General features: G+C 73.5%; 35 protein-coding genes and 2 pseudogenes. 15 read left to right on the top strand and 22 right to left on the bottom strand.

Features of this window, described 5'->3' with window-relative positions; translation table 11 throughout:
• Window positions 1-147: 147 nt before the first annotated feature.
• From ACFY32_RS17345 to ACFY32_RS17335, 3 genes are read right to left on the bottom strand one after another with little or no spacing between them, the layout of a single operon-like run.
• Window positions 148-687, bottom strand: a complete 540-nt coding sequence (locus ACFY32_RS17345) for a type 1 glutamine amidotransferase domain-containing protein (protein WP_390674610.1) — start codon at window positions 685-687, stop codon at window positions 148-150.
• A 41-nt stretch (window positions 688-728) separates the two neighbouring features.
• Window positions 729-1160, bottom strand: a complete 432-nt coding sequence (locus ACFY32_RS17340; protein ID WP_390674609.1) for a CBS domain-containing protein — start codon at window positions 1158-1160, stop codon at window positions 729-731.
• A 14-nt stretch (window positions 1161-1174) separates the two neighbouring features.
• On the bottom strand, window positions 1175-1561 hold the full coding sequence (locus ACFY32_RS17335; RefSeq protein ID WP_390674608.1) for a DUF2795 domain-containing protein: 387 nt from the start codon (window positions 1559-1561) through the stop codon (window positions 1175-1177).
• Between the two features lie 150 nt (window positions 1562-1711).
• Here ACFY32_RS17335 and ACFY32_RS17330 point away from each other — a divergent pair, with 150 nt between their 5' ends.
• The 4 genes from ACFY32_RS17330 (at window position 1712) to ACFY32_RS17315 (ending at window position 5678) form a co-directional block, all read left to right on the top strand.
• The gene (locus ACFY32_RS17330; protein ID WP_390674607.1) at window positions 1712-1915 is read left to right on the top strand and encodes a hypothetical protein; all 204 of its coding nucleotides are present in this window, start codon (window positions 1712-1714) and stop codon (window positions 1913-1915) included.
• Between the two features lie 557 nt (window positions 1916-2472).
• Window positions 2473-3243, top strand: a complete 771-nt coding sequence (locus ACFY32_RS17325) for a hypothetical protein (RefSeq protein WP_390674606.1) — start codon at window positions 2473-2475, stop codon at window positions 3241-3243.
• Between the two features lie 135 nt (window positions 3244-3378).
• Window positions 3379-4623, top strand: a complete 1245-nt coding sequence (locus ACFY32_RS17320) for an aminotransferase class I/II-fold pyridoxal phosphate-dependent enzyme (RefSeq protein ID WP_390674605.1) — start codon at window positions 3379-3381, stop codon at window positions 4621-4623.
• Complete coding sequence (locus ACFY32_RS17315) at window positions 4620-5678, top strand: MBL fold metallo-hydrolase (RefSeq protein WP_390674604.1); 1059 nt, start codon at window positions 4620-4622, stop codon at window positions 5676-5678. The genes ACFY32_RS17320 and ACFY32_RS17315 overlap by 4 nt, the downstream gene beginning before the upstream one ends.
• Window positions 5679-5691: 13 nt before the next feature.
• Here ACFY32_RS17315 and ACFY32_RS17310 read toward each other — a convergent pair whose 3' ends face one another.
• Together ACFY32_RS17310 and ACFY32_RS17305 are read right to left on the bottom strand one after the other, a co-directional pair.
• On the bottom strand, window positions 5692-6312 hold the full coding sequence (locus tag ACFY32_RS17310) for a DedA family protein (RefSeq protein ID WP_390674603.1): 621 nt from the start codon (window positions 6310-6312) through the stop codon (window positions 5692-5694).
• Entirely contained in the window at window positions 6309-7082 is a 774-nt protein-coding gene (locus ACFY32_RS17305) for an MBL fold metallo-hydrolase (RefSeq protein WP_359197060.1), read from the bottom strand. The genes ACFY32_RS17310 and ACFY32_RS17305 overlap by 4 nt, the downstream gene beginning before the upstream one ends.
• Before the next feature lie 85 nt (window positions 7083-7167).
• Between ACFY32_RS17305 and ACFY32_RS17300 the strand changes: the two genes are divergently transcribed.
• From ACFY32_RS17300 to ACFY32_RS17285, 4 genes are all read left to right on the top strand, one after another.
• Complete coding sequence (locus tag ACFY32_RS17300) at window positions 7168-7569, top strand: hypothetical protein (protein ID WP_359197057.1); 402 nt, start codon at window positions 7168-7170, stop codon at window positions 7567-7569.
• Window positions 7570-7670: 101 nt separating this feature from the next.
• Entirely contained in the window at window positions 7671-9794 is a 2124-nt protein-coding gene (locus ACFY32_RS17295) for a phage holin family protein (RefSeq protein WP_359197055.1), read from the top strand.
• Between the two features lie 84 nt (window positions 9795-9878).
• The gene (locus tag ACFY32_RS17290) at window positions 9879-11291 is read left to right on the top strand and encodes an amino acid permease (protein ID WP_359197052.1); all 1413 of its coding nucleotides are present in this window, start codon (window positions 9879-9881) and stop codon (window positions 11289-11291) included.
• Between the two features lie 44 nt (window positions 11292-11335).
• Window positions 11336-11761, top strand: coding sequence for an OsmC family protein (locus tag ACFY32_RS17285; protein ID WP_359197049.1), 426 nt, complete (start codon window positions 11336-11338; stop codon window positions 11759-11761).
• A gap of 22 nt (window positions 11762-11783) precedes the next feature.
• On the opposite strand, the gene narI is transcribed toward ACFY32_RS17285, so the two are convergent.
• From narI to ACFY32_RS17255, 6 genes are all read right to left on the bottom strand, one after another.
• Window positions 11784-12506 (bottom strand): respiratory nitrate reductase subunit gamma, encoded by a 723-nt coding sequence (gene narI / locus ACFY32_RS17280; protein WP_390674602.1) that lies wholly within the window; start codon window positions 12504-12506, stop codon window positions 11784-11786.
• Complete coding sequence (gene narJ / locus ACFY32_RS17275; RefSeq protein ID WP_390674601.1) at window positions 12503-12997, bottom strand: nitrate reductase molybdenum cofactor assembly chaperone; 495 nt, start codon at window positions 12995-12997, stop codon at window positions 12503-12505. Before narJ ends, narI begins: the two co-directional genes overlap by 4 nt.
• Window positions 12997-14568, bottom strand: coding sequence for a nitrate reductase subunit beta (narH, locus tag ACFY32_RS17270; protein WP_390674600.1), 1572 nt, complete (start codon window positions 14566-14568; stop codon window positions 12997-12999). Before narH ends, narJ begins: the two co-directional genes overlap by 1 nt.
• Window positions 14568-18263: a nitrate reductase subunit alpha gene (locus tag ACFY32_RS17265; RefSeq protein ID WP_390674599.1), complete on the bottom strand. Its 3696-nt coding sequence runs from the start codon at window positions 18261-18263 to the stop codon at window positions 14568-14570. The genes narH and ACFY32_RS17265 overlap by 1 nt, the downstream gene beginning before the upstream one ends.
• A gap of 79 nt (window positions 18264-18342) precedes the next feature.
• Window positions 18343-19140 carry an SAM-dependent methyltransferase gene (locus tag ACFY32_RS17260; protein WP_390674598.1) on the bottom strand — a complete coding sequence of 266 codons (798 nt, stop codon included), beginning with the start codon at window positions 19138-19140 and terminating at the stop codon, window positions 18343-18345.
• Window positions 19141-19188: 48 nt separating this feature from the next.
• Window positions 19189-20052: a helix-turn-helix transcriptional regulator gene (locus ACFY32_RS17255; RefSeq protein WP_359197032.1), complete on the bottom strand. Its 864-nt coding sequence runs from the start codon at window positions 20050-20052 to the stop codon at window positions 19189-19191.
• Between the two features lie 165 nt (window positions 20053-20217).
• Here ACFY32_RS17255 and ACFY32_RS17250 point away from each other — a divergent pair, with 165 nt between their 5' ends.
• Window positions 20218-20643, top strand: a complete 426-nt coding sequence (locus tag ACFY32_RS17250) for a hypothetical protein (protein ID WP_359197029.1) — start codon at window positions 20218-20220, stop codon at window positions 20641-20643.
• On the opposite strand, the gene ACFY32_RS17245 is transcribed toward ACFY32_RS17250, so the two are convergent.
• Entirely contained in the window at window positions 20625-21446 is an 822-nt protein-coding gene (locus ACFY32_RS17245; protein WP_359197026.1) for a helix-turn-helix transcriptional regulator, read from the bottom strand. The two genes, ACFY32_RS17250 and ACFY32_RS17245, sit on opposite strands and share 19 nt — an antisense overlap.
• Before the next feature lie 122 nt (window positions 21447-21568).
• Here ACFY32_RS17245 and ACFY32_RS17240 point away from each other — a divergent pair, with 122 nt between their 5' ends.
• From ACFY32_RS17240 to ACFY32_RS17230, 3 genes are all read left to right on the top strand, one after another.
• A complete protein-coding gene (locus ACFY32_RS17240; protein WP_359197024.1) occupies window positions 21569-21874 on the top strand; it encodes a 4a-hydroxytetrahydrobiopterin dehydratase in 306 nt (101 codons plus the stop codon).
• Window positions 21875-21879: 5 nt separating this feature from the next.
• Window positions 21880-22620, top strand: a complete 741-nt coding sequence (locus ACFY32_RS17235) for a methyltransferase domain-containing protein (RefSeq protein ID WP_359197330.1) — start codon at window positions 21880-21882, stop codon at window positions 22618-22620.
• Window positions 22621-22707: 87 nt separating this feature from the next.
• On the top strand, window positions 22708-24576 hold the full coding sequence (locus ACFY32_RS17230; RefSeq protein WP_359197021.1) for a rhamnogalacturonan lyase: 1869 nt from the start codon (window positions 22708-22710) through the stop codon (window positions 24574-24576).
• A 43-nt stretch (window positions 24577-24619) separates the two neighbouring features.
• On the opposite strand, the gene ACFY32_RS17225 is transcribed toward ACFY32_RS17230, so the two are convergent.
• Complete coding sequence (locus ACFY32_RS17225) at window positions 24620-27271, bottom strand: cellulose binding domain-containing protein (protein WP_390674597.1); 2652 nt, start codon at window positions 27269-27271, stop codon at window positions 24620-24622.
• 106 nt (window positions 27272-27377) lie between these two features.
• Window positions 27378-30293 carry a glycoside hydrolase family 48 protein gene (locus ACFY32_RS17220; protein WP_359197016.1) on the bottom strand — a complete coding sequence of 972 codons (2916 nt, stop codon included), beginning with the start codon at window positions 30291-30293 and terminating at the stop codon, window positions 27378-27380.
• Window positions 30294-30548: 255 nt separating this feature from the next.
• Here ACFY32_RS17220 and ACFY32_RS17215 point away from each other — a divergent pair, with 255 nt between their 5' ends.
• The gene (locus ACFY32_RS17215) at window positions 30549-32279 is read left to right on the top strand and encodes a glycoside hydrolase family 6 protein (RefSeq protein ID WP_359197012.1); all 1731 of its coding nucleotides are present in this window, start codon (window positions 30549-30551) and stop codon (window positions 32277-32279) included.
• A gap of 150 nt (window positions 32280-32429) precedes the next feature.
• Here ACFY32_RS17215 and ACFY32_RS17210 read toward each other — a convergent pair whose 3' ends face one another.
• The 3 genes from ACFY32_RS17210 to ACFY32_RS17200 all read right to left on the bottom strand — a co-directional run bounded on the left by ACFY32_RS17210 (window position 32430) and on the right by ACFY32_RS17200 (window position 36904).
• The gene (locus ACFY32_RS17210; RefSeq protein ID WP_390674596.1) at window positions 32430-33266 is read right to left on the bottom strand and encodes an aldo/keto reductase; all 837 of its coding nucleotides are present in this window, start codon (window positions 33264-33266) and stop codon (window positions 32430-32432) included.
• A gap of 84 nt (window positions 33267-33350) precedes the next feature.
• Entirely contained in the window at window positions 33351-35177 is a 1827-nt protein-coding gene (locus ACFY32_RS17205; protein WP_390674595.1) for an AMP-dependent synthetase/ligase, read from the bottom strand.
• Window positions 35178-35386: 209 nt separating this feature from the next.
• Window positions 35387-36904 (bottom strand): MFS transporter, encoded by a 1518-nt coding sequence (locus tag ACFY32_RS17200; protein WP_390674594.1) that lies wholly within the window; start codon window positions 36902-36904, stop codon window positions 35387-35389.
• A gap of 113 nt (window positions 36905-37017) precedes the next feature.
• On the opposite strand from ACFY32_RS17200, the gene ACFY32_RS17195 reads away from it, so the two are divergent.
• Window positions 37018-37998, top strand: a complete 981-nt coding sequence (locus ACFY32_RS17195; RefSeq protein WP_359197000.1) for an AsnC family transcriptional regulator — start codon at window positions 37018-37020, stop codon at window positions 37996-37998.
• Here ACFY32_RS17195 and ACFY32_RS17190 read toward each other — a convergent pair.
• Window positions 37973-38857, bottom strand: coding sequence for a LysR substrate-binding domain-containing protein (locus ACFY32_RS17190; protein WP_359196997.1), 885 nt, complete (start codon window positions 38855-38857; stop codon window positions 37973-37975). The two genes, ACFY32_RS17195 and ACFY32_RS17190, sit on opposite strands and share 26 nt — an antisense overlap.
• Window positions 38858-38989: 132 nt before the next feature.
• Between ACFY32_RS17190 and ACFY32_RS17185 the strand changes: the two genes are divergently transcribed.
• Window positions 38990-40036: a bile acid:sodium symporter family protein gene (locus ACFY32_RS17185; protein WP_390674593.1), complete on the top strand. Its 1047-nt coding sequence runs from the start codon at window positions 38990-38992 to the stop codon at window positions 40034-40036.
• 141 nt (window positions 40037-40177) lie between these two features.
• Here ACFY32_RS17185 and fdhD read toward each other — a convergent pair whose 3' ends face one another.
• The 4 genes and pseudogenes from fdhD to ACFY32_RS17165 form a co-directional block, all read right to left on the bottom strand.
• A complete protein-coding gene (gene fdhD, locus ACFY32_RS17180) occupies window positions 40178-41026 on the bottom strand; it encodes a formate dehydrogenase accessory sulfurtransferase FdhD (protein ID WP_359196992.1) in 849 nt (282 codons plus the stop codon).
• A 7-nt stretch (window positions 41027-41033) separates the two neighbouring features.
• The gene (locus ACFY32_RS17175; protein WP_390674655.1) at window positions 41034-41165 is read right to left on the bottom strand and encodes a hypothetical protein; all 132 of its coding nucleotides are present in this window, start codon (window positions 41163-41165) and stop codon (window positions 41034-41036) included.
• Window positions 41166-41297: 132 nt separating this feature from the next.
• Window positions 41298-41456 (bottom strand): annotated as a pseudogene (locus ACFY32_RS17170) (hypothetical protein); the annotation flags it as partial.
• Between the two features lie 142 nt (window positions 41457-41598).
• Window positions 41599-42192 (bottom strand): annotated as a pseudogene (locus ACFY32_RS17165) (2-dehydropantoate 2-reductase); the annotation flags it as partial.
• Between the last annotated feature and the right edge of the window lie 214 nt (window positions 42193-42406).

Here is a 42406-nt window from a genome sequence, read left to right as displayed (position 1 = left end):
CCGCCGCGGCCCCCCCGGGGGGGGGGGGGGGGCGCCGGGGGGGGGGGCCCCCCCCCCCCCCGCGGGGCGGGGGGGGGCGCGGGGGGGGGGGGGGCCCCCCCCGGGCCCCCCGGGGGGGGCCCCCCACTCACGTACCGGCGCGCGGCCTCAGCCCGTCTTGGCGAACTCCGCGAGGTAGGTCTCGCAGAACGCCTTCAGGTCGTCCGGCTTGCGGCTGGTGATCAGCCGGTTGGAGCCGTGGTCGCAGACCTTGACCTGCTCGTCGACCCAGGTCGCGCCCGCGTTGCGCAGATCGGTCGCGAGGCTGGGCCAGGAGGTCAGCACCCGGCCCCGTACGACGTCGGCCTCGACCAGCGTCCACGGGGCGTGGCAGATCGCGGCGACCGGGCGGCCCTGGTCGAAGAAGTCCTTGACGAACGCCACGGCCTTCTCGTCGGTGCGCAGGAAGTCGGGGTTGGCGACGCCGCCCGGCAGCACCAGGCCGCCGAAGGAGTCGGCCGACGTCTCGCCCACCACCTCGTCCACGGGGAAGGTGTCCGCCTTGTCGAGGTGGTTGAACGCCTGGACCTCGCCCGGCTGCGTCGACACCAGCACCGGTTCGTGACCGGCGTCCCGCGCCGCCCGCCACGGCTCGGTCAGCTCGACCTGCTCCACGCCCTCGGGCGCGGTCAGAAATGCGATGCGCATGATCTCTGTACGTCCTTTCGACATCTCAAGTGGGTCGGCCGTCACCCGGCGTCGCGGGCGTCCGGCTCGGCGCGGCTGATGTCGGCGAGCGCGGAGTCCGCCTCCCGGGCCGCGGCCAGGTCGCCGAGGCTGACCATGCCGACGGGCAGCCCGTTCTCCACCACCGGCAGCCGGCGTACCGCGTGCTCGCGCATCAGCGCCACCGCGTCCGCCACCGGGTCGTCGGGGCCGACCACCAGCGGATCGGGGGTGCACACCGACCGGACGCCCACCGCCAGCGGGTCGACGCCCTCGGCGACGGCCCGCACGGTGATGTCCCGGTCGGTGAGCACCCCGACCACGCGCTGCCCGTCGGCCACCACGACGTCGCCGATGTTCTGCCCGGCCATCAGCCGCGCCGCCTCCATGAGCGAGGCGTCCGGCCGGACGGCGACCACACCGGGGGTCATCACGTCCTTCACACGGGTGGTCATGATCCGGCCCTCCACTAACTGCCCGGAGCCGTGCCGGTGACCGCCTCGGCCAGCTCCTGGACCGTGCCGTAGCGCGCCTCGTGGGGCAGCGCCTGGACCCGTTCGACCAAGGCGTCGGGCGCGTGGCCGTGCCGCAGGGCGCGGGCCACCTCGCGCGGCGTCGCGGGGAACGTGCCGCGCGTCAGGTTCCGGGCCAGCTCCAGCCGGAGCGTCTCCAGTGACGACGGCCCCCGGCCCGGTGTGACCGGACCGTTCATGACCTCCGGGTCGTCCTCGGCGGTCGGCTCCGGGTCGTTCCACTCCTCGGTGCGCGTGGGGTGCCCGGACTTGAGCATTCCCTGCAGTTCGTGCTTCATCTCGTCGTCACGGTGGACGCTCAGCCGGTCGCTGCCTCGCTGCATGTCTCCCTCCACATCCTTCGGGGGTCCGCACCGCGTACCCGGCGAGCGCGCGGCGACACGGGAAACCGCGCGGGTTTGCCCGGTGCGGAGCGGGAACCCGCCCCGCACCCCCCACGCCTCACCCTCTCCTCCGGAAGGACGGACAGGACCATGGCGGTGCTGCTCGCTCTGCTCATCCCGGTCCTCATGCTCGGCGTGGTGCTGGCCCTCGGCTGTTACGAGGATCTGCTGCTGCCGGGCGCGGACGCCGAACCGACGCCCGACACCCCCGCCCCCGCCCTCGACCCGGCGGTCCCGGCCGCCGGGCCGGTCCCGGCTCCCGCCCCGGCCGGGACTGCCGCGGTTTCCCTCTGACGCCCTGCTCCGGGCCGCCCCTGCCGCCTCACACCGGCCGGTGCGGCCGGAGCAGGCGGGAAACCCGTCGGGTCACCCGCGCGGGGGCGCCGGTCCCGCGAACGGCCCAGGGCGGCGCGCGGGACGGGGCCGGGCGGGCTGTGATGGCCGCAGGGGGCGCGAGTGCCGTGCCCCCCGAGCCGTCGCTCGAAGGAGCCCGCCCCATGCGCCGCACCGCCCGCGCCCTGTCCGTCGCCGCCCTGGCCGGCGCCGCCCTGACCACCGGCCCCGCACCCGGCCACGCGGCCCCGGCCGTCCGCGGGACGGCGGCCCCGGCCGGGCCGGTACGTGCGGTGGGTGCGGCGGGCCCGGCTGGGCCGGTACGTGCGGTGGGCGCGGCTGGGCCGGTACGTGCGGTGGGCGCGGCTGGGCCGGTACGTGTGGCGGGCGCGGGCGGGCCGGTACGTGCGGTGGGTGCGGCTGAACCGGTACGTGCGGCGGGCCCGGCTGAACCGGTACGTGCGGCGGGCCCGGCTGGACCGGTACGTGCGGCGGGTGCGGCCGGACCTGTACGTGCGGTGGACCCGGTCGGGCCGGCCGAGGCGGAGGAACCGCTTGACTCGGAGCTGCCGGAGATCCCCGACGCGGACGAACCGCTCGACGAGGAGATCCCGGACGCCGGGGAGCCGCCCGGCCCGGCCGAGGTCCCCGGGGAACCGGCCGGGGCGGAGGCGGGGCGGCGGCCCGGCGGCCGGGAGCCCGCCGCCGAGGTCAGCCCCGGGACCGTCGAACCGGGCGGCACCGTCACCGTGTCCGTCTCCTGCCCCGGCGTCCACGGCACCGCGCCGGCCGTCCTGGACGCCACCTCGCAGGCGTTCGACGAGGGCACGGTCGCGCTCCGCAAGGTCCCCGGCGACGACGACAAGGGCGCCGGACCCGCCTACCGGGGCACCGCCCGTATCGCCCCCGCCGCGAACTTCGAGGGCGGCCCGGACTCCGCCGGCCCCGACACCGACTGGACCGTCGACGGCACCTGCCCGGGGCCGCGCGGCGCCGGGGGACCCGCGTGGAGCGCCACGTTCACCGTGCTCAGGCCGGGCGGCAAGCCCTGCCCCGAGCCGGTCCGGCCGGGCGGCCACTGCGGCACCACCAAGCCGCCCTGCCCGGTGACCGTGCGCCCCGGCGAGCCCTGCGACGCCCCGCCGCCCCCGCACGGCGTGCACGCCGGCCAGGGCGGCGCCTTCACCGACTCCGTCCCCGCCCTGGTCGCCGGCGGCGTCCTGATCGCGGGCGCGCTCGCCGCCGCCGCCCACCGGCTGCGCTTCCGGGACCGCGCGGCCGGCCGCTGACCGCGCGTTCCTCCGTGATCCGCGCGACCCGTTCCCGCAGCCATGGTCCGGGGGCGGGGTGGGTACTCAGAGGACGGGCGGGCGGGACGGGCCCGGCGAGGCGTACGACACCGGGCGGACCGGGCGGAGGTACGGATGGGGCGCACGGTCACCGAAGGGCACGGCCCCGTCCGGTACGGGCCGCCGCTCCCCGACGACGGCCTGCCGCTGCCCCCGGAACTCACCGAAGTGCTCGCCGGCGCCGCCGGCCGCGCCGCCGCCGACCCGGCCGGCGGCGCCCCCGCCCTGCTGGACGCCGCCCGCGGCTACTGGGACCGCCGCGGCCTGCCCACCGAATCCGGCCGGGTCGCCGCCGCCCCCGGCGCCCCGCCGCTGCTGCTGGCGCTGACCGCCGCGCTCGGCGGCGACGTCCTGGTGCCCAGACCCTGCGCCGCCTGGTGGGCGCCGTACGCCCGGCTGATCGGCAGACCCGTCTTCCACGTGCCCACCCCCGCCGAGTCCGGCGGCGTCCCCGACCCGTACGCCCTGCTGGAGACCGTCCGCCGGGTCCGCGCCGAGGGCGGCGACCCCAGGCTGCTGGTGCTCTCCGTCGCCGACGACCCCACCGGCACCGTCGCCCCGCCCGAACTGCTGCACGAGACCGTCGAGGCCGCCGCCGGCGAGGGCCTGCACCTGGCCGCCGACGAGACCTGGCGCGACACCCTGCACGGCCCCCACGCCACGATGCTGCTCAGCCCGGCCGAGATGCTGCCCGAGCACGTCACCGTCGTCACCGACCTGGCCGGCGCGCTGCTCCCGCCGGGCTGGCCCGCCGCCGTCGCCCGCTTCCCCGCCGGCGCCGCCGGGGACGCCCTCCACGCACGCGTGCTCGACGTGCTCACCGCGCTCGGCGCCCGCGTCGCCTCCCCGGTCACCGCCGCCGCCGCGTACGCCCTGGCCGAACCCGCGCCGGTCACCGCCCGCCGCGCCGCCGCCGTACGCCTGCACGCACGGGTGGCCGCCGCCGTGCACGCCGCCGTCACCGGCGCGGGCGCGCTGTCCCGGCCGCCCCGGGCCGGCCGCCACCTGTACGCCGACCTCTCCCCGCTGCGCGGCGCGCTCGCCGGGCGGGGCGTCGGCGATGCCCAGGAACTGGAGGACTTCCTCACCGGCCGGCTCGGCCTGCCCGCCCCCGGCGGGCACCGCTTCGGCGACGACCTCGCGACCCCGCGCGTACGGCTGTCCACCGGGCCCCTGCTGGGCGCCTCGGACGAGCAGCGCGCGGCCTGTCTCACCGCACCCGATCCACTGGAACTGCCACACCTGCAACGCGCGTTGAACGATCTGAAGACAGTCTTCGACGATCTGCGCGACGCCCAGCGATGGGAGCCTCACCGATGACGCAGCAGTCCGAGCCGACCACCACCACGCCCGTCGGGGACACCGGCGCCCCGGCGGGCACGTCACCGCTGACGCCCTCCCCGCCGCCCGCCGCGCCCCGCCCGCTGGGCGAGCGCCGGGTGTGGCCGCGCACCTTCCACGACCGGCTGACCACCCCGCTGCCCGGCCTGAGGGCCGCCGCCCGGTTCGCCCGCGAGGGCGCCGTCAGACCCGGCCCCGAGGGTCTCGCCGGCATCCCCCACCTGCCGTACGAACCGGGCCCGCTGCCCCGCGTGGACGCCCGCACCGTCGCCGTCACCTGGGCGGGGCACGCCAGTTGGGTGGTGCGGGTCGGCGGGCTGACCGTCCTCACCGACCCGGTCTGGTCCCGGCGCATCCTGGGCACCCCGGCCCGGATCACGCCCGTCGGCGTCGCCTGGGACGCGCTGCCGCCCGTCGACGCGGTCGTCATCAGCCACAACCACTACGACCACCTGGACGCCCCCACCCTGCGCCGACTGCCGCGCGACACCCCGGTGTTCGTCCCGGCCGGGCTCGGCCGCTGGTTCCGCCGCCGCAAGTTCACCCGGGTCACCGAGCTGGACTGGTGGGAGGCGGCCGAACTGCGCGGCGTCCGCTTCGACTTCGTACCGGCCCACCACTGGTCCAAGCGCACCCTCACCGACACCTGCCGCACCCTGTGGGGCGGCTGGGTCCTCACCGACCCCGACGGCCGGCGGGTGTACTTCGCCGGGGACACCGGCTACGGCCACTGGTTCGAGCGCATCGGCCGCCGCTACCCCGGCATCGACCTCGCGCTGCTGCCCATCGGCGCCTACGACCCGCGCTGGTGGCTGAGCGACGTGCACTGCGATCCGGAGGAGGCGGTCCAGGCCGCCCAGGACCTCGGGGCCCGCCGGATGGCCCCCATGCACTGGGCCACCTTCGTCCTCTCCGCCGAGCCCGTCCTGGAACCCCTCACCCGGGTCCGGGCCGCCTGGCAGCGGGCGGGCCTGCCCCGCGAGCACCTGTGGGACCTGCCGGTGGGCGCCTCCCGCGTCCTGGACCGCGGATAGCGGCGGGGGAGGGCTACGCCTTCGCCGGGCGCCGCATCCGCTTCCACAGGCCCGGCGCCACGCCGACCACCACCGTCAGCACCACCGCCGCCGCCACGCCCTCCCACGGCTCCTTGAACAGCGAGCCGCCGAGTATCCCGATGAGCTGGTACGTCACCGCCCACGCCAGACAGGCGGGAAGGTTGCCGCGGACGAAGCGCCGCACCGGCCACTTCGCCATCAGACAGGCCAGCATCACCGGGATACGGCCGGCCGGCACCAGCCGGGACAGCACCAGCACCGCCACCCCGTGCCCGGCGAGCTTCTCCTGCGCCTGCGCCAGCCTGTCCTCGGGCGCCCGCGAGCGGATCGCCTCCAGCCAGCGCGACCCGTTCTTCGACTTCATCCCGCGCCGGCCCAGCCAGTACAGCGCCAGGTCCCCGAGGAACGCCGCCAGCGAGGCCGTCAGGAACACCATCCCCAGCGAGATCGCCGTCCGGTGGAACGCCACCACCGCCGCCGAACTCACCAGCGCCCCCGTCGGCACCACCGGCACCAGCGCCCCGATCAGCACCAGCAGGAACAGCGACGGATAGCCGAGCGCCTGCTGCGTCGTGTCCGGCGGAATCACCGTGACGGCGGCGAGCCAGGTCACCGGGCAGCCTCCAGCCGCACGCTCTCCCCGTGCCCGAGCCGGTGCACCGCCACCCCCGGTGCGCGCAGCGCCGCCAGGCGCGCGAACTCGTCGCCCGGCGTGTGGAACTCGTGGGGGCGCACGGCGTCCATCCCGATCGGCCAGTACGTGCCGTAGTGCACCGGCACCGCGCTGCCCGGCGACAGTCGCGCCAGCGCCTCGGCCGCCCGCCCCGGGTCCAGGTGCCCCTCACCGAGGTACGGCCCCCAGCCGCCGACCGGCAGCAGCGCCGCGTCGACCGGACCGACCTCCTCGGCCATGCCGTCGAAGAGGGCGGTGTCCCCGGCGAAGTACGTCCGGCCCTCGCCCTCGATGACATAGCCCAGCGCGGGGGAGCGGCGCGGTCCCAGCGGCAGCCGCCGCCCGTCGTGTTCGGCGGGCACCACCCTTATCCGCAGATCCCCGGCGGCCGTCTCGTCGCCCGGCAGGACCTCGGTCAGCGAGAGGTGGGAGAGCCGGCGCAGACCCGGCACGGTCCGGGGCGCGCCCCGGGGCACGAGCAGGCGCGTGCCCGGCGCGAGCCGCGCGAGCGACGGCACATGCAGATGGTCGGCGTGCAGATGGGACACCAGCGCGATGTCGGCACGCCAGGCGCTCGACGGCGGAAGTGCGCCCCTCCTGCGGCGCAGATGCGCCAGACGCCGGGCGAACAGGGGATCGGTGAGAACGCGTATGCCCGAGTCCTCGACCGTGCAGGTGGCATGACCCCACCAGGTGACCTCCACCGGCACCTCTTTGCCTCCTTCGCGCGACTCCCCGCAGCCTACGTCCAGGAGTAGGGTCGGCGGCGAAAACCGGAGGTGAGAGGGGGACGCCATGGGACCGGTGAGGGTGACGGCGATCGCGAGTCTGACGCCGCTGGAGGAACTGGACGCCGATCCCTTCCTGGTGGACTCCCGCAGCCAGCACGCCATGTGCGCCCGCTGGGCCGCCGAGCAGGGCTACGTCGTCACCCGGGAACTGCTGGTGAGCGGATTGCGCCCGGACCACGACGCCCTGTGGGACGGGGTCCGCCCGGGACGCGACCTGTTCGTCGCGCCCAGCCTCCGGGTCCTTCGCAGCGCCCTCGCCTCCGTGGACGGCTTCACCGCCGAGTGCGCCCGGCGCGGGGTCCGGGTGGAGACCGTCGGCCACGCGGAACCCCGCTACGACGCCTGGATGAAGGCGTGCGTGCACCGCCGCCTGTCCATGCCGACGGCCGGCTACGACGGCCGCTGACCCCCGCCTCCGAGGGGGGACGAACAGCAGGTCCCGGGCGTTGTGGCAGGGTGGTGGGGGTCCGCGCCGAGGGCGGGCCCGGGACGTGAGGTGTGCGAAGCGTGGGTGGAGGGCGTTGGCGGCGGGTCGCCCGCCAGATCGGCCGGAGCGTCGCGGTGTGGGCGGTCTCCACGGTCACCATGCTGGTGCTCGCCGGCCTGCTGCCGGACTTCCAGCTCCAGTCCCCCGACGGCGACAGCGCCACCCGGATCGCGGTCACCGCCGCGTTCGGCGCCGGCGCCTTCGGCCTGCTGTCGGCGCTGGTGTGGCCGCTGCTGGTCCGGCTGCTGCTGCTGGTCCCGGCCCTGGTCCTCGGGCTGCTGGTGTTCTTCCTCAACGGCGCGCTGCTGCTGGTCGCGCTCCGCGTCAACCCCTCCGCGCACGGCGCCGCCGCCCCGGAGACCGCGGTGGTCGTCGCCGCCGTGATGTCCGCCGTCGCCTCCGCCACCGGCGCCGCCCTCGCGGTCCGCGACGACGACGCCTACCGCCGCCGGCTCTCCCGCCTGGCCGACCGCCGCCGCGGCTCCGGGCCGCCCTGCCCGCCCGGCCCCGGCACCGTCTTCGTGCAGTTGGACGGCGTCGGCCACGACGTGCTGCGGGCCGCCGCCGACAAGGGCCTGATGCCCACCGTGGCCCGCTGGACGGGGGCCGGCCCGGAGCCCGCCAGCCACCGCCTGACCCCCTGGCGCACCGACTGGTCCAGCCAGACCGGCGCCAGCCAGCTCGGCATCCTGCACGGCAGCACCTTCGACGTCCCGGCGTTCCGCTGGTACGAGAAGGACAGCCGGGAGGTGATGGTCTGCAACCGCCCCTCCAGCGCCGCCGAGCTCCAGCGCCGCGCCGTCGAGCGCACCGGCGACGGCGGGCTGCTCACCTTCGACGGCGCCAGCCGCGGCAACCTGTTCAGCGGCGGCGCCGACGAACAGGCCCTGGTGCTCTCCATCGCCGTGCGCCGCCGCAGCCGCGAGACCCGCTCCCGCGCCGGGTACTTCGCCTACTTCTGCGACCCGGCCAACGCGGTGCGCACCGCCCTGTCCTTCGTCGCCGAGGTCGGCCGCGAGATCGGCCAGTCCACCCGGGCCCGCTTCCGCAAGGTCCGCCCCCGGGTCTCGCGCGGCGGCCTCTACCCGTTCGTCCGCGCCTTCGCCACCGTCGTCGAGCGGGACGTCGTGGTCGCCGCCGTGATGGGCGACATGCTGGCCGGCCGCACCGCCGTCTACGCCGACCTGGTCGCCTACGACGAGGTGGCGCACCACTCCGGGCCGCTCGGCCGGGACGCCGAGCAGGTCCTGCGACGCCTGGACCGGTCGCTGGCGCTGATCGAGAAGGCCGCCGAGCACGCCCCCCGCCCGTACCGGATCGTGGTCCTCTCCGACCACGGCCAGAGCCCCGGCGAGACCTTCCAGGCCCGCTACGGCCTGACCCTGGCCGACCTGGTCCGGGCGGGCTGCGGGCTGCCCGTGCCGCGCCGGGCGCGCCGCACCCGCAGCGGCGCCGAGGCCCGCAACACCGTCCGCGCGGCGATGGGCCGGCCCGTGGAGGAGGGCGCCGGGCAGCACCGCCCCGCGACCCGCGGCGCCGAGCCGCTGGTCCTGGCCTCCGGCAACCTGGGCCTGGTCTCCTTCCCGGACGTCCCGCACCGGATGAGCCGGGAGGAGATCGACGCCCGCCACCCCGCGCTGCTCACCACCCTCGCCAACCACCCCGGCATCGGCTTCCTGCTGGTGCGCAGCGAGCGGCACGGCGGCCTGGTGCTCGGCGCGCGAGGCGCGGAGACACCCCTGGACCGCCTCGACGAGGACCCCGGCCCGCTGGCCCCCTTCGGACCCGGTGCCGCCGACGCGGTGCGCCGCACCCACTCCTTCCCGCACACCGCCGACATCATGGTCAACTCCTTCCACGACCCGGCCGACGGCGAGGTCCTCGCCTTCGAGGAGCAGATCGGCTCGCACGGCGGGCTCGGCGGCGCCCAGTCCAAGGCGTTCCTGCTGTCACCGACGGACTTCTCCCCGCCGGTCTCCGAAGGGACGGAACTGGTCGGCGCCGAGCGGGTGCACCAGGTGCTGCGGCGCTGGCTGCGGGAGTCCGACGGCCCCCAGGTGCCGCTGGACGATCCACGGCTCACGGTCCGCGAACCCGCACCTTTTGCGGTGCCCGACGGGGTCGTACAGGACAAAAGCGCCTGATTTGGCGGGGTGTACGGCCATGTCCGACCATGGTCGGCGGCCCGGCGATCCCGGGCAGCAGTTCGAAGAGAGGCGCACCACCCCATGCACGTCCCCGGGACCGTCCCCCCGTCGGCTCCGGCCCCCGCCGGCGACCCCGGCCGGCACGCCCGCCGGTTCGGGCTGCCCGTGGCCACCGCCCTGGTCATGGGCAACATCATCGGCGGCGGCATCTTCCTGCTCCCGGCCTCCGTCGCCCCGTTCGGCACCGTCAGCCTGCTCGCCTTCGGCGTGCTCACCGTCGGCGCGATCGCCCTCGCCCTGGTCTTCGGCCGGCTCGCCGCCCGCGACCCGCGCACCGGCGGCCCCTACGTCTACGCCCGCGAGGCGTTCGGCGACTTCGCCGGGTTCCTCGCCGCCTGGGCGTACTGGATCACCACCTGGGTCTCCAACGCGGCCCTCGCCGTCGCCGCCGTCGGCTACCTCGACGTCCTGGTCCCGGTGAACGACCACCGCTGGACCGCCTGCCTGGCCGCCCTCGCCCTGCAGTGGCTGCCCGCGCTCTCCAACTTCGCCGGCACCCGGTACGTGGGCGCCGTCCAGATGGTCTCCACCGTGCTGAAGTTCGCGCCGCTGCTGCTGGTCGCCGTCGGCGGCCTGTTCTTCTTCGACGCAGGCAACCTCGGCCCGTTCGACGCCTCCGGCGGCGGCACCGTCGGCGCGGTCTCCGCCTCCGCCGCGATCCTGCTCTTCTCCTACCTCGGCGTGGAGTCCGCCGCCGTCAGCGCCGGCGAGGTCAAGGACCCCCGGCGCACCGTCGGCCGCGCCACCGTCATCGGCACCGCGGGCGCCGCCCTGGTCTATCTGCTGGGCACCCTCTCCGTCTTCGGCACCGTCCCCCACGACCGGCTGGTCCACTCCACCGCCCCCTTCTCGGACGCCGTGAACGCCATGTTCGGCGGCTCCTGGGGCGGCTGGGCGGTGGCGCTGGCCGCGCTGGTGTCCATGACCGGCTGCCTCAACGGCTGGACGCTGCTGAGCGCCCAGACCCCCTACGCCGCCGCCCGCGACGGGCTGTTCCCGGCCGCGTTCGCCCGCAGGCGGCGCGGGGTGCCCACGGTCGGCGTCGGCGTCACCGTGGTGCTGGCCTCGCTGCTCACCGTCTACAACTACACGTCCGGCTCGGCGAAGGTCTTCGAGATCCTGGTGCTGGTCACCACGTTCACCGCGACCGTGCCCTATCTGCTGGCCACCGCCGCCCAGTTGTTCCACCTGCTGTCCGGCCGCGCCGAACTGGTCGACCGGGGACGGCTGGTGCGGGACGCCGTGGTCGCGGCGGTGGCGGCGGCCTTCTCGCTGTGGCTGGTCGCCGGGGCCGGTTACGCGGCCGTCTACCAGGGCGTGCTGTTCCTCTTCGCGGGCGTGCTGGTGTACGCGGTGATGGCGGGCCGCCGCAACCGCCGGAGCCGTTCAGCCACCGGTGAACCCCCGTTCCCCGTGGAGCGGGCCGGAGTGTGATCGGATAGGGAGCCGAGGAATCCGTAACTGCGAAAGGAACCGCCGTGGCAACCACGCGCTCCGCACACACCGTCTGGGAAGGCAACCTGCTCCAGGGCAACGGTGTCGTCACCTTCGACTCGTCCGGCATCGGCGAGCAGCAGGTGTCGTGGCCGTCGCGCGCCGAGCAGGCGAACGGCCGGACCAGCCCCGAGGAGCTGATCGCCGCCGCCCACTCAAGCTGCTTCTCCATGGCGCTGTCGAACGGTCTGGCCAACGCGGGCACCCCGCCCACCAAGCTGGTCACCTCGGCCGACGTCACCTTCCAGCCGGGTGAGGGCATCACCGGCATCCACCTCACCGTGGAGGGCACCGTCGACGGCCTCGACGACGACGCGTTCGTCGCCGCCGCCGAGGACGCCAAGAAGAACTGCCCGGTGAGCCAGGCCCTGACCGGCACCACCATCACGCTCTCGGCCAAGCTCGCCTGAGCACCGGCCGGGCAGGGGGCGGTCACAGACCCGCCCGCTCCCAGCCCGGCCGGTCCGGACGCGGCCCCAGTCGCCGGGGGTCGCGCGAGCGGTAGACGACGTACGGCCGGACCAGGTACTGCACCGGCGCGCTGAACATGTGCACCAGCCGCGTGTACGGCACCAGCGCGATCAGCACCATGCCGACGACCGCGTGCACCTGGTACAGCACCGGCACGCCCGTCATCAGGGCCGTGTCCGGGCCGAGCCGGAACAGGCTGCGCGACCAGGGCGCGATGGTGGTCCGGTAGTCGTAGCCGGTGCCGGTGGAGTGGGCGAGCTTGGCCACCATGCCGAGGACGATCGCGGCCAGCAGGAAGACGTACATCACCTTGTCGTTGGCGGTCGTCGCCTTGAACACGGGGGCGTTGGTGCGGCGCCGGTAGACCAGGGCGGCGATCCCGGCGACCGTCAGCGCCCCGGCCGCCGTGCCGCCGATCAGCGAGAACAGGTGGTAGGCCCGCTCGTTCACACCGACCGCGGACGTCCACGACTCGGGCACGAACAGGCCGATCAGATGGCCGACGAGGACGAACAGGATGCCGTAGTGGAACACCGGCGAGGCGATGTTCAGCAGTTTCGACTCGTACACCTGGGAGGACCGGGAGGTCCAGCCGAACCGGTCGTAGCGGTGCCGCCAGACCAGCCCGGCGACCAGCGACAGGAAGGCGAGGTAGGGCAGGACGCCCCAGAGGAAGGCGGTCATCGGCGGGCTCCGGCGGTCGCGGGCGGCAGGGTGGCGCACACCGCGTCCAGCACGCGGGCGTAGGGCGTGCCGTACGCGGTGAGCCGGGAGCGGAGCTGCTCCAGGGCGTCGCGGTACTCGACGAGCAGGCCCGTCTCCCCGGAGCGGGAGGTGAACTCCAGCACGGCCGGGAGGAAGTCGGGGAGTTCCTCGCCGGTGCACTCCAGGCCGTGGGCGCGGTACAGCTCCTTGAAGCGGACCAGGGACATGCCGCGCCGCCGGGTGTCGCCGTCGCTCCACCAGCTCAGGTACAGGCTGTGCCGGTTCTTGAAGTCGAAGACCTCCACGTAGTGCGCCTGGAGGTCCCCCGGTGGCGTGCGGGCCGCGTGGTCGGTGAACTCCCGCAGCGGCGGCGCCGCCTCGCGCAGCAGCGGCAGCCGGGCCCGGAAGCCGTCGTCCGGGTAGGTCAGACAGAGCGCCGCCGCCTGGTACAGCACCTCGAAGCCGGGCATCAGACCTCCTCCTGGTCGTCGGCGGTCTGCCGCCGGCGCAGCTTGTGGAAGTTCTCCACCGGCACCAGCGGCAGCCGCTTGCGTCCCGAGTCCTGTCCGAACGGTCCGTCGCCGTCCACCGCGCAGGTGTCCGGCAGCGCGGACGCCTCCAGCCGGTGCGCGTCCCCGACGGCGGCCGTCGGGATGACGTACCGCTCCTCGTACTTGGCGATGGCCAGCAGCCGGTACATGTCCTCGACCGCCTCCGGCGTCATGCCGACGGCGGCCGGGACCTCCGGGTCGGGGTCCTCGCCGAGGGTGACGGCCCGCATGTGGGCGCGCATCGCGGCGAGCTTCTCCAGCGAGGCCCGCACCGGAGCGGTGTCCCCGGCCGCGAACAGCTCCGCCAGGTACTCCAGCGGGATGCGCAGGGTGTCGATGGCGCCGAACAGGTTGCCCGCGTCCTCCCCGTCGTGCCCGGTCCCGGTCAGCGCGTCCACCACCGGCGACAGCGGCGGGATGTACCAGACCATCGGCATGGTCCGGTACTCCGGATGCAGCGGCAGCGCCACCCGGTACCGGCTGACCAGGGCGTGCACGGGCGAGCGCCGCGCCGCCTCCAGCCAGTCGTACGGGATGCCCGCCGCCTCGGCGGCCCGCCGCACCGCGGGGTCCTCCGGGTCGAGGAACACGTCCAGTTGCGCCCGGTACAGGTCCCGTTCGTCCGGGACCGCGGCGGCGGCCGCCACCTTGTCGGCGTCGTAGAGCAGCACGCCCAGATAGCGCAGCCGGCCCACGCAGGTCTCCGAGCAGACGGTGGGCTGGCCGGCCTCGATCCGCGGGTAGCAGAAGGTGCACTTCTCGGCCTTGCCGGTGCGGTGGTTGAAGTACACCTTCTTGTACGGGCAGCCGGTCACGCACATCCGCCAGCCCCGGCAGCGGTCCTGGTCGACCAGGACGACGCCGTCCTCGGACCGCTTGTACATCGCCCCGGACGGGCAGGAGGCCACGCACGAGGGGTTGAGGCAGTGCTCGCAGATGCGCGGCAGATAGAACATGAAGCTCTCCTCGAAGGCGAACTTCACCTTGTCGGAGACCTGCCGGCGGGTGCGTTCCACCATGGGGTCGAGGTCGCCGTAGGCGGGGGCGCCGCCGAGGTTGTCGTCCCAGTTCGACGACCAGGTGATCTTCATGGGCTTGCCGTCGAGCTGGGAGACGGGCCGGGCCACCGGGTAGTCGCCGCCGAGCGGGGCGTCGGTCAGGTTCTTGTAGTCGTACGTCCAGGGCTCGTAGTAGTCCTTGATCTCCGGCAGCTTCGGGTTGGAGAAGATCCCGGCGAGCTTCTTCAGCCGGCCGCCCGCCTTGAGCCGCAGGGCGCCGCGCCTGTTCAGCTCCCAGCCGCCGCGCCACTTGTCCTGGTCCTCGTAGCGGCGGGGGTAGCCCTGGCCGGGGCGGGTCTCGACGTTGTTGAACCAGACGTACTCCATGCCCCGGCGGTTGGTCCACGCCTGTTTGCAGGTGACCGAACAGGTGTGGCAGCCGATGCACTTGTCGAGGTTCATCACCATGGCGATCTGGGCCATCGGACGCATCAGTACGTCACCTCCTGGCTCCGGCGGCGGATCACCGTGACCTCGTCGCGCTGATTGCCGGTCGGGCCGAGGTAGTTGAACGCCCAGGACAACTGGGCGTAGCCGCCGACCAGATGGGTGGGTTTGAGGAGCAGACGGGTCAGGGAGTTGTGCACGCCGCCGCGCATCCCGGTGGTCTCCGCCAGCGGCACGTTGACGGTGCGTTCCTGCGCGTGGTGCATGTAGACGGTGCCGGCCGGCATCCGGTGCGAGACGATCGCGCGGGCCACCACGACCCCGTTGCGGTTGACCGCCTCGATCCAGTCGCCGTCGGCCACCCCGATCGCGTCGGCGTCCTGCGGGGCCATCCAGATCACCTGGCCGCCCCGGGAGAGGGAGAGCATGAACAGGTTGTCCTGGTACTCGGAGTGGATCGACCACTTGTTGTGCGGGGTGAGGTAGCGGACGGTCACCTCGCGGGTGCCGTCCGGGCCGAGCCGGGGCTCGCCGAACAGCCGGTTCATGTCCAGCGGCGGCCGGTAGACGGGGAGCGCCTCGCCCAGCTCGTGCATCCAGTCGTGGTCGAGGAAGAAGTGCTGCCGGCCGGTGAGGGTGTGCCAGGGCTTGAGGTGCTCGGTGTTCAGGGTGAACGGCGCGTAGCGGCGCCCGCCGGTCTCGCTGCCCGACCACTCCGGCGAGGTGATCACCGGCACCGGCGCAGCCTGGGTGTCGGCGTAGCCGATCCGCTTGCCCTCGTGCTCGGCGGCCAGGTGGGCCATCGGCTGCCCCGTCTTCTTCTCCAGGGTGCGGAAGCCCTGGACGGCGAGGCGGCCGTTGGTGGTGCCGGACAGCGTGAGGATGGTGTTCGCCGCCTTCACCGCCGTGTCCAGCGCGGGGCGCCCGTCGGCGGGGCCGCCGCGTACCGTGCCGTTCAGGTGCCGCAGCTTCTCCGCCTCCTCGTCCGGGCGCAGGGCGATGCCCTTGGCGGGCAGGCCCTTGGCCTCCACGAGCGGACCCAGCGCGGCGAACTTCGCGCCGATCGCCGTGTAGTCCCGTTCCACGACGGCCAGCGCGGGCATGGTCCGCCCCGGCTCCGGCTCGCACTCGCCGCGCCGCCAGTCCCGGACCACGCCGCCCGGCTGCGCGGTCTCGGCGGGGGTGTCGTGCTGGAGCGCGGAGGCGACCAGGTCCTTGCGGACGCCCAGATGGGTGACGGCGAGTTCGCTGAGCTTGTCGGCGAGCGCCTTGAAGGTGTCGAAGTCGGTGCGGGCCTGCCAGGGCGGGTCCACGGCCGGCGAGAAGGCGTGCACGAAGGGGTGCATGTCCGTGCTGGACAGGTCGTGCTTCTCGTACCAGGTCGCGGCCGGCAGCACCACGTCGGACAGCAGGGTGGAGGAGGTGTGCCGGAAGTCCAGCGACAGCAGCAGGTCGACCTTCCCCTCCGGCGCCTCGTCCCGCCAGACGACGTCCCGGGGCCGCTCCCCGGGCGCCGCCTGTTCGGCCCGCAGCGAGGAGTGGGTGCCGAGCAGGTGCTTGGTGAAGTACTCGGCGCCCTTGGCCGAGGAGCCCAGCAGGTTGGACCGCCACAGCGTCACGATCCGCGGCCAGTTCTCGGGCGCGTCGGGGTCCTCGCAGGCGAACCTCAGCGTCCCCGCGCGCAGTTCGGCCACCGCCCTGGCCACCGGGTCGCCGAACGCCTCGCCCAGCTCCAGGGGGTTGCGGTCGAAGGTCGGGTACGACGGCATCCACCCCGAGCGGGCCGACAGGGCGAGGCAGTCGGCGGCGGTCATCCCCGCCAGGGCGCCCCCGGCCAGCGGTGAGGCGAGGACGTCGGCGCCGAACCGGTCGTAGCGCCACTGGTCGGTGTTGAGGAACCAGTACGCGGTGCCGATCATCTGCCGGGGCGGGCGCGACCAGTCCAGGGCGCCGGCGAGGGAGGCCCAGCCGGTCAGCGGGCGGCACTTCTCCTGGCCCACGTAGTGCGCCCAGCCGCCGCCGTTGCGGCCCTGGCAGCCGGTGAGCTGGAGCAGCGCGAGGAAGGTGCGGTAGATCGTCTCGGAGTGGAACCAGTGGTTGGTGCCCGCGCCCATCAGGATCATGCAGCGGCCCCCGGACCGCTCGGCGGTCCGCGCGAACTCCCGGGCGACGCGCACGCAGGCCGCCGCCGGGACCGAGGTGTGGGTCTCCTGCCAGGCGGGGGTGCCGGGCGCGGCGGCGTCCTCGTAGGAGGCCGGCCAGTCGCCCGGCAGCGCGGGGCGGCCGACGCCGTACTGGGCCAGCAGCAGGTCGAACACCGTCGTCACCAGCGGGCCGTCCGGTCCGCCCAGACGGGTCGCGGGCACCCCGCGCCGGACCACGTCCCCGCGGCCCTGCCCGTGCGGGCCGCCGTCGGTGTCGAAGCGGGGCAGCAGCACCTCGACGCCCGTCGCGGCCCCGTGACCGCCCAGGCTGAGCCGGGGGCGCACGTCCCCGAGATCGAGGTTCCAGCGGCCCTGGTCCGCCTCGTTCCAGCGGAAGCCGAGCGAGCCGTTGGGGACCACGGCCCGGCCCGTCTCCTCGTCCAGCACCACCGTCTTCCACAGCGCGTCCTCGCCGCCCTGCCCGAGGTCGGCGGCGCGCAGGAACTTCGCGGGCACGTACGCCCCGTCCCGCTCGGTGAGCGTCACCAGGAACGGCAGATCGGTGAAGCGCCGTACGTAGTCCGTGAAGAAGGGCGTCTCCCGGTCGACGAAGAACTCCTTCAGCACCACGTGCCCCATGGCCAGCGCCAGCGCCCCGTCCGTGCCCGGGTGCGGATGCAGCCACTGGTCGGCGAACTTGGCGTTGTCGGCGTAGTCCGGCGCCACGACCACGACCTTCTGCCCCCGGTAACGGGCCTCCGCCATCCAGTGCGCGTCCGGCGTCCGGGTCACCGGCAGATTCGTCCCCCACATGATCAGATACTGGGCGTCCCACCAGTCGCCCGACTCCGGTACGTCCGTCTGGTCGCCGAACACCTGCGGCGAGGCCACCGGCAGATCGGCGTACCAGTCGTAGAACGACAGCATCGGGGCGCCGATCAGGGAGTGGAAGCGGGCGCCCGCCGCGTGCGACACCATCGACATGGCCGGGATCGGCGAGAACCCGGCGATCCGGTCCGGGCCGTGCGTACGGATGGTGTGCACATGGGCGGCGGCGATCAGCTCCACCATCTCGTCCCAGTCCGCCCGGACCAGCCCGCCCTTGCCGCGCGCCCGCTGGTAGCGGCGCCGCCGCTCCGGGTCGCCCTGGAGGTCCGCCCAGGCCAGCACCGGGTCGCCGAGCCGGGCCTTCGCCTCCCGGTACATCTCCAGCAGCACCCCGCGCACGTACGGGTGTCGCACCCGGGTGGGGGAGTACGTGTACCAGGAGAACGCGGCCCCGCGCGGGCAGCCGCGCGGCTCGTACTCGGGACGGTCCGGGCCGACCGACGGATAGTCCGTCGCCTGCGCCTCCCAGGTGATGATGCCGTCCTTGACGTACACCTGCCAGCGGCACGAACCGGTGCAGTTCACGCCGTGCGTGGAGTTGACCACCTTGTCGTGGCTCCACCGCTCCCGGTAGAAGGCGTCCGATTCCCGCCCGCCGACCAGCCCGATGCTGTGCAGGTCGGGCGCGGCCGTGCCCGGCCGCAGGAAGCGGCCCGCGCGCAGCAGCGCCGCTCCCGGCTCGGCGGGCGGTGTCCGTGTGTCCGTCACATGCGCTCCCTTGCTGGCCCCGGCTCCTCGAACCTAGGGGCGGGCGCGGGAGCGCACCCGTTCACGGCGCCCGTACGGGTCAGGGCTTGCGCGCCACCCCGGCGTACACCGGCACGATGCCCTCCGCCTGCGCGGCCACGTCCTCCGCCTCCGGACGCCACCCGGTCACCGGGATCACCCCGGGGCCCAGCAGCTCCAGCCCGTCGAAGAACCGCGCGAACTCGGCCAGCGCACGCGGGAAGAACGGGGTGCCGCCCCGGGCGAACAGCGCGGCGGCCTTCGCCACCGCCTCCGGGTTCAGGTCCGGGGTGACCTGCGACAGGATCAGGTGACTGCCGGGGGCGAGCGCGTCGACGTACCGCTTCACCAGCCCGTACGCGTCGTCGTCCAGGTAGTGCGTGAGCGCCACCAGGGACAGCGCGACCGGCCGGCCGAGGTCCAGCGACCCGCCCGCCAGACGCAGGATCGTCTCCGGGTCGCGGGCGTCGGCGTGCACGTAGTCGGTGCGGCCCTCGGCGGAGCCGTGCAGCAGCGCCTCGGCGTGCCGCAGCACGATCGGGTCGTTGTCCGCGTACACCACCCGGGACCCGGCGGCCACGCCCTGCGCGACCTGGTGCAGGTTCGGCTCGGTGGGGATGCCGGTGCCGATGTCGAGGAACTGCCGGACGCCCGCCTCGGCCACCGTGCGGACCGCCCGGTGCATGAACCGGCGGTTGGCCCGCGCCCCGCGCACCGCCGTCTCGTCGGCGGCGAGGATCTGGCGGGCCAGCTCCTCGTCCACCGGGTAGTTGTCCTTGCCGCCCAGCCACCAGTCGTAGACACGGGCGGGGTGCGGCCGGCTGGTGTCGACGGGCGGCACGGCGTCGGTTCGGGTCATGCTCGGTGCTCTCCTCGGGTCGGCGTGCGGTGGCGCGGACGGACCGGGTCAGTAGCTCTCGCGGCACTCCCGCAGGATCTGCGCGGTGCGCCGCGTGGAGGCGGCCAGCGCCGTCATGTGGTCCAGGACCTCCAGGTGCGCGGAGACCTCGGTGCGCGAGTCCAGGTAGAGGGCGCCGGTCAGGTACTCGGTGACGACCAGGTCCGGCAGCTCCGGTTCGGCGAAGCGGAACAGGGTGAACGGCGCGTACGTCCCCGGGTGCGGGCCGTCCGCGAATTCGGCGATCTGCAAAGTCACCCGGTCCCGGGCGGCGAACTCCAGCAGCTTGTCGAGCTGTTCGCGCATCACCGAGCCGTCGATGCTCACCGGGCGGCGCAGCACCGTCTCGTCCATGACCACCCACAGGTGGGGCGGGTCGGGCCGCTCCAGCAGCCCCTGCCGTTCCTTGCGCAGCGCCACGTGCCGCTCGACCGCCTCCGCGCCGACGGTGCCGACGGTCCCGGCGGCCAGCACGGCCCGCGCGTACTCCTCCGTCTGGAGCAGGCCCGGCACGAAGTGCGGCTCGTAGGAGCGGATGATCCGGGCGGCGCCCTCCAGGCTCACGTACAGGCTGAACCAGTCCGGCAGCACGTCGTGGTAGCGCTGCCACCAGCCCGGCCGGTTCGCCTCCTCCGCGAGCGAGACGAACGCCGCCACCTCGCCCTCCGGCACCCCGTACGCGGTCAGCAGGAGCTGGAGGTAGGGGATCTTCAGGGCGACCTCGGCGGTCTCCATCCGCCGGACGGTCGCCGGGGCCACCCGCAGGACCCTCGCCGCCTGCTCCCGGGTGAGGCCGGCGGTCTCCCGTAACTCCCGCAGCCGTCTGCCCAGCACCACCTGGCCGACGGTGGGCGCGGCCCGCCGCTCGCTCAACGCCCCGCCTCCCCGACCCGTTCAGGCATGGCGGAAGTCTGTCATGTTCCGCCCCACGATCACAGCGCGGACCGGCGGCATTACCCGGCGGGTAATCGACCGCCGACCGCCCGGCCGGGAGAGTGGAGCACGTACCGGACCCGACGCCCCGGAGGGTGACTTCCCATGACCACGACCCACATCGCCGCGCTCGCCCGCACCGCCGAGCCCGAGGCGATGCTCCGCCGGTTCCTCGCCCTGGACGCCGCCGTGACCGGCGCCAACGCGCTCGCCTACCTCGCCCTGTCCGGCCCGCTGGGCCGCTTCCTCGGCGCCGGCTCCCGCACGCTGCTGGCCCTCGGCGCCTTCCTCGCCCTCTACGCCGGGGCCGTCGCCCTGCTCGCCGCCCGCCGCAGGCCGCCGGCGCCCGGGGTGCGGGCGGTGGTGGAGGCCAACCTCGCCTGGGCCGCGGTGAGCGTCGCCGCCCTCGCCCTGTGGCTGGAGCCCACCACGGCCGGCGCCGTCTGGACGGTCCTCCAGGCCCTCGTCGTGGCCGGCTTCGCCCTGCTCCAGCACCTGGCCCTGAGACAGCGTCAGGGCATGAGCGTCTGAAGGTACTTCACCGTCGCCGGGTCGGCCGGGAGCAGCGTCTCGATGGCCAGCTCGGCGACGGTCACGTCCATCGGCGTGTTGAACGTGGAGATGGACGAGATGAACGACAGGGTGTGCCCCTCGTGCTCGATCCGCATCGGCAGCGCGAAGTACGGCACCGGCTCGTCCGGCTCCGCGCCGGGCGCGTCCGCCGGGACCGGGTACCCGGCCACCTCCTCGTACAGCGCCCGCAGCCGCTCCGAGCGGTGCAGGGCGATCTGCCGTTCCATCTGGGCCAGCAGATGCCCGCGCCACTCGCGCAGATTGCGGATGCGCGGGGCGAGGCCCTCGGGGTGCAGGGTCAGCCGGATCGCGTTGACCGGCGGCTCCAGCAGGTGCTCCGCCAGGCCCTCCATCAGCATCAGCACACCCCGGTTGGCGGCCAGCACCTGGTACGTGGCGTCTACCACCAGCGCCGGGTAGGGCTCGTAGCCCCGGATCAGCCGCTCCATGCCCGCGCGCAGGGCGTCCAGCGCCGGGTCGTCCAGCGGGGTCTCCGGGTAGCGCGGGGCGTAACCGGCCGCCAGCAGCAGCGCGTTGCGCTCCCGGACGGGCACCTCCAGGTGTCCGGCGAGCCGCAGCACCATCTCCTCGCTCGGCCGGGAGCGGCCCGTCTCGATGAAGCTGATGTGCCGGGCGGAGGAGTCGGCGCGCAGCGCCAGCTCCAACTGGCTGACCCGGCGCCGCTCCCGCCAGGCCCGCAGCAGCGGGCCCACACCCCGGTCGGTGACGGCGACGGCGGCGGGGGAGGGGGAAACGGTCATACCGGGAACGGTAGTCGACGAACCGCCGGAACCGGCAGGTGCCGGTGTGCTGACCAGCCCCCCGGCGGCCGGGCTGTGGCAGGCTGAGGGGACCCGGAACCCGTGAGGTGAGGAGCGCGCCCATGACCGTCCGACCGCTGCCGCGCGAAGAGATCGAGGAGCGGCTCGCCGCGCTGCCGGGCTGGTCGCTCGACGGCGACCGGATCACCCGTTCCTACCGGCTCGCCTCGCACTCCGCGGCCACCGCGATGGTCGTGCACATCGCCCAGGTCCAGGACGAACTCGACCACCACTCCGACCTGACCCTCGGCTACGACACCGTGTCGCTGAGCGTGCACACCCACAGCGCGGGCGGCGCCGTCACCGGCAAGGACCTGGAGCTGGCCCGCCGGGTGGAGGAACTGGCCGCCGGTCACGGGGCGCAGTGAGCGCCGTGCTGGACTACGACCAGGAAGCCGAGCGGTACGACGCCCTGCGGGGCGGCGAGCCCCGCGCCGAGGCCGCCGCCGCGGCGGTCCTCGGCCTGCTCCCGGCACACGTCCGCGCCCTGCTCGACGTGGGCTGCGGCACCGGCATCGTCACCCGGCGACTGGCCGCCGCCCGCTCGGGGCTGCGGGTGACCGGCGTGGACCTCGCCCCCGCCATGCTGCGCCGCGCCGCCGGCAAGCTGCCCGGCCGGGTGGTGCGGGCCGACAGCCGCCGGCTGCCGTTCGCCGACGGGGTGTTCGACGCGGTCAGCAGCGTCTGGCTGCTGCACCTGGTCGGCAGCCCCGACGCCGCGCGGACCGTGGTCGGCGAGTGCGCCCGGATGCTGCGCCCCGGCGGGGTGTACGTCACCACCGTCGACAAGGGCGCCGCGCACAACGTCGGCAGCGACATCGACGCCGTGCTCGCCGCCCGGCCGCCGAGCCTGCCCCCGGACACCGGCCGGGCCGTCGAGGCGTACGCCCGCGAGCACGGCCTGCTCCCGGCGGGCCGGGCCCGCTTCACCGGCCACGGGCAGGGCCGCAGTCCCCGGCGGACCATCGCGGACCTGCGGCGCGGCTGGTTCATGACGCTGCCGCCCGGCACCCCGCTGGCCGACCTCTTCGCCGCCCGGCTCGCGGCCCTCCCCGACCAGGACCGGCCCCGCCCGGACCCGGTGTTCGCCCTGCGGGCGTTCCGCAAACCCTGAGGAAACCCGGGCGGGCGGGGCGGCAACCTCCGGGCCCCCGGCGGCGACGGGTAGTCGGAATCCTTCCGTCCTCCCAGGAGGCCCCCCATGAGACACCCGCACCGGCACCGTGGACGCCGGGTCTCGATCCCGGCCCTCGCTGTCGCCGCCGCCCTGGCCGGCACCGCGCTGACCCTCACCCCCGACACCGCCGAGGCGGCCACCGCCCGGCAGGTGGAGAAGCTCGACCGGGGCGTGGTCAGCGTGTACACCGGCACCGGCAACCTGATCAGTTGGCGCTGGCTGGCCACCGACCCCGACAACGTCTCCTTCAACGTCTACCGGGCCGGCACCAAGGTCAACTCCACGCCGGTCACCGGCTCCACCAACTACTTCCACTCCGGCGCCCCGAACTCCGCCGACTACACCGTCCGCGCCGTCGTGGGCGGCGTCGAACAGGCCGACTCGGTGCACGCGATCCAGTTCCGCGCCGGCTACAAGGACGTCCCCCTCTCCCCGCCCGCCGGCGGCACCACCCCCGACGGCGTCGCCTACACCTACGAGGCCAACGACGCCTCCGTCGCGGACCTCGACGGCGACGGCGCCCTCGACTTCGTCCTGAAGTGGCAGCCCACCAACGCCAAGGACAACTCCCAGTCCGGGTACACCGGCAACACCGTCGTCGACGGCATCAGACTCGACGGCACCCGGCTGTGGCGGATCGACCTCGGCCGCAACATCCGCTCGGGCGCCCACTACACCCAGTTCCAGGCGTACGACTACGACGGCGACGGCAAGGCCGAGGTCGCCATGAAGACCGCCGACGGCACGGTCGACGGCACCGGCGCGGTCATCGGCAACGCCTCCGCCGACCACCGCAACTCCAGCGGCTACGTCCTGTCCGGGCCCGAGTACCTGACCATGTTCAACGGGCAGACCGGCAAGGCCATGGGCACCGTCGACTACGTGCCGGCCCGGGGCACCGTCTCCTCCTGGGGCGACTCCTACGGCAACCGCGTCGACCGCTTCCTGGCCGGCACCGCCTACCTGGACGGCGCCCGCCCCTCCCTGATCATGGCCCGCGGCTACTACACGCGGTCCGTCATCGCCGCCTGGGACTGGCGCGGCGGTGCCTTCACCCGCCGCTGGACCTTCGACACCAACTCCTCCACCAACGCCGGCAAGGGCTACGACGGCCAGGGCTCGCACAGCCTGTCCGTCGGCGACGTCGACAACGACGGCAAGGACGAGATCGTCTACGGGGCGATGGCCGTCGACGACAACGGCAGCGGCCTGTGGACCGCGCGGACCGGCCACGGCGACGCCCAGCACCTGGCCGACCTCGACCCGTCCACACCGGGGCTGGAGTACTTCAAGGTCTCCGAGTCCGCCTCCCAGCCCGCCGAGCTGTACCTGAACCCCGCGAACGGCAGCGTCCGCTGGAAGCTCGCCGCCTGCTGCGACAACGGCCGGGGCGTCGCCGGGGACATCTGGGCGGGCAACGACGGCGCCGAGGTCTGGTCCGCCTCCGACACCTCGGTCCGCGACGAGGCCGGCGCCACCAAGGGCCGCGAACCGTCCTCCGCCAACTTCCTGTCCTGGTGGGACGGCGACCCCGTCCGCGAACTCCTCGACGGCACGAAGATCGACAAGTACGGCACCTCGTCCGACACCAGGCTGCTGACCGGCTCGGGCGTCGCCTCCAACAACGGCACCAAGGCGACCCCGGCCCTGTCGGGCGACATCCTCGGCGACTGGCGCGAGGAGGTCGTCTGGCGCACCAGCGACAACAGGAACCTGCGGATCTACTCGACGCCGTACGAGACGGGCACCCGGATCACCACCCTGCTGCACGACACCATGTACCGCACGGGCCTGTCCTGGCAGAACAGCGGCTACAACCAGCCGCCGCACCCGAGCTTCTACCTGGGTGACAAGATGCCGGCGGCCCCGCGCCCGGCGGTCTACACCCCGTGAAAGCCGGTGGGGGCGGGCCCGCCCGCCCCCACCGCGTGTCCTCTCAGCTCACCGCGCAGGTCCGGTCGCCCAGCTTGAAGGCGGCCGGTCTGCCGTTGCTCCCCTTCCAGTCACCGGTGAAGCCGAAGCTCACCGAGGAGCCGGGCGCCACGGTGGCGTTCCAGCCCACGTTCTTCGCCGTCACCGTCGCGCCCGACTGGCCGTACTCGGCGTTCCACGCCGCAGTCACCTTCTGCCCGTCGGGGAACGCCCAGCTCAGCGACCAGTTCGGCCAGGTGGCGGTCCCGGTGTTGGTCAGCCGTACGTCCGCCTGGAAGCCGCCCGGCCACTGGTTGGTGACCTTGTACGTCACCGCGCAGGCACCCGTCGGCTCCGGGCCGGGGCCCGGGTCCGTGCCGCCGCCCGCGGTGTCGCCGTAGACGACACCCCGCCCGTTGGTCGAGACGTACACCCGGCCGTAGACCCGCGGGTCGCCGGTGATGGCGGCGCCGGTCCAGCCCCACTGGTGGGCGTCGTCGTTGATCCGGGTCCAGGTCGCGCCCTGGTCGGTGGAGCGGAAGATGCCGCGCACCCCGCCGATCTTCGCGCTGGTGTAGAGGGTCTGGTACGAGGCGCCCGGTGCCGCCTTGCCGAAGCCGATGGTGTCGGCCTCGTCGACGTTCGCCAGCTTCTTGAAGGTGGTCCCGCCGTCCGTGGAGTGCCACAGGCCGTAGGCGCCGCCCGCCTCGCCGCCGGCCAGCCAGATGTCGCCCTTGGCGCCGGGCAGCGCCTTGAAGCGGACACTGTCGCCGCCGGGCAGCCCGGTCGCGGGGGACGCCGTGAAGGTGGCGCCGCCGTCCGTGCTGACGTAGAACTTCCCGGACTTGAAGCCGTAGAAGGTCTTCGGGTCGACCCGGTCGGACTCGACGACCGCGCCGGCCGGGATGCCGCTCGACGCCGACCAGGAGGTGCCGAAGCCCGTCGTGTACCGCACACCGGTGCCGTCCGGGCTCCACACGAACCGGCTGCCGTCGGCCGCCGCCGCGACCGTGCCGCCGCCGGTCACCCCCGAGGGGTCGGTCCCGGCGAACCAGTTGGCGCCGTTGTCCGTGGAGAACGCCACGTGCGGCCCGGAGTCGGCGTTGCCCGACCGGACCACGACGTCCGGCTTGGTCTCGGCGAAGTCCAGGCTGGTGCTGGTGGTGAAGTTGGGGGAGGTGAACATCATCGCCGGGACCTTGGTGAGGTCGGTGTGCCGGAAGCCGCCCACGTCACCGAGCGCGCTGAGCAGCGGGGCGCCCGACGGGGGCGAGACGAGGTCGTTGACGGCCGTCTCCTCCAGGCCCTGGACCATCGGCTTCACGGTGAACTTGGCGCCGCTGTCCCAGTTGGTCAGGTTCTCCGTGCCGTAGATCGTCGCGCCCGTCCCGTACATCATCCGGTCCGAGTCGAACGGGTCGATCTCCAGCGCCTCCGTCATCCACCCCAGCTTCGGTGTCTGCTCGGGCGGCGCGGGGTTGGCGCCCCAGGTCAGCCACGGGGAGGACGAGACGTCCATGGTGTAGCGGTTCTCCCGGTCGGGATACGAGGTGTAGTCCCACGCCTTGGTCCAGGTGCCGCCGCTGTCCTTGGAGCGGAAGATCTGGGTGTCCGGCCACCAGGAGCTGTACGCCGTCGCCATCACCGTGCCCGGGTGCTGCCGGTCGACGCTCAGCCCGCTGAAGCCGAAGAAGGTGTCGGCCTCGGCGACCGGGCTGATGTCCGTCCACTGCCCGGTCTTCGTCGCGTACCGGTACAGCCTGCCCTTGCCGCCGTCGTAGGGGCCGCCCGTGTCGCTGTAGGCCAGGTAGAGGTAGCCGTTCTCGGCGTCCAGCACGCCCTTGTGGGCCAGGTAGCCCGTGGGCTGGCCCGGCACGCGCTGCCAGGTGGCGCCCGCGTCCGTCGAGCGGTAGACGGCGTTGTCCTTGTCGGCCACCCCGACGTAGATCGTCTTCGTGGCGCTGCCCGGGGTGCCGGTGGACTCGTCGAAGGTGACCCAGGCGATGCCCTGGTTGTCGGAGGAGTAGCCGCTGGAGTCGCCGGGGTCCTGCGCGTAGTTGCCGGGGTTGGGGAAGGCGGTGACCTGCTTCCAGGTGACGCCCGCGTCGGTCGACCGCCACAGGCCCTTGCCGCTGGGCGCGCCGAGGTACAGCACGTCGTTGTCGTGCGGGTCGATGGCCAGCCGCTCGCCCATGCCCCGGCCGGGCATGTTGCCGCCCAGCTTGAACGGCAGGTCCGTCTTCTTCCAGGTGGCGCCCCGGTCGGCCGAGCGCAGTACCGCTCCGTTGCCCGGGTCCCAGTCGTTGGTGTACGTGCCGACCGCCGCGTACACCCGGTCCGGGTCGACGGCGTCGGTGGCGATGCTCGCCACCCCGGTGTGTCCCCAGTCGTCCCAGCCGACGTGGTCGAGCAGCGGCGTCCAGGTCTTCGTCGACTCCTGCCAGCGGTAGGCGCCGCCGATGTCGGTGCGGGCGTAGGCCAGGTCCTTCTCCGAGCGGTTGAAGACGATGCCGGGGACGAAGCCGCCCCCGTCGATCCGGGCGTTCTTCCAGGTGTAGCTGTCCGCGGCGACCGACACCTCGGTGTCGTCGGGGGCGGCGGCCAGGGCGGGGGTGGCGCCCCCGAGCAGACCGGCCGTCAGCGCGAGCACGGCCGTGAGGATGCGCGTTCTTCGCACGGTGCGGGATTCCTTCCGGGGAAAAAGGGCGGCAGGCGACGATCGGGCGGTCCCCCGTGCGGAGGGGGACCGCCCGACGCGGTACGCGGAGCCTTTCAGCGGGGACTTATTCCAGAAGCTCCGCGTACGAGCCCATGGCCAGGGCGATGTCGGCCTGGGCCCAGAACCGGTGGTACGTGAAGACGGGCGCGGCCCCGCCCGCGAGATAGCTCTCGATCTTCGACCAGGCCGGGTCGTCCTCGTAGAAGGAACGGATGGACTCGAAGGTCGACGACGAGTTGATCGCGTCGCCGTTGGGCATGGTGCCGGTCCAGCCGCTGGGGACGTAGACCGAGTCGTCGAAGCGGTTGTAGTCGGCGCGGGTCTCCGGGACGGCGATGCCGAGCGCGTCCTGGTTGTTCTTCCACATGCCGTCCAGCAGCGCCTTCGCGGTGCTCGCCGCCGCGGTGTCGCCGGAGCGGTCCGCGTAGTACGTCAGAGTCTTGGCGTAGGCCGCCGCCACCCCGACGTCGTTGGTGTAGTCAGCGACCGTGACGTGCAGGCCGCTGTTGGCACCCGGCGAGGAGGCGTTCCAGGTGTCGGGCTTGCCCGACCACTGGAGCGTCGACGGGACCCGGAAGGTGCCGTCGGGGTTGACCGTGGTCTCCGACAGCGCCCAGTCGACCCACTTGTCCAGGACCGCCTTGGCCTTGGCGTCACCGGTCTGCTGGTAGTACTCGGCGACCCGCTCCATGGACCACGCCTGGAAGCCGAACCACTGGTTGGACGGCGGGTCGTGGTACACCGGAGCCTCGTCGTAGTACATGCCGTAGAACGTCGGCGTCCCGGACGGCGGGGTCGCGTAGCGGCCCTGCCAACTGTTGGTCGCGCCGCCCGCGATGGCACCCTCGTCCGACTGCAGCCAGCGGTAGAACTCCAGTTGCCGGCTCAGGGACTTCGCCCAGTCCGCCGCGCCCGTCGCCGACTTGGGCTTGAGGTCGGCGTAGTTGCTCAGCGCGTACGCGGCCAGCGGGTTCTGGTAGCCGCCGTGGGTGTGGCTGGAGCCGATCCGCCAGGCCCAGCCCGCCGAGGTGTCGTAGGCCCCGCCCCAGGCGTAGTACCAGGAGAGCAGGTAGTGCGAGGAGTCCTTGCCGCTGCCCGCCGGGCAGGACGACGGACCCACGCAGTTGCCGACCTTCTTGAAGTACTTGTCGTACATGGCGTACCGCAGGTAGTCGCCCATCTTCGCGGCCTTGGCGACGGTCGCGGAGACCTGCGAGCCCTTGCCCTGCTGCTCGGCCCAGACGTCCGCCCAGTACGCGGCCTGCACGGCCCGCGCGTCGGCGTCCGGGGCGTTGGTGTACTTCCACTGCTTGGCGTAGGAGGAGTCACCGGTGAACAGGTCCAGGTAGCCGTTCTTCCCGCCGTACTTGAAGGCGTCGCAGGTGGGCTGCGGCACCGTCTCCCACACGGACTCCTGCACCCCGCGCTGGAAGGTGTTGATGTACGACGGTCCGGTGTCGGACGGGCCCGCCTCGCACTTGCCGGGCGAGTTGCCGTACCCGTACACGTTGTCCACGTCCTGCAGCCAGTGCATGCCGTAGACGTCGTCCGTGCCGTACGCCGACTTCAGCTCGCCGGCGATGGGGTCCGAACCGACCGGGACGGCGCCGTCCAGCTTGGCCGGGTACTCCTGCGGAGTGTCCAGCTCGGGCGCGTAGGTGGCCGGCTTGGAGGCGTTGTACGCGGAGTTGGTGGGCTGGTCGGCGTGGGTCGGGATCATGTACTTCTCCATGATCTCCCACGCGCCGTTGAACTTGGTCCAGTCACCGGTGACCTTGCCGTACATGGCCTGGAGCCACAGCAGATAGCTGTACGCCTCCGACGTGGTCTCGTGGCCGTGGTCCGGCGCCTCGACGATCAGCGTCTCCACCGAGTGGTACGGGATGCCCTCGGGGGAGAAGTAGCCGTTCGCCGGGTCGGTGATCTTCCCGTACAGCTCCAGGAACCGGGCGTCGTACTCCTTGGAGGCCGCCAGTTGGGTCACGGTGACCGTGGCCTTGCCGTGCCCGGGGGCCGTCGACTCGAAGACCGCCGAACCGGTGCCCGAGGAGCCGGCCGCGATGGTCACCTTCTGGGCGGTGTTCCAGTTCGCCGGCGTGAAGGTGAGCGTCGCGCCGCCGCTGACCGTGAGGCCCGTGTTGCCGCTGGCCCGCGCGGTGGTGACGGTCACGTTCGCGGTCGGCTGCTTGGACAGCTTGACCTCGTACGTGCCCGACGTGCCCTGGCGGACGCCCAGTTGGGTGGGCGAGGCGACGACGGTGGGCCCGGAGGCGACGGTGATGCCGACCGGGGTGGAGCTCGCCGACGCGCCCAGGCTGTCGTACGCCTTCGCCGTCAGGGAGTGGTTGCCCACGGCCAGTCCGGCGGCGGAGTGCGTGAAGGGCGCGCTGGTGTCGGTGGCCAGCAGGGTGGTGTCGTCGTAGAACTCCACCTTGGTGACGGTGGCGTTGTCCGCGGCGGCGGCCGTGGCGGCCAGTGGCACCGCCTCGCCCTGCGAGTAGACCGCGCCCGGCTGCGGGCTGGTCAGCACGGTGATCGGCGCCTGGTGCGCGCCGGTGCACGCGGTGCCGTTGACGGCGAACGAGGTCGGCGTGGTGTTGGTGCCGCTGTAGCTGAACTGGGCACCGGTGCTCACCGCGGCGCCGGCGCCGATTCGGGCGTTGTAGGGGGCGTTCTTGACGGTCACCGTCTGCCCGGACTGCGACCAGGTGCCGTTCCAGCCGTTGGAGAGCTTCTGGTTGCCGCTGTACCCGTAGGTCAGCGTCCAGCCGTCCAGAGCCTCGGTGCCGCGGTTGGTGAGCGTCAGCTCCGCGGTGAAACCGGAACCCCAGTCGTTCGTCTTGTAGTCCACGCTGCACTGGACCGCCGCGGCGTGCGCGGTGGTCGTGCCGGTGCCCAGCAGGGTGAGCGGGAGCGCCAGGGCCGCCAGCGCGGCGGTCCACAGCCGCCGCGTGGCGCGGCGTCTTCGTGCGGGATGCATGGTGCTGGTTCCTCCTTGCGGCTCGGAACGAGGGAGGGGAGGAGCAACAAGCCTTGAACCAGTGGGAGCGCTCCCATGTTGAAGAGACCGGGTTAGGCGGTCAAGATGTTTGAAGAGTCGAATATTTTCGACGGCCGGTCGAACAGGAACTTCGGTTCCGCCTCTGTTCTTTGCCGTGACTTGGCGCTAGCTTCATCGGCACCAGTGGGAGCGGTTCCGTCTGTCGCACTTCGACCGAAGAGGAAACCCGCACTCATGAGCCGTACCAGAACAGCTTTACTGGCCGCCTTGGCGCTCGTCGCAGGGGCAACCGGGACGGCGGTCGCCGTCGTTCCCGGAGACGTCGGCGCGGCGGCCGTTCCCTGCACCGTGGACTACAAGGTGCAGAACCAGTGGAACACCGGCTTCACCGCCGCCGTGACGATCACCAACAACAGTGCCGCCAAGTCGGCCTGGTCGCTGAAGTGGTCCTACGCCGGCAACCAGAAGGTCACCAGCGGCTGGAACGCGAAGATCAGCCAGAGCGGCACCGCGGTCACCGCCGCCAACGAGTCCTACAACGCGTCCCTGGCCACCGGCGGCTCCGTGAGCTTCGGTTTCCAGGGCTCCTACAGCGGCACCAACGCCGTCCCGACCACGTTCACCCTGGACGGGGTGACCTGCAACGTGGACGGCGGCGGTCCGACCGACCCGACCGACCCGACCGACCCGACCGACCCGGGCACCCCGGGCACCCGGGTGGACAACCCGTACGTCGGCGCCAAGGGCTACGTGAACCCGGAGTGGTCCGCGAAGGCCGCGGCCGAGCCCGGCGGCAGCCGCATCGCCAACCAGCCCACCGGTGTGTGGCTGGACCGGATCGCCGCGATCAACGGCGTCAACGGCGGCATGGGCCTGCGGGACCACCTCGACGAGGCGCTGCGCCAGAAGGGCAGCGGCGAGCTGTACATCCAGCTCGTCATCTACAACCTGCCCGGCCGTGACTGCGCCGCCCTCGCCTCCAACGGCGAGCTGGGCCCGACGGAGATCGACAAGTACAAGACGCAGTACATCGACCCGATCGCCAAGATCCTGGCCGACTCGAAGTACTCCTCGCTGCGGATCGTCCCGATCATCGAGATCGACTCGCTGCCCAACCTGGTCACCAACGTCAGCCCGCGGGCCACCGCCACGCCCAACTGCGACGTGATGAAGGCCAACGGCAACTACCAGAAGGGCGTCGGCTACGCGCTGAACAAGCTCGGCGACGCCCCCAACGTCTACAACTACATCGACGCCGGACACCACGGCTGGCTCGGCTGGGACGACAACTTCGGCCCCTCGGCCGACATGTTCAAGACCGCCGCGACCACCGAGGGCGCGACCGTCAACGACGTGACCGGCTTCATCGTCAACACCGCCAACTACAGCGCCCTGAAGGAGGACAACTTCAAGATCTCGGACAGCGTGAACGGGACGTCCGTGCGCCAGTCGAAGTGGGTGGACTGGAACCGCTACGTCGATGAGCTGTCCTACGCCCAGGCGATGCGCGAGAAGCTGGTCTCGATCGGCTTCGACAGCAAGATCGGCATGCTGATCGACACCTCCCGCAACGGCTGGGGCGGCAGCCAGCGGCCCACCGGGCCCGGCGCCACCACCACCGTCGACACCTATGTCGACGGCGGCCGCTACGACCGCCGGCTGAACACCGGCAACTGGTGCAACCAGGCCGGAGCCGGCCTTGGCGAGCGCCCGCAGGCCAACCCGGCTCCCGGGATCGACGCCTACGTCTGGATCAAGCCTCCGGGTGAGTCCGACGGCGCCAGCAAGGCGATCGAGAACGACGAGGGCAAGGGCTTCGACCGGATGTGCGACCCCACGTACACCGGCAACCCGCGGAACAACAACAACAAGTCCGGGGCGCTGCCCGACGCGCCGCTGTCCGGTCACTGGTTCTCCGCTCAGTTCCAGGAGCTGATGCGGAACGCCTACCCGCCCCTGTCGTAAGCCGCACACCGCCCCACGGGGCCCGGTCCTCCCTCCCTGGGCCGGGCCCCCTCGGGCATGTCCGCGCGGTGCCTGACCGCCCGGCGCGCCGAAGGCCCGGCGCCCCCGCTGGAGGGGGCGCCGGGCCTTCGTCGTACGCCGTGCCGCCGGTCAGACCACGTCGAAGGAGGCCGGGTCCGGGCCGGTGCGCCGGTCCTCGTTCAGCGCGCTGATCGCGGCGAGGTCCTCGTCGTCCAGCCGGAAGTCGAAGACCTCGATGTTCTCCTTGATCCGCGACGGCGTCACGGACTTCGGGATCACGATGTTGCCGAGCTGGAGGTGCCAGCGCAGCACGATCTGGGCCGGGGTGCGGCCGTGCTTGCGGCCGATGGCGACGATCGCCGGGACCTCCAGGATGCCCTTGCCGGAGCCGAGCGGCGACCACGCCTCGGTGGCGATGCCGTGCTCCGCGTGGTACTCGCGGGCGGCCTGCTGCTGGAGGTGCGGGTGCAGCTCGATCTGGTTGACCGCCGGGACGACCGAGGTCTCGCCGGCCAGCCTCTCCAGGTGCTCGGGCAGGAAGTTGGAGACGCCGATGGCGCGGGCCCGGCCGTCGGCCAGGAGCTTCTCGAACGCCTTGTAGGTGTCGACGTACCGGTCCCGGGCGGGCAGCGGCCAGTGGATCAGGTAGAGGTCCACGTACTCCAGGCCGAGCTTCTCCAGGGAGGCGTCGAAGGCGCGCAGGGTGGAGTCGTAGCCCTGCTCGGCGTTCCACAGTTTGGTGGTGACGAAGAGGTCCTCGCGGGGGACGCCGGCGGCGGCGATGGCCCGGCCGGTGCCCTTCTCGTTGCCGTAGATCGCCGCGGTGTCGATGCTGCGGTAGCCGGACTCCAGTGCCGTCGCGACGGCCTTCTCGGCCTCGTCGTCCGGCACCTGCCAGACACCGAAGCCGAGCTGGGGCATCTCGACGCCGTTGTTCAGGACGATCGGGGGGACCTGGCTGCTCACGAGTGTGTCGACCCTTCGGTTGTGGTCAGGTGGTACTGCCATGGTCAACGATCACACGGCGGGATGCATTCCTGACCGGCGAACTCATGCCCGGTAGAGTGCCTCGACCTCGGCCGCGTATGCCTTCTCGATCGCTTTCCGTTTGAGTTTCAGCGAGGGGGTGAGCAGTCCCTGCTCCTCGGTGAATGGCTGTGCCAGAATCCGGAAGGTCTTGATCGACTCGGCCTGGGACACCAGCGTGTTGGCGGTGACCACCGCCCGGCGCACCTCGGCCTCCAGATCGGCGTCCCGCACCAGGTGGGCCGGGGCCGGCCGGGGCTTGTCGCGCATCGCCAGCCAGTGCTCGACGGCCTCCTGGTCCAGGGTGACCAGGGCGGCGACGTACGGCCGGTCGTTGCCGACCACGACGCACTGGTGGACCAGCGGATGGTCCCGGACGCGTTCCTCCAGCACCCCCGGCGCGACGCTCTTGCCGCCGGAGGTCACCAGGATCTCCTTCTTGCGGCCGGTGATGGTCAGATACCCGTCCTCGTCCAGCGCGCCGAGGTCGCCGGTGGCGAGCCAGCCCTCGCGCAGGGTCCCGTCGGTGGCCTCGGCGTCGTTCAGATAGCCCTGGAAGACGTTGTCGCCGCGCAGCCAGATCTCGCCGTCGTCCGCGATGCGCACGGTGACGCCCGGCACCGGCGGGCCGACCGTGCCGTAGCGGGTGCGCTCGGGCGGGTTGGCGGTGGCCGCCGCGGTGGACTCGGTCAGGCCGTAGCCCTCGTAGATCTGCACGCCCGCGCCGGCGAAGAACAGGCCGAGCCGCCGGTCCATCGCCGAGCCGCCCGACATCGCGTTGCGCAGTCGCCCGCCCAGCGCCGCCCGGACCTTGGCGTAGACGAGTCTGTCGAAGAGCTGGTGCTGCATCCGCAGGCCCGCCGAGGGCCCGGGGCCCAGGCCCCACGCCTTGGCCTCCAGCGCCTCCGCGTACCGCACGGCCACCTCGACGGCCCGCTCGAACGGGCCGGCCCTGCCCTCCCTCTCGGCCCTGCGCCGGGCCGTGTTGAACACCTTCTCGAAGATGTACGGCACGGCCAGGACGAACGTCGGCCGGAACACCGCCAGGTCCGGCAGCAGCGCGGCGGCGTCGAGCCGCGGCTGGTGGCCGAAGCGGACCCGGCCGCGGACCGCCGCGACCTCCACCATCCGCCCGAAGACATGGGCCAGCGGCAGGAACAGCAGCGTGGCGACCTCCTCGCCCCGGCGGGAGCGGAACACCGGCGCCCAGCGGTCGATGACGGTGTCCGCCTCGTGCATGAAGTTGCCGTGCGAGAGCACACAGCCCTTGGGGCGGCCCGTCGTGCCGGAGGTGTAGATCACGCTCGCCACCGACTCGGGGGTGACCGCGCGGCGGTGCCGGTGCACCACCTCGTCGTCGAGATGGGCGCCGGCGTCGTACAGCTCCCGCACCGCTCCGGAGTCGAGCTGCCACAGTTGGCGCAGCTCGGGGAGGGCGTCGATGACGGTGGCGATGGTCATCGCGTGGTCCTCGTGCTCCACCACGGCGGCGCGCACCCCGGCGTCGTGCAGCATCCAGCGGCACTGCTCGGCGGAGGAGGTCGGGTAGACGGGCACCACCTGGGCGCCGATGCTCCACAGCGCGAAGTCGAACAGCGTCCACTCGTAGCGGGTCCGGGACATGATCGCGACCCGGTCGCCGAAGCGGACGCCCTGGGCGAGCAGGCCCTTGGCGAGGGCCAGCACCTCGTCGCGGAACTCGGCGGCGGTCACGTCCCGCCACCGTCCCGCCGCGTCCTTGCGGCCCAGGGCGATGCGCCGCGGGTCCTCCCGGGCGTGCTCGAAGACCGCGTCGGCCAGGCCGCCCGCCGGCGGTGCCAGGCCGGACGGAGGGCTGGTGAACTCGCGCAAACCCCGCTCCCGCTCCTTGTGACGTCCGCACGGCGCCGTGAAAGCTACCCCACCCCCGGCGGGGGCGGGAGGGGGTACGGCCGTGCGCCGGGCGCTCGTCCGCGCTGGTCAGCGGGGGACAATGCGCTCACGAGGGGAAGGGTCGGACAGATTCCGGGCCATCGGGCGAGGTTCGGTGGAGCAATCTCCACCGAACCTGTACGCCTCTGTTACCGCCGGTACGGTGCCTGGTCGCGGGCGGCGGACCGCTCCTCGTCCAGCGCGGGCGCGGCCGGTCCGGGCACGGACCCGCGCGGCCCCGGTCCGCGGCCGGCCAGGGCCAGCACCAGCACCCCGGCGAGCGCCGCCACCGCCGCGGCGGTCAGCGCCGCCGCGTTCAGCCCGGAGGCGAAGGCCGCCCGCAGCACCCGCTCCGGGAACGCCCCGCGCAGCGCGCCGGCCCCGCCGCCCGCGAGCGCGTGGGCCGCGTCGCGCGGCAGGCTGTCCGCCATCCGCGAGGTCAGCACCGTGCCGAGGACCGCGATGCCGAGCGCGTAGCCGAGCTGGCGGAAGGTGTTGACCGCGCCGCCCGCCATGCCGGCCCGCTCCGGGGGCACCGCCGCCAGCGCCGCCCCCGCGATCCCCGGCGAGACCAGTCCGGTGCCCACGCCGACCAGCAGCAGCCCCGGTACCAGCGCGGACGCCGTGGCGGAGGCGTCCAGGAACGCCATGCAGAACTGGCCGGCCGCGATCAGCAGCAGCCCGCCCCCGATGGTGAACCGCGCCGGCACCCCGTGCAGCAGCCTCCCGCCCGCCGCGGCCACCACGAAGGACGCCAGCGACAGCCACAGGAACACCAGACCGCCGCGGACCGGGCTCATCCCCAGCAGCGTCTGGAGCCAGATCGAGGTGTACGCCATCGACGCGAACGCCGCCGCGTTGAACGCCAGCGCGCCGAGCATCACCACCGAGAACGCGGGCCGCGCGAACAGCCGCGGGTCCAGCAGCGGATCGGCGGACCGCCGCTCCAAGGCGACGAACAGCCCCAGCGCCAGCGCCGCCGCCGCGAACGCGGCCAGCGTGCCGGCCTCCGCCCAGCCGTGCGATCCGGCCCGCACCGCCCCGTACGTCACCGCCCCGGCGAACGCCGCGAAGGCCGCCGTACCCGGCCAGTCGACCCGGCGGCCCCGGGCCCCCCGCGACTCGGGCACCACCCGCAGCGTCAGCCACACCGCCGCCACGCTCACCGGCAGGTTCACCCAGAAGATCCACCGCCAGCCCGGACCGTCGGTCAGCAGCCCGCCCAGCACCGGCCCGACCGCCGCCGCCGCGCCGCTCACCGCGCCCCACACCCCGAGCGCCACCGACCGCCGCCGGCCCTGGTAGACCGAGCCCAGCAGCGGCAGGGTGGTGGCGAACATCGCCGCCGCCCCCACGCCCTGCAGGGCGCGTGCGGCGACCAGCATCCCGGGCCCGGTCGCCAGCCCGCACAGCAGCGAGGCCACCGCGAACAGCGCCACACCGGCCACGTGCACCCGCCGCCGCCCCAGTACGTCGGCGGCGGCGCCCGCGCCGAGCAGCAGCGCCGCCAGTGCCAGCGCGTACCCGTCCATCACCCACTGGAGGTCGCTCAGCGAGGCGTCCAGTCCCCGGGCCATGTCCGGCAGCGCCACCACCGCGATCGTCACGTCCAGCAACAGCATGAACGTGCCCAGGCAGACCGCCGTCAGCGGTCCCCATGCGCGCATCGTCCCCACTCCTTCACCGCATTTCCGTCAAGTCCTCCGTACGATGAGCCGCGCACGGCCGATGACCCCGCTCCCCGGCGGTCCGGCGACGGAACCCGACACGAAGAGGCGTCATGGAGACGGAATCCGGCGGCTTCGACCGGCTGGACCTGCGGCTGCTGAGCGCGCTGGAGGCCGACGGCCGGGCCTCCTTCAGCCGCCTCGGGGCGCTGCTCGGCGTCTCGGACCGGACGGTCGCGCGCCGCTACCGCGGGCTGTGCGCCGAGGCCGGGCTGCGGGTGGTGGCGGTCCGCGACGCCGAGCGCCTCGGCCACGACCAGTGGACGCTGCGGCTGCGCTGCGTCCCGGACAGCGCGCTCGCCATCGCCGACGCCCTGGCCAAGCGGCGCGACACCCACTGGATCGGCCTCGCCTCGGGCGGCACCGAGATCGTCTGCGGCACCCGCCCGCGCACCGCCGGCGACCGGGACGACCTGCTGCTCGGCAAGCTGCCGCGCACCCCGCGGGTGCTGGAGATCCGGGCCCACCAACTGCTGCACCGCTTCCACGGCGGCCCCTCCGGCTGGCTGCTGAAGTGCGGCGCCCTCACCGACGAGGAGATCGCCGCGCTGCGGCCCCCGGCCCCGCCCGCCGGCGGCCCGGCCCGCATCGACCCCGAGGACGAGCCGCTGCTCGCCGTCCTGGAACGGGACGGCCGCGCCTCCTACCCGGAACTCCAGCGCGCCACCGGCCGCTCCGAGTCGGCCGTCAGGCGCAGGCTGGCCGCGCTGCGCGCGTCCGGCGCGATCTATCTGGACGTCGAGTACGACACCGAGGCGCTCGGCCACCCGGTGATCGCCGCCCTGTGGATCACCGCCGGTCCGGCCGCGCTGCACCGGGTCGGCGAGGCCCTCGCCGGGCACCCGCAGATCGCGCACGCGGCGGCGACCGCCGGCCCCGCCAACCTCATCGCCACCGCCGTCACCCGCTCCACCGCCGACCTGTACGCCTATCTGAGCGGCCCGCTCGGGGACCTGGAGGGTGTCCGGCACGTGGAGGCGTCGCCGTATCTGCGCCGGGTCAAGCAGCTCATCTATCCGCGTCCGGTGTCCTGAGCGCGTGCAGCCGGTCGCCGCCCGCCAGGATGGCCGCCGCCAGCGCGTCCGCCGCCTCCCGCGCCGAGGTGCGGCGCTCCCCGGCGAGCAGCACGAAGTCCACCCGGCCCAGCTCCGGCAGCCCGGCCCGGTCGGGGACGCGCACCAGACCGGGCGGGATCAGTCCGCGGCTGTGCGCCATCACGCCGAGGCCCGCGCGGGCCGCCGCGATCAGGCCGTTGAGACTGCCGCTGGTGCAGGCCACCCGCCACGGGCGGCCCTGGCGCTGGAGCGCCTCCAGGGCCAGCGCCCGGGTGATGCCCGGCGGCGGGTAGACGATCAGCGGTACCGGGCGGCCGGGGTCCAGGCGCAGCTTCTCGGCGCCGATCCACACCAGCCGGTCGTGCCAGACCGGCTCGCCCCGCCGGTCCTCCGGCCGCCGCTTGGCCAGCACCAGGTCCAGCCTCCCGGCGGCCAGGTGCTCGTGCAGGGTGCCGGACAGCTCCACCGTCAGCTCCAGGTCGACCTCGGGGTGGTCGTGCCGGAAGCGCTCCAGGATCTCCGGCAGTCGGGTCAGCACGAAGTCCTCCGAGGCGCCGAACCGCAGCTTGCCGCGCAGCCGGGTCCCGGTGAAGAACGCCGTCGCCTGCTCGTGCACCTGGAGGATGCGGCGCGCGAAGCCGAGCATCGCCTCGCCGTCCTCGGTCAGCTCCACCGAGTGGGTGTCCCGGGTGAACAGCGGCCGGCCGGTGGCGTCCTCCAGTTTCCGCACGTGCTGGCTCACCGTCGACTGGCGCAGCCCGAGCCGCCGGGCGGCCCCCGTGAAGCTGAGCGTCCGGGCGACCGTGAGGAAGGTCCGCAGATGGGAAGGGTCGTACACCGCCCCAGGTTATTACGTACGGCGATCACAGTCAGAGCGGTGTACCGGATTCCCGATCGCCGGGTGAGGGAGCACGATGGAGCGGGGACCCGCGTTCCCGTGCCCGATGAGCGAACGAGCAAGTGGAGCACCGTGACACGCCTGCGATGGCCGCGCCGGACGCCGGTCGACCCGTACCTCCTGCTGCTGCTGGGGACGGTGGGGCTGGCGGCGCTGCTGCCGGCCCGGGGGGCGGCGGCCGACGTCGCCTCCGGTGCCTCCACGGCCGCGATCGCCTTCCTCTTCTTCCTCTACGGCGCCCGGCTCTCCACCCGTGAGGCACTGGACGGGCTCAAGCACTGGCGGCTCCACGTCACCGTCCTGGCCTGCACCTTCGTCGTCTTCCCGGTGCTGGGCCTCGCGGCCCGGGGTCTCGTCCCGGTCTTCCTGACCGACCCGCTCTACCAGGGCCTGCTCTTCCTGACCCTGGTCCCGTCGACCGTGCAGTCGTCGATCGCCTTCACCTCCGTCGCCCGGGGCAACGTGCCCGCGGCGATCTGCGCGGGGTCCTTCTCCTCCCTCGTCGGCATCGTCGTCACCCCGCTGCTGGCCGCCGCCCTGCTCGGCTCCACCGGCGGCGGGTTCTCCGCCGACTCGGTGCTGAAGATCGTCGCCCAGTTGCTGGTGCCGTTCGTCGCGGGGCAACTGCTGCGCCGCTGGATCGGCGGTTTCGTCGCCCGGCACAAGAGGGTCCTCGGGCTGGTCGACCGGGGCTCGATCCTGCTGGTCGTCTACACCGCGTTCAGCGAGGGCGTGGTCCGGGGCGTCTGGCACCAGGTCAGCCCGGTCCGGCTCGCCGGGCTGCTGGCGGTGGAGGCCGTGCTGCTCGCCGTGATGCTGGCGCTGACCTGGTACGGGGGGAAGGCGCTGCGGTTCGGCCGGGAGGACCGGATCGCCATCCAGTTCGCGGGCTCGAAGAAGTCCCTGGCCTCCGGGCTGCCGATGGCGAGCGTGCTGTTCGGGGCGCACGCCTCGCTGGCGGTGCTGCCGCTGATGCTCTTCCACCAGATGCAGCTCATGGTGTGCGCGGTCATCGCCAAACGCCGCTCGCACGACCCGGTGACCGAGGAACCGGCCGGCCCGGGACGCCCGGCCGGAGGCCCACGGACCACGGTCGGCACCGGCACACGCCCCCACTGAGCCGCGGCGCCGGCCGGCCGCGAGGCAGCCACCGGCTGAGGCGCCCCGCAGGCGACCGAGGCATCACAGCGGGACCCCTGGCCGGCGCAGGGGGCGCTCCCCGTCGGCCGGGGCCCCGCCGTCGTGTCGCGGGGGACCGGGTCAGCCCCGGGGGGCCGCGGCCCGCAGGGCGATGCGGTCCTCGCCCGCGTACACGTTCATCGAGTTGCCGCGCAGGAAGCCCACCAGGGTCAGGCCGGTCTCGGCGGCCAGGTCCACGGCGAGGGACGACGGGGCGGACACGGCGGCCAGCACGGGGATGCCGGCCATGACGGCCTTCTGCGCCAGTTCGAAGGAGGCCCGTCCGGAGACGAGCAGCACCGACCGGGACAGCGGCAGGCCGCCGTGCTGGAACGCGCGGCCGACGAGCTTGTCGACCGCGTTGTGCCGGCCGACGTCCTCGCGGACGTCGGCGAGTTCCCCGTCCTCGGTGAACAGGGCCGCCGCGTGCAGTCCGCCGGTGCGGTCGAAGACCCGCTGGGCGGCGCGCAGCCGGTCGGGGAGGCTCGCGAGGAGGCCGGGGTCGAGGCGGACGGGGGGCGCGTCGGCGATGGGCCAGCGGGCGGTGGTACGGACCGCGTCCAGGCTGGCCTTGCCGCACAGCCCGCACGAGGAGGTGGTGTAGACGTTGCGTTCCAGGGTGATGTCGGGCAGGACCACCCCGGGCGCGGTCCGCACGTCGACCACGTTGTAGGTGTTGACGCCGTCGGCGGTGGCGCCCGCGCAGTACACGATGTTGCCCAGGTCGGCCCGGTCGGCGAGGACGCCCTCGCTGACCAGGAACCCGGCGGCGAGGGCGAAGTCGTCGCCGGGGGTGCGCATGGTGATGGCGAGGGGCTTGCCGTTGAGCCGGATCTCCAGGGGTTCCTCGGCGACGAGCGTGTCCGGCCGGGCCGAGACCGCCCCGTCCCTGATCCGGATCACCTTGCGTCGTTCCGTGACTCGTCCCATGTCCCCATCAGTCCGTTCCGTCGGGTCGGTCCCGGTTCTGCACGTGCCGGTAGCCGAAGCGCCCCTTGATGCACAGGTTGCCGTGGGTCACCGGGTCGTCGTGCGGCGAGGTGACCTCGACGATCTCATTGTCCTGCACGCGCAGGGTGAGGCTGCGGCCCACTCCGCAGTACGCGCACACCGTCGTCGTCCCCTTCTGCCGGGTCCCGTCCCAGGTGCCCGCCGCCCGCATGTCGTACTCCGACCTGGCGGACAGCGCGCCGGTGGGGCAGACCTCGACGCAGTTGCCGCAGGCGTCGACGCACTTGTGGCACAGGATGCACTTGCCGTAGTCGCGGACGTAGAGGTCGTTGTCGACCCGGGGTTCCCCTCGACCCGGGCCGCCTCCGGGCCGAAGCGGTCGGGCCGCGCCCCGTACTCCTCGATCCACTCGGCCGCCCGCGGGGTGGTCGACAGGTCGACAGGTCGACGGAGGAGGCGACAAGTTCCAGGACGACCTTGCGGCTGTGCCGGGCGCGTTCGGTGCCGGTGCGGACCACCATGCCGGGCTCGGCCCGGCGGGAGCAGGCGGGGCGCAGATCGGGCTCGACCGGGCACTTCAGGCCGCCCGCCCGCATCGCCTCGCTCAGGGCCAGACAGCGGGCGGAGACGCTCCGGTCGGGCTCGCCGAGGGAGAACCGGGTGCCTTCCAGGTGCCGGACCACGCCCGGCTCCGCCAGTTCGGTGGCCGCGTAGACCACGCAGCCGACGGCCCGTTCGGGCGCGAGCACCGCGCTGACCGCGCCGCCGGGGTCCACGCTCTCGACGCGGTGGCCGTCGTGGGGGCCGCCGTGCCGGTGGAAGTACCACCAGGGGATGCCGTTCTGGGCGGCGACCACCGCCGTGGTGTCGTGGAGCAGCGGCCCGACCAGCGGCCCGCACGCCGCGTAGGAGGTGGCCTTCAGCCCCAGGAACACATAGTCGACCGGGCCCACTTCGGCCGGGTCGTCGGTGGCGCGCGGCCGGGCGGTGAAGTCACCGCGCGGACTGCGCACCCGCACCCCGTGCCGCCGCATGGCCGCCAGATGGGGTCCGCGGGCGATGAGCTGGACGTCGGCACCCGCGCGGTGGAGCGCGGCGCCCACGTAGGCGCCGATCGCGCCGGCGCCGAGGACGGCGACTTTCATACCGGAAGCTCCGTTCGGTCGGGGTCGTACCGAGGAACCGAAGAACGAGCCGAGGGCGAGCCGGAAGTGCGAGGCACCACTGTCGACGAAATATTGTCTACAGTATGGATATAGGCTCGGCAAGGTTTCGCGCAGGCCCGTGACGGAAGCCGACAAGCCGCGCTGCCGTTTCCTGTCGCATCACCTGCCGCCGTACCCGTGAGTCACTGATCAG

It is taken from the genome of Streptomyces sp. NPDC000134, assembly GCF_042899225.1.
Lineage (GTDB): Bacteria > Actinomycetota > Actinomycetes > Streptomycetales > Streptomycetaceae > Streptomyces.
The sequence above is the reverse complement of the archived record's forward strand: the minus strand, read 5'-3'. Positions and strand labels throughout refer to the sequence as shown.

Bases quoted from the DNA above. Each gene is read 5' to 3' on its own strand.
- ACFY32_RS17300 (WP_359197057.1), top strand. From the start codon at position 7,168: ATGGGACCGGTGAGGGTGACGGCGATCGCGAGTCTGACGCCGCTGGAG.
- ACFY32_RS17340 (WP_390674609.1), bottom strand. From the start codon at position 1,160: ATGACCACCCGTGTGAAGGACGTGATGACCCCCGGTGTGGTCGCCGTC.
- ACFY32_RS17330 (WP_390674607.1), top strand. From the start codon at position 1,712: ATGGCGGTGCTGCTCGCTCTGCTCATCCCGGTCCTCATGCTCGGCGTG.
- ACFY32_RS17320 (WP_390674605.1), top strand. From the start codon at position 3,379: ATGGGGCGCACGGTCACCGAAGGGCACGGCCCCGTCCGGTACGGGCCG.
- ACFY32_RS17335 (WP_390674608.1), bottom strand. From the start codon at position 1,561: ATGCAGCGAGGCAGCGACCGGCTGAGCGTCCACCGTGACGACGAGATG.
- narJ (WP_390674601.1), bottom strand. From the start codon at position 12,997: ATGCCCGGCTTCGAGGTGCTGTACCAGGCGGCGGCGCTCTGTCTGACC.
- ACFY32_RS17215 (WP_359197012.1), top strand. From the start codon at position 30,549: ATGAGCCGTACCAGAACAGCTTTACTGGCCGCCTTGGCGCTCGTCGCA.
- ACFY32_RS17250 (WP_359197029.1), top strand. From the start codon at position 20,218: ATGACCACGACCCACATCGCCGCGCTCGCCCGCACCGCCGAGCCCGAG.
- ACFY32_RS17345 (WP_390674610.1), bottom strand. From the start codon at position 687: ATGCGCATCGCATTTCTGACCGCGCCCGAGGGCGTGGAGCAGGTCGAG.
- ACFY32_RS17315 (WP_390674604.1), top strand. From the start codon at position 4,620: ATGACGCAGCAGTCCGAGCCGACCACCACCACGCCCGTCGGGGACACC.
- ACFY32_RS17230 (WP_359197021.1), top strand. From the start codon at position 22,708: ATGAGACACCCGCACCGGCACCGTGGACGCCGGGTCTCGATCCCGGCC.
- ACFY32_RS17260 (WP_390674598.1), bottom strand. From the start codon at position 19,140: ATGACCCGAACCGACGCCGTGCCGCCCGTCGACACCAGCCGGCCGCAC.
- ACFY32_RS17195 (WP_359197000.1), top strand. From the start codon at position 37,018: ATGGAGACGGAATCCGGCGGCTTCGACCGGCTGGACCTGCGGCTGCTG.
- narI (WP_390674602.1), bottom strand. From the start codon at position 12,506: ATGACCGCCTTCCTCTGGGGCGTCCTGCCCTACCTCGCCTTCCTGTCG.
- ACFY32_RS17200 (WP_390674594.1), bottom strand. From the start codon at position 36,904: ATGCGCGCATGGGGACCGCTGACGGCGGTCTGCCTGGGCACGTTCATG.
- fdhD (WP_359196992.1), bottom strand. From the start codon at position 41,026: ATGGGACGAGTCACGGAACGACGCAAGGTGATCCGGATCAGGGACGGG.
- ACFY32_RS17240 (WP_359197024.1), top strand. From the start codon at position 21,569: ATGACCGTCCGACCGCTGCCGCGCGAAGAGATCGAGGAGCGGCTCGCC.
- ACFY32_RS17245 (WP_359197026.1), bottom strand. From the start codon at position 21,446: ATGACCGTTTCCCCCTCCCCCGCCGCCGTCGCCGTCACCGACCGGGGT.
- ACFY32_RS17220 (WP_359197016.1), bottom strand. From the start codon at position 30,293: ATGCATCCCGCACGAAGACGCCGCGCCACGCGGCGGCTGTGGACCGCC.
- narH (WP_390674600.1), bottom strand. From the start codon at position 14,568: ATGCGTCCGATGGCCCAGATCGCCATGGTGATGAACCTCGACAAGTGC.
- ACFY32_RS17290 (WP_359197052.1), top strand. From the start codon at position 9,879: ATGCACGTCCCCGGGACCGTCCCCCCGTCGGCTCCGGCCCCCGCCGGC.